The organism is Streptomyces sp. NPDC025638 (assembly GCF_055558775.1).
In genome coordinates, this window is the sequence record NZ_JBVHLX010000014.1 from 169,347 (window position 1) to 225,781 (window position 56,435).

The window sequence follows — 56,435 nt, forward strand, 5'->3', positions numbered from 1 at the left end:
CCAACTGCCGGTCTACCTGGCCGCCGAAGTGCTCGGCGCGGTTGCCGCAGGCACCCTCTACACCGCCCTCAACTCCCACCGCACGGCCACCACCGCAGGCGCGGCCCGGAACCAGGTGGCCGAACCCGCTTCAGCCGAAGGAGCCCTGTCATGAAGAAGTTCATCAACGCCCCTGAGGCGGTGCTGGCCGAGGCACTGTCCGGGATCGCCTCCGCCCACCCCGGACTCAAGGTCGACGCGGAGAACAGGGTGATCTCCCGCGGCGACGTCGGCAGCAGCAGGAAGGTGGCCCTGGTCTCCGGCGGCGGTTCCGGGCACGAACCCCTGCACGGCGGCTTCGTCGGACTGGGCATGCTCGACGCCGCCTGCCCCGGCGAGGTCTTCACCTCGCCCGTGCCCGGCCAGATGGTGGCCGCGGCCCAGGCCGTCGACGGCGGCGCGGGCGTGCTGTTCGTCGTGAAGAACTACACCGGCGACGTCCTCAACTTCCAGATGGCCGCCGAACTGGCCGCCGAGGAAGGCATCACCGTGGAGACCGTCCTGGTCGACGACGACGTCGCCGTCCAGGACTCCACCTGGACCGCCGGGCGCCGCGGCACCGGAGCCACCGTCTTCGTCGAGAAGATCGCCGGCGCGCTCGCCGAGCAGGGCGCCGACCTCGCCGCCGTGGCGGAGATGGCCAAGCGGGTGAACGCCGCCTCCCGGTCCTTCGCCGTCGCACTGACCGCCTGTACCACCCCGGCCTCCGGCAAGCCCGGTTTCGACCTGCCCGAGGACGAGATGGAGGTCGGCGTCGGCATCCACGGCGAACCCGGCCGCCGCCGCGAGAAGCTCCGGTCCGCCAAGGAGATCGTGGCGACCGCGCTGGACGCGATCCTCACCGATCAGCCACTGACGACCGGCGACGAGACCATCGTCATGGTCAACGGCCTGGGCGGCACGCCGCTCATCGAGTTGTACGTGGTCTTCAACGAGGTTGCCGCCGTACTCGCCGACAAGGGTGTGCTCGTCGCCCGCACCCTCGTCGGCAACTATGTGACCAGCCTGGACATGGCGGGCGTTTCCCTCACCGTGTGCAAGGCCGATGCCGACATGCTGTCCCTGTGGGACGCTCCCGTGAACACCCCGGCCCTGCGCTGGGGCATCTGAACCGAGCCGGGGGCGGGGCCGCGCCACACGCGAGGGCCGGGCCGGAGCGTTCCCGCTGCCGGCCGCCCGCCCGGACCGCACCCCTCGCGCCCCTGCCCCGCCCCCGGCTCACTCCACCGCCAACCGACCCCGTACCGACCACGAACGGAGACTCCGTGGACACCGACCTCGCCCGCACGTGGGTGCAGGCCATCGCAGCCGCCGTGGACAAGCACAAGGACCACCTCACCCAGCTCGACTCGGGCATCGGCGACGCCGACCACGGCACCAACATGCACCGCGGCTTCTCCGCCGCCGTCACGGCCTTGGCCGACTACGAGCCGGACACCGTCGGGGCCGTACTGGTCAAGGCCGGTACCACCCTCATCTCCACCGTCGGTGGCGCCTCCGGTCCGCTCTACGGCGGCGCCTTCCGCGCCATGGGCAAGGCCCTGGACATCCCCGCCGCCGACACACAGCAGTTGACTGCCGCACTGGCTGCCGGCCTTGCGAGCATCCAGAAGCTCGGCGCCGCCGCGCCCGGCGACAAGACCATGATCGACGCCTACGCCCCCGCACTGGCCGCCTTCCAGCAACAGGCCGACGCCGGAGCCGACATGGCCGCCGCGGCCCTGGCCGCCGCCGACGCCGCCGAAGAGGGCATGCGCGCCACCACCCCGATGCAGGCCCGCAAGGGCCGTGCCTCCTACCTCGGCGCCCGCAGCATCGGCCACCAGGACCCGGGAGCCACCTCCACCGCCCTCGTCTTCCGCGCCCTCGCCGAGACGCTGGGGGACCGATGACCGACCGTCGCACCTACACCGGGCACGCCGCCGCACCCGGCACAGCCCTGGGCTTCATCCACCGCACCGACCGGCCGCCCACCCGAACGGCGCTGCCCCACCGCACCAGCGGCAACCCCACGCGGCAGATCACCGACGCCTTCGACGCCGTCGCCACCCGCCTGCTCGACCTGTCCGCCTCGCTGCGCGAACAGGGCAAGGACGAGCAGGCCGACATCATGGAGGTCAACAGTTACATCGCCCAGGACCAGGATCTGCGCGACCAGGCCGTCAAACGAGCGGACGGTGGCCAGCCGGTACCCGTCGCCGTGCGGCAGGCCATCGACGCGTACGCAGGAACCATCGCCGCCCTGGACGACCCCACCCTCGCCGAACGCGCCGCAGACGTCCGGCAGGTCGGCCGCCGTGTCCTGGCCCACCTCCACGGCGACACCAGCCCCGCCCCCGACCAGCCCCTCGTACTGGTCGCGCACGAGATCGGCGCAGCCGACCTGCTGGAACCCGGCCAGACGGTGACAGCGGCCATCTCCGTGACCGGCGGCCCGAACTCCCACGCTGCGATCGTCGCCCGCTCGCTCGGCATACCCTTCCTCCTGGCCGTAGACCCCCAACTGCTCGAACTGCCGGACGGACAGGAGATCCTGCTCGACGCCGATCAGGCCAGCGCGGTCGCCCACCCCGACGACGACGAACGCGCCAGGGTCCTGCACGCAATGGAGACCGCCCGAACCCGCAGACTCGCCCTCGCCGAAGAGCGTCACCTGCCCGCCGAGACACTCGACCAGCACCGCATCGTTCTGCGGGCCAACGTGGCCACCCCGGCCGAGGCCCGCGCGGCCCTGACCACGGGCGCCGAAGGCATCGGCCTCCTCCGCACCGAGCTGCCCTTCCTCAACCATCGCGCCTGGCCCACCCGCGATCAGCACGCGGCCACCCTCGTCCCCGTCCTGCGCGCTCTCACCGGGCAGGTCGTCACGGCCCGCACGCTCGACTTCGCCGACGACAAGCTCCCGCCCTTCCTCGCCCCCGGCCAGGGTGCGCGGATCGGCCGCGGCCTCCCCCTCATGCTCGCCCAACCGGACGCCTTCGCCGACCAGTTCCGCAGCCTGCTGGGCGCCGGAGCCGACACCGACCTGCGCATCATGATCCCCATGGTCGCGAGCGTCGACGAACTGCACGCCTGCCGACGCCTCCTCAAGGCGGCAGCTTCCGAAGTCGGCGTCCCGATGCCATCGCTGGGCATCATGGTGGAACTCCCCGAAGCCGTTGCCGCGGTCGACGACCTCGCTCGCGAAGCTGCCTTCCTCTCCATCGGCAGCAACGACCTCACCTGCCAGATCCTGGGCCTGGACCGGCGCGACCCCACCGCCACCCCCGCCATGGCGGCACACCCCGCCGTCCTCGACGCCATCGCCCGCGTCGTCACCGCCGCCCACCGCCACGGTCGTCAGGTCTCCGTCTGCGGTGACGCCGCCGCACACCCCCTCGTGACACCCGTCCTCATCGGCATCGGCTGCGACAGCCTCTCGGTCGCCCCCGCAGCCCTCGACGAGGTCCGGGCCCGCATCCGCCGCCTCCGCCACGACACCTGCGCCTCCCTGGCCGCCGTCGCCCTCACCCGCGAAACCCCCGAGGAAGTCTGGCGCCTCGTCGAGCAGTGTTGCCGGCCGTCGCTGCCCTGACCCGAGCCGCGCACAAGGCGATGGCCGCTGCTGCTCCTGACCGGCCCTATGCCGCTATGCAGTTGCCCTTGTGCGCGACGGCGCTGTCACTCGGTTCTCGACGCTCAACGCCCCAGCGTCGTGCAATGGCCTCAAGGCGTTCGAGTTCGCGTCGCGCTGCGGTCGGGTGTGCGAGATCGAGGGCCATCCCGGCGCGGGCGGTGATGTAGAGGATGCCCTGGCGGGTGCTGCAGTCGAGGCCGGGGGCGGACTGGAGGCGGCGGCCGGTGACGCTCAGGAAGATCGCGATGGTCTCGAGTTCCTCGCGCACGTGCACGGGCAGCACCTGCCGAAGTTCGTCCTTGGTGTAGTCGCGCGCCTGCTTGTCCGCCTCGCAGGGGCTCGGCGCCATGGGTGCCCAGGGAAGGCCGACTTCTCGGGCGTCGTCGTACATGTCCGCGACCGAGGCGCGTGCGGAGGCGGGATCGTCTTCGGCGGCGGCCGCGCGGGCCGCCTCCAGGGCGGAGCGAAGCCGGGTACGAGCCTGAGGATCCTCGCCGGTGCGGGCGTCGAGATAGCCGGACCACACGTCGAATGCCTTGGTCAACTCGGCATCCAGCATGATCTTGTACACGTCCGGCACTCCGTCGCCCCTCCCATCGAACCCGTCCCGGCATGGACGGCAGCGGACACGATAGAACGGGCGCCGGGCGCACTGCCTGCGAATTACCTTGTGGCCGCTGCCCGGGCGGGCACCCCGGCGTGCTGCGGGCGTCAGGCCCGGTTGATGGGTCCGTGCAGGAGCGGCTGTGGTTCACCCGGCCTGCCCGTAGTTGGTGAAGAAACTGACGAGGCTGTGCGGGGCATTGTCGTCGAGACACAGCTGGTGGACCTGGAGAGCCTCGGCGGCAGCGGCGGCACTGCGCGGGAAGAGATCCTCCTCGTACGCGGTGAGCGCGGCCTCGACGTCGTCCGGTTGCGCGGCGAGGGCGTTGCCGAGTTCGGCGCCGTCGTACATGGCGAGATTGGCTCCCTCACCGGACGGGGCCATCAGGTGGGCGGCGTCGCCGAGCAGTGTCACGCCTGGTACGCGGCCCCAACGGTGCTCGATCGGCAGGGCGTTGATGGTGCGTGGGACCGGGGCGGTCTCGCCATCCGTGATCAGGGCGCTGAGTTCCGGGGCCCAGTCGTTGAACTCCGCGGCGATGCGGGCCGTGGCCGTGCCGGCGTCGGTGAAGTCGATGGCGTCCATCCACTCCTTCGGTTTGCTGAGCGTCACGTAGGTGTGCAGGACGCCGTCCGGCTCGCGGTGGGCGGAGATCCCCTTGCCGGGGGCGAGCGCGAAGAGGGAGCCGTCGCCGACGACTCGGGTGCTGGCCGGGTGGCGGTTCTCGCAGTCGAACAGGTAGGTCTCGATCAGGGATGTGCCGACGTACTCGGGCTTGGCGTCGGACAGCAGCGGACGGACCCGCGACCATGCTCCGTCCGCGCCGACGAGCAGGCTGCTCGTCACGGTCGCTCCGTCCGCGAACGTCACCTCGTGCTTGCCGCCCCCGAGGGGCCGGACTGTGGTGACCTTGCGTCCCCACTGGATCGTGTCGGCGGGCAGCGAGTCGAGCAGGATCTGCCGCAGAGCGCCGCGGGGCACCTCCGGACGCCCGCCGGTGCCGTCGTCGGGCTCGTCCAGCAGGACCGTTCCGTCCTTGTCGAGTACCCGCGACGCCTCGGCACCCTCGTGGACGATGCCGAGGAACTCCTCGAACAGCCCTGCCGCCTTGAGCGCGAGCTGCCCGTTGGAGTCGTGGATGTCGAGCAGGCCGCCCTGGGTGCGATCCGCCGGCGATGTCTCCGCTTCGTAGACCGTGGCACGGATGCCGTGGACGTGGAGGACACGGGCGAGCGTCAGCCCTCCGAGCCCCGCGCCGATGATCGTGACCGGAGTGGTCATGGTGCTTCCTTCCTGATCGCGGACCGCTGGGCGGACACCCGGCGGGGAATCCTGGAACATCGTTCCAGCGCGTTTAGAGTGGAACGGCGTTCCATGCATTGTCAAGCCGGAACGATGTTCCAGGATGGCTAGAATGGAGGCATGGCAACCAGGGCGCGTCGTCCGGAACGACGGCAGGAACCGCTCTCCCGGGAGCGCATCGTCCGCGCTGCGGTGGAACTCCTCGACACGGTGGGCGAGGGTGGTCTCACGTTCCGCGCACTGGCCGAACGGCTCGCGACCGGCCCTGGGGCGATCTACTGGCACGTCACGGGCAAGACCGAACTCCTCGCTGCGGCCACCGACGCTGTTGTCACCACCTCCATCGCCGCCGCCGACACCGACGCGACGCCGCAGGAAGCGATTCGTGGGCTCGCGTTGGGCCTGTTCGACGCGATCGACGCCCATCCATGGGTCGGCACGCAGCTCGCCCGCGCGCCCTCGCAGCCGCCGATGCTCCAAGTCTTCGAAGGCATCGGTCGCCAGGTCCAGGCACTTCAAGTGCCCGAAGCCGCCCAGTTCACCGCGGCGTCCGCGCTGATGAGCTACATCCTCGGAGTGGCGGGCCAGAATGCCGCCAACGCCCGAGCGCACCAGCCGGACACGAACCGGACCGAGTTCCTCGACGCCGTGGCGACCGCATGGACAGAACTCGATCCCGACCAGTACGCGTTCACCCGAAGTGTCGCCGAACAACTGCGCAAGCACGACGACCGAGCAGAGTTCCTCGCCGGCATCGATCTCATCCTCACGGGAATCACCGCCCGCCGGTAGCGGACCGGCCGACCCCGCATCCCAGCTACCACTGGGACGGAATCGGTCCTGCTGCCCGAGCCGTCAGGAGCCGGCGTCGGCGCGTGAGACGAGGTCGGCGATGCGGGCCCACATCTGCTGCGGGCTGGAATACATCGGGAAGTGGCCGCAGTGCTCGATCCGGGCGAGTTCGACGCCGCCTTCGGCCAGGTCGGGGAGAGAGGACAGGGCGTCGTTCTGCTCCCCGTACATGAACATCTCCGGTACGGGGAGTCCGAGGAACCGGTCGAGCAGCTCGCCGTGGTCGGAGAGGTCGGCCATGGACTCGAAGATGGGCCTGACCGCTCCGGCACGGACCTTGTAGGAGCGAGCTGACGTCGGGGAAGACGAACATGCCGCCGTCGGGCAGCAGGCAGTCGATGCCGTCGATGCGGTTCAGTGCCACCACGAGCAGCGCGCGCCGGTGTCGCTCAGGGCAGCGAGGGCGGCCCGCTGGTTGACGGTCGGGACATGGGTGATGGTGCGGGACACGTGCGGCCGCGCTGAGGCGATGATCTCCGGCGGGGCCGCGAGCCAGCCGACGCGCCAGCCGGTCATGGCGTGTTCCTTGGACACCCCGCCCACCACGACGGTACGGCCGCGCGCTTGCGGAGCCACCCGCAGGATCGACCGGTAGGTACCGGTGTAGTCGAACGCCCGGTAGATGTCGTCGCTGATGACCCAGATGCCGTGCCGCTGCGACTGGGCGATCGTGCGCCAGACCGCTCCGGTGCGCGGCACCACGGCGACCTCGCTCTACGCCGACCGGTTCGTCGGGGCCCTGCCCTTGCACCACCCCGCCGCCGATGCCTCCGGCCCGCTGGACCTGGCGGACCTCTCCAGCAGCCCATGGGTGTGGCTGCATCGCCACATCTCGCCCGACTACCACGACGCCATGGCGACCATGTGCCGGGCAGCCGGATTCAGCCCTGTCCCGGCCCACTGGGCACGGTCGGTGACCTCGCAGATCGCCATGGTCGAGTGCGGGCTCGGGGTCACCGTCGTGCCCGCCGCAGCGTCCACGTCACGCCCCGCCGTCCGTTTCCGACCGCTCCGTCACGCGACGGCGACCATCGAGCTCACGGCCATGACGAGAGCCGACCCCAGTGCACTGGCCGAACGCCTCACAGCCATTGCGACGCAACTGACCACGGCGCAGACACCGCCGCCGCACGACTGACTTGGGATGGCAGACGTGCTCGCGCGAGGCTCACCGGAGCCGAGCCGCATGCTTCACAAGGGTCGACGACATCGAGTGCTGACCCGCGCAGCCACCGCACCGCATCACAGCGTCGCGGTCGTCCCCTCCCCGGACGCGCTGCCCGCGAGCCACTGGTCCCAGCCGAGGTTGAAGTCGGCGTAGCCGTTGTCGGCCGGGGCTTTGGCACGGGACGAACCGGTGATGGTGACGGGGTCGCCCTGCTTGACCTGGCCGTAGAACCACTTGGCGTCCGACATGGACAGATGGACGCAGCCGTGCGAGCCGCGGGCGCTGCCGCTGCCCGGATTGGGGTCGCCGGTCGAATAGTGCACGTACGTGCCGGACTGGGTCAGGTGGACGTCCCAGGGCAGCGTGAGGTCGTAGTAGTTGGGGCTGCCCTTGTCGCAGCTGATGCCAACGCTGCAGGAGGTCATGTGGACCTTCTCCTGCTTGTCGATGACGGCCATCGTGCCGTTCCACGTCGGATACTGAGGGCTGCCCGCATTGATCGACAGGGTGCGCAACTGCTTGCCGTTGCGGGTCACCTTCATGGTGTGGCCGGTCACCGAGACATCCGCGCGCACGTCGTCGCCGACCTTGAAGGTGTGCGTGTAAGTGCGCACGCCGTAGCGCCCGTTGCCGTTGCTGACGCCCTTCATGTCAGCGTCGATCTTCACCGTCGTGCCGGAGGGCCAGTACGCCTTCGGTCGCCAGTCGGCGCGCCTGTCGCCGAACCAGTGCCAGGCGCCGGCCACCGGCTGCGAGGCGCTCACCTTCATGTGCTTCTCCACCGTGGCCCGTGCCTTTGCCGACACCGGGTTCGTGAAGACCACCGAGATCGGCATGGCCACGCCGACCGTGGTTCCCGTCTGCGGAGTGATCGTCTCCAGCAGCATCGGCGGGCCCGCGGGCTTCGTCGGTGACGGAGAGGCGCTCGCACTCGGCTTGCCCGACGCCTTTGAGTCGTCCCCGCTCGCCTTGTCACTGCCGCCCGCGCCGCAGGCACTCGCGCCCACCAGCATCGCACCCGTGACCAGTGCGATCCCTATGCTGCCGTTGCGCCGTCCCACGCCCTGCCCCGCTCTCTCGTTCCCCGGCCCTCACGGGCCCGACTCTCTGTCAGACAGTGAAAGTGGGGGCCGCAGTTGCATGCGTCGCGTAAAGCGTGTCTCAAAACTCGGTGTGCACCGTCGCACCGTCGGATCGGCGACGATGAGGGGCGCGTCATCGTCGCCTCGCGCGCAGGGGCACATGGTGCGCTCGTGCGGTCACATTCCGATGAAGCTCACGGTTTCTGTCATGTCCGCCCGCCCGGTACGCAGCCGTGGCACGCCTTCCTTCTCGAATCCCACCGCGACACCGCAGAAGAGGACGAGCCCGTCATCGGCACCGACCATCTGGCTGACAGTCCTGCGATACATCGTCCACATCACCTGGGGGCAGCTGTGCAGCCCTTCTGCCCTGAGCAACAGCATGACCGTCTGCAGGTACATCCCCGCATCCCCCCACTGTCCGGGCCCCATCGCCCGGTCGAGGTAGCAGAACAGTACGACCGGCGCACCGAACGCCTCCGAGTTCAAGGCAGCGATCTTTCTGGGCCGTTCGAGGTCGTCGCGCTCGATTCCCAGCGCGTTGTAGCGCTGGGCGGCCGCGGCGGAAAGGCGGTCCAGATACGGCGAGGTCAGTTCGGCCGGGTACATCGGATACTCCCGCTCATCACCCGGATCTCCCGCCAGCGCCCTGGCCGTTGCGCGCCTCTTCAGCTCGGCCAAGGGCTCGCCGGTCACGACGTACGCATGCCACGGCTGGAGGTTCCCACTCGACGGAGCCCGCGTCGCTGCGGCCAGCACTCGCTCTAGGATCGCTTTGGGCACCGGTTCGTCGCTGAACGCCCGCACGGCCCGGCGACTGTCCACGGCCTCATACACATCCACGTCTTCTCGTCCTCTCGCTCAACGACAGGGGTTGTGAGACTGGTGCGCGAACCACTCCTGAAGTTCCCGATGTCTGAACTGAAACGCGCCACCTGCTCTACGTAGTAGCCCAGCGTCATAGCTCCACGAGAGAAATGGTGAGAGTCGGGTGGGAAGAATCCTCCACCCCACCAGGCGCATGGCAACATAGCGGCGGCCGGCGTAAGTGACGAGAAATGCTGTAATAATTCCTGCGAGAATGAACCAGATCGCGATTCCTGGCCATCGTGAGGGAAATCCACCCGGAAAGCGAGCGAGGTGTGGAATGGCGTACTTGTCGAGGAAGTCTGCACTTCGCTCCTCGATCACCGAGGCAAGACCTTTGAGGGTGTAGTTGTCGGCATGAAGATTCTTGGCGTGCTCCTGCCTGAGCCGACCGGAAATTTCGATCAAGGTCCGCACGAAATCGTGCGGCAATCTTATGAATAGAGCAGCGTAGACACCCGCCATGAACCCGATCAAGAGGTTTTGTCGAAGCTCTGCCTTGATCGGAGTCGTGGGATCCGCGACCTCGACGTTCCACTCATCCGTGAAGGAGGCATGGAACAGAGGCGTCAATGCCGCAACGAGAAGCGCCAGGATCGTGGCGCAGGCAAGCAGGTCGTAAGACTGGTATTTGATGCCTGCTGTGAAAGGGAAAGATGTCATGTTCTTGGTCAGTAGGAGTTCTGCTGCGAAAACGAGAAGGAATATCGCGGCTGCAATCAGTGAAGCTTGTCGACTTCCGTATCGGTGTCGCAACTGTCTCCATGTGGCATGCTGCGGCTCGATCGTACTGGAATCCATTGACCTGTATGTCAGGGCTATCAATCCCGCGCAGGCCAGGAGGACTCCCCAGATCGGCACGGCGATTTCAAAAATTACGCAGGCCAAGTATGCCAGGGCGATAATTGGAACGGAAACGATTACGGATTCGGCCGCGAGTGGTGCCCGGCGACCTGTGATCTTCCATAATTCGTGCAGCCTGATGTCGGAGGTGCCTGTGTTGTTGAGATGCACCGCAATGTTCCCCAGCCAAGTGATGACTTTGCGGGGCTGGTAAGCGACTCCCTTGCTTCTTTCGTGGATGCTGGTGACAGCGTCGACGTAGCGGGCCATCAGATGGCGCCCTATGTCTTCGTCCGTTGTCTCCCAAAGCAATTCATCGGGGTTCTTGTCGGCGCTCTCTGTGTATGCCGTTGACGCGAGGGTGAGTCGCCATGGGGTGGAGAGGGACTGCGCCAGGACGCCGTGAGGGTCGGTCGTCAGGCGCTGGATCACGTCGTGCCATTTTCCCAGGCAGTGATTGAATCTCCGGTGGAGGTAGCTTGCGGCCTGGCTCGCGGTCAGCGGCTGCACGACAACCGGCGCAACATCCAGGATGTGCACTCCGTAGTTCGTCGCCAACTCGTCGAGAAAATCCTTGCGACAGGTGACTACAAGTGGCGCACTCTGTCGTCCGATCCTGAACCTGTTGATAGAAGTGATCGCGGACACGGCCCGAGTTGATTCGGCGCCTTCCGAAGACATCTCGTCGAGACCGTCCAGAATGGGCAGAATCAGGCCCATCTCGACGAGTTTCCTTGCAACGGATAAATTGACCTTGAAATCGCTGGATATTCTGCTGGAGATCCAATCACCCAAAGCTTCGGTCCCGTACCAGTCCGACAGGGAGAATCGCACCGGTACCGCATCCTCTGCGGCCCGCTCGTCGAGCATGAGGAGAAGGAGGTCAACCGCGAGGACTGTCTTTCCTGAGCCGCCGGCACCTGTGATGAGCAACCGCCGAGGAGTCAGATTCCGATAGTACGTGTAGACGGTTTCCAGTGTTCCAGAAGGGCCTGCGTTGCTGAGCCGGCGGCCCATGTCATGGGCCAGAACGAATTCTACGTCGATCGGGATGACATCTCCACCGAGCCAACGTGATCGTTGTTCGCCCTCCAGCTTTCCCACTTGTGCGGCCAGGTTGTCTGCGGCACGTTTCACGCCCTCGGCACTGAGGTCCGGTCGAGCTGCAATGAGCATTTGAATCAGGGTGATGACAATTGCTGCCACGCTCAGGAAGATGCTCCAGAGCGATGCTATGAGTGAGGGATCCTTCGACCCCTGCCCCACCTCGATGGTCCATACCGTCACGAACGCGAGAATGCCGATGAAGGCAGCGAGTCCCAGCCTCAACAAGAAGGATCTTGCCCCTCGCCCAGGCCCTGCTCTGAAGCTCATGGCTCGATTGAAGCCCATCACGCCCTTCACATGCAGACAATTCTGAGATTTTGGGCGCTTTGAGATCATGACGGCTCAGAAGTGCGCTCGCGCTTTTGAGAGGAGAACAGGGGGAGGTACGGGGATGCCTGCGCAGGAACCCTCATCCGGCCGGCTGCGCGGTGTGTTCCCGCTGGCGCTCGCCGCGTCAGACGTGTGTGAGAAGGCGCTCCAGCGGCCGGGGAACGCGCTCCAGGTCCAAGTGCGCGACCAGCGCCTGCGCGTAGAGCGCCTTGCGACCGCTGTGCGTTCCCATGAAGCGCCGCAGTTGGTGTTCCACGGGCCGTTCCCGCTGCGCCGGCTGGCCCTGGAAGGTGTGGAAGGGGCGCATCTCGCCCTGGGCCTTGATCACCTGCTGCACGCCTTCGGCCCCGACGGCGCGGATCAGCTCGTCCTCCAGGTCGGCGACGCACACATGGAACCCGAATGTCTCCAGTTCGGCCTGCGTGAGACTCGACCCGAGCCCGACCCGCTCAAGATGACGCCGGAAATGCCGCTCCTCGCCGATGTCGCAGAGGCCTGCCAACGGGAGGCCGAGCCCCGGAGGACCGCACACGTCCAGGAAACGCCCGATGTTCGTCGCACCTCCGAGCGGTACTACCGCGACGCCCTCTGTCCCGAGGTCGCGCCCGTAGCGCGTGGCCAGCGCTTCGAGCGCGACCTGATCACTGCTCCCCTCGACGAGCACGATCGTCCGCACTCCGCCGCCGGCCAGCTCCCGCGCCACCACGGCGGCCGCACCGGCCTCGGCTCCGCCGGCCGCCCACGCGACCAGCGCCTGGCGGAATCGCCTCAACTCGTCCACGAGACCTCGCTTCCCGACGGCATCCTGGCACGGCCGAGGACTCGTACGCACGCACGTTTTCCCTTGGCCGTAGCCGTCCCGGCCCGCGGGTGGTCCTCGGCTACATGCCGCTGGGCCCGGACATCGAATGCTGGTTCGCCGACGGGACGTGGTGGTAGGCGAGGTTGGCGTCGCGGTTGTGCGAGCTGCGCCGGTGGGCTTCGGAGGCCTCGTACTTCGTGAGGGCCCCCTGCTCTCTCCCTGGTGTCCTGTCCTGTGCGGGGCGACGGCCGCACGTCTGTGGCGGTCGGTCGCCGAGGCGGGTGGCCCTGGAGCGCCGTCAAGCTGAACCGGGTGACACTCGCGACGCCACCGCCGTATGCCCGAGGACGTGACGGGGGACCGGCGGGCGTCCAACGCGCCTCGGCAGGTGTGCCGGTTGCGCCTTCCGGCGACTGAAACCTGCGTTGGTCAAAGGCTCGTCTCAGGCTCCGAGGGTCGGGCGCCGCCGCGCGACGAGGGCAGCGACGTCGTCGTCGAGTTCGCCGCCGCTGTAGGCGATCAGGTCGCGGTGGAGATGGTCGAGGAGCTGGTGGGGCGCCTCGTCGCCCCATGAGCTGATGCGGTCGGCGAGGGGGTAGAACGCGCCGGAGCGATCGCGGGTCTCCGTGACCCCGTCGGTGTACAGCAGGAGTTGGTCTCCGGGGTGGAAGGGCGCGAGGTCGACGTGGTATCCGTCGCTCGCCATGTCGCCCAGGTTGAGCGGCGGCGAGGGAGCGGCGGGCTGCAACTCCCGGACCTCGCCGCGGTGCAGCAGCAGCGGGGACGGGTGGCCGCAGGTGACGGTCCGGACGACCGGTTCATCGTCCGGGACCTCGGCGAGCAGCGCGGTGATGAAACGTTCGGCGATGTCCGAGCCCGGGACCTCCGGGTACTGGGAGGCGTTGCGGCTCACGCTCGTCTCCAGGCGGCGTGCGAGGTGGGGCAGGTCGGGCGCGTCGTGGGCGGCCTCGCGGAAGGCGCTGAGCAGCATCGCGGCCGTCTGCATCGCGAGCAGGCCCTTGCCGCGTACGTCACCGATGAGCAGTCGTACGCCGTACGGGGTGTGTATCGCCTCGTACAGATCGCCGCCGATCCGGGCTTCCGCTGCGGCGGCCACGTAGAGGCTCTCGAGCGTGACGTGCCCGAGGTGTCGCGGTATCGGATGCAGCACTGCCATCTGGGCGGTCTCGGCCACTGAGCGGACCTGAACCAGCTGATGGGCGCGTCGGCCCAGCAGCCGGTTGAAGATGACGGCAAATGCCCCGATCGCCACGAGGGTGGCCAGCTCGGAGTAGGCGGTCGCATCCTGGAGCGCATCGAAGTCCGCCATCAGGCCGACAAAGATGGCGCACGCGGCCACTGCGGTGAGCACGGTCCCCCATAGGGACAGCAACGCGGCGGCAGCGACCATGGCCGTGGCGAGGAAGGCATCCGGCCTGATCGCGCGGGGTGTCAAGAGGCCGACGACCAGGCCGATGACCAGCAGAAGAGCAGGCAGAACGGGCAACAACCTGCCCCGCGCACCAGTACTGCGCGGGACTTTGCGTACCTCAGGAGACCTCGCCTCCATGCCGCGCCCCAAGGTCACACAGGCCGAGCGGCAGCCCAGGCCTGGAAGCCAGGCCACCGATTTGGCTTATTTTATCGCAGTTCGTCTGCCGACCGGGGTTCTCGAACGCGGACTCGGAGGCAGTGCCGGATGGAACAGTGCGGCCTCAGGCAGCGCCGTCTGCCCGGTGCTGTTCCGGGGGCGTGAGGTGAGCGAGGCACAGTGAGGGCTCGACGAACGGCTCCAGCCGGTCGACGCCCAGCGGGGCGCGTACTTCCTTCAGGGCGCCGCGCATGAGGCCCAGGTGCAGGGAGCACACCACGTCGCGGTGTTCCTCCGCGATTTCCCGGAACGGGCAGTGGCGCAGCGGGACGACCGGGTCCGGCCGGTCCTGGACGGGACCGGGGGCGAAGCCGACGTCCGCGAGCACTTGGGTCAGTCGCCGGATGGCCTCCTCGGTGTCGACGCGCTGGGTGGGGGAGGGGGTGTCGGCGAGGTAGCGGCCCCATGCCTCGCCGGCGTTGACCGCGGCCTGCGCCGGTTGCGGCAGTGCCTCGGTGACGAGGCCGGTGAGCATCTGGGCCAGCAACTGGTAACTGCGGCGGCCTGCCGGAACCTGGGAGGAGGCGGCGGCGCGGTAGACGGTGCGGGGCCTGCCCGGCCGGCCGCGCCCCTCGGTACTGCGCTCGGCAAGCCCTTCCTTGACCAGCGTGTCGAGGTGGAACCGGGCCGTGTTGGAGTGCAGGCCCGTCTGCTCGGCCATCTCCCGTACGCCCACTGCTTCAGGCGTGGTGCGCAGGACGTCGAGCACATGGGCCCGGCTCTCGCCCACGGCGGGAGGATCGGTCGGATCATGCAACGTCTGCTCGCTCATTTCGCCAATTTTACCCAATGCGTGTCGTAGAAACGAGAGAAATCTGTCACCTGTATCTCACCGTCGGCGGATCTGCATGCCGGGGCGGCGGCGGTGGACGGTCACGTAGGCCAGGCCGTCGGGCCCCGCGGTGATGCTGCGCGTCGAGCCGTGCGGCAGCCACAGGAGCCCTCCCTCGGCCAGTGGCAGCGCACCGTCGGGGGTGTCCATCACGCCGTCGCCGGTGACGACGAGGACCAGGACGTCCAGGTCGGGCTCGGCGTGGGTGCCGATGTGCTCGCCGGCGGGCAGCCGGACCAGGTTGGCGTCGAGCTGGCGGCCGGACTCGGCCAGTTTCCACAGGACGCCGGCGGATTCGGGGAGTTGGCCGGTGAGGGCTTGTACGTCGCACAGCAGGCGTGCCACGGCCGCCTCTTCCGGCTGTCCGGCGGTCGGCGTCTCAGGCATCGTCGGCCACCCGTGTGAGGCGGATCTCGACGACGGCCTGTGCCCGCATGTCCGGGTCGGCGCCGGTCGCCTGCGGGTACACCTCTGCAGCGGGTGGCATATGTGATCCTCCTTCTTCTGGCTGGGGCGAGTTGCCCCTGGAGCCGCCGCCAATTATTACGTGCTTCTTCGTGAAAACGGCGGGTGGTGGGCGTCATCGAAAGAGAGTCGTGTTCTGTCCCTCCTCACCCTCAGGCGGTGGTCAAACGCTCTGCTAGCAGAGCCACTTGAGCCAATCGGGCTGCGTCGTGCCGTCCGGTGGGGCTGGGGATGTGCCGGGAAGTGGTCGTGGAGTCTGCTGTGTACGAGTCGGTGTGCCGGAAGGGCTTCGGTGGACCCTCAGGCAGGACAGGCCGTTCTCGCCTGCTGTGAGGCCGGCGGCGGACCCGCGTGGTAGCCACAGCAGCGTTCCCTCGGTCAGATGTTGGGGTCCGTCCGGGGTGGGGACGGTGGCGTCTCCGGCCAGGATCAGCAGGAGAACGTCCGGGTCCTCCTCGGTGTGCGTATTCACGTGTTGCCCAGGCAGCAGGTGGGTGATGCCGGCGTCGAGTTCGCGTCCGGGCGCGGACAGTCTCCACAGTTCCCCGGCCGGTGCCGCGGCGAGGACGGTGAGGGCCCGCGTGTCACACAGCAGACTCGGTTCGGGGGCACCCCAAGTACCGTCGGAAGGGCGACTGTTGAGGGCGTTCGTGGTGGTGGGTGCGTCAGTCATCAGGGGCGACCCGTCCGATGCGGTGCTGGGCGAGGCTTCCGCCGTCGACGAGGGTCGTGAAATGTGCGGCCAGGACGGCGAGTTCACCGCCGGACACATCGGCGAGGGCGGGTAGGAGTACGGCCTGCTCGACCGCGAGGTGGGTGGTCAGGTGCGCCTCGATGCTCTGGGCGACGGCCTTCGCGCGGTGCGCGTCGTCGGTGCGGGCGAGGGTGTCGATGTCCTGGACGAGTGCGGTCGCGGCGGTGCGCAGGGCTCGGATGAGCAGGCGGGTTTCCGGGGAACCCGCTGCGGGGGTGTACAGGGCCCGGTCGGTGGCGTTCAGGTAGCGGCGTACCGGGCCGGTGCAGAAGTCGGTCAGGGTCGCCAGGGCGGCCTCCCGGGCGTCGGTGCCCAGTTCCAGTTCGGTCAGCAGCGCGACCTTCGGCCGCAGCGCGGCGAGCAGCCGCCGCTGGCCGCTGCGGATCACTGCCCGGGCCTGGATGGCCGGGTCGGCCTCGGTTGCCTGTATGAAGACCTCGGACGTCAGCGTCATGGCTCTGCCCCTTCTCCTGCCTCGCCCGAACGGACGCAGCCAATTATTACATGTATTATTTGTAGAAACCTCGTGCTGGAAACCTCTGCCGAAGAGAGGAGGTGCGCCGATGACCTATGTGATCGCGCAGCCTTGTGTGGATGTGAAGGACAAGGCGTGCGTCGAGGAGTGCCCTGTGGACTGCATCTACGAGGGTGAACGGTCGCTGTACATCCACCCGGACGAATGCGTGGACTGCGGGGCGTGCGAGCCGGTCTGCCCGGTCGAGGCGATCTTCTATGAGGAGGACGTGCCGGCCGAGTGGAGTGAGTACACCCGGGCGAACGCCGAGTTCTTCGACCCTCTCGGGTCGCCCGGCGGTGCGGCCAAGCTGGGGTTGATCGAGCGTGACCATCCGCTGATCGCCGCGCTGCCGCCGCAGGGAGAGTGAGAGGGCCAGGAGCCGCCCCGCATACCGAAGGCCGCACTACCCGTATACCGAAGCGATGAAGGAACGTCATGTTCGTCGCCGAGATCGCCACCTTTCCCCGCCGCCGTGCGCCCGTGCCCGGCGGCCCGACCGCGGCCGTGCTCACCACCGCGGAGACCTCCGACCAGGTCGCCGTCCTCCACGTGGAACTGGCCCCGGGCACCACCATGCCCGAACACGAGCACGGCGCCTCGCGGGTCGTGCTGATCCCCCTGGCCGGGGCCGTCGAGGTGCACCACGACGGCCGGGCCCGGACGCCGACGGCCGGTACGGCCGTCGCCCACATCGGCGTCGGCGAGCGCGTCAGCCTGGCCAACCCCGGTGCGGAGCCCGCCTCCCTCATGGTCGTGGTCTCGCCACCGGAGTTCGCCGACCGGCTGGCCTCCTGGCCGCAGGCCTGATCCACCACACGCCCACAGCCGTCCTTCGACACGACAGAAAGGCAACGCATCGATGAACACCATGTCGGCTGCGACCGCGGGCGCGGTCACCTTCCTCTGGCTCGGAATGGTGCTGGCGATCTCCTTCCTGGAGGCGCCGCTGAAGTTCCGCGCCCCCGGGGTGACCATCCCCATCGGGCTGGGTATCGGCCGCCTGGTCTTCCGTGCGCTGAACCTCGTCGAGGCCGCCCTGGCCGCCGTCGTCATCGTGGCGGTGGCCGTCGGCGGCCCTCCCGCGGTCATCGTGGTGCTCACTGCCGTCGTGGCGGTGGTGCTCACCATGCAGTTGGGGGTGGTCCGCCCACGGTTGAACCGTAGGTCGGACCGGGTTCTTGCCGGGGAGGACCTGCCCCGCTCGCGTGGGCACGTGTACTACGTGGCCTTCGAGATCACCAAGGTCATCACCCTGACGGTGCTGGGGATCAGCCTGCTCGCGCAGTAGCCCGCCCCTCTCCCAGGGGCGCCGCGCCGCTGTGGCCTGCTTCGGACCAGGCGAGCGCGTAGTGTGACAAGGCAGGGCGACATGATGACGGTGCCCGACGGCGCCGGGAGGAAGCACCATGGCGCACAACCCGTGGCTCCAGCGGGGACGGGGCCAGGCCCGGGACGGCGTGGCCGCGCGACCGCCGCAGCGTGCTCTGGATAGGCACCAACTGCGGCACCTGCTGGACGGTGTCGTGGCCGTCAGCGTCAATGTGGATACCCGCACCGTGCTGCAACGCATCGTGGAAGCGGCCACCGACCTCCTCGCCGCGCACTACGGGGCACTGGGCGTGCTCTCGGAAAACGGCAAAGTCATCGACCTGATCACCGTGGGCATCGACGACCCGCAACTGTGCGCCGCCCTGGGCCTGCCGCAAGGCCATGGCCTGCTGCACACCATGCTGGACGACCGGGCGCCGTTGCGGGTGGCGGACGTGGACGGGCACCCTCGGTCGGCCGGCTTTCCGCCCGGACATCCGGTCATGCGGACTCTGCTGGGCGTTCCCCTCATGGTGCGCGGCACGCTCTACGGCGACCTCTACGTCGCCGACAAGATGGACGGCACGCCTTTCGATGACGACGACGAGAGCCTGCTGACGGCGTTGGCGAGTGCCGCGGGCGTCAGCCTCGAAAACGCCCGCCTGTACGAGCGCCTCAAACGCGCCGCCGAGCACTTTCAGCGGCGTATGCTCCCCGTTCTTCCCGACCTCACTCCCCTTGAGGCCGCCGCCCGTTACGAGCCCGCCTCCGAGCTGCTCAGACTGGGCGGGGACTGGTACGACGCCATGGTCCTGCCCGATGGCGCCACCTGTGTGGTGGTGGGCGACGTGACCGGCCACGACGTGGAGGCCGCCCCGCTGATGGGGCAGCTCCGCAGCATGCTGCGGGCGATCGCCCTCGACCGCTGCGGGCCGCCCGGCCAGGTCGTTTCCCGGCTGGACCACGCCCTGACGATGTTCGAGGACCCGCCCACGGCCACGCTGGTGTTCGGCCGCATCGAGCGTGGAGAGGGCGGGGAGTACACCTTCGGCTGGAGCAATGCCGGGCATCTGCCGCCGCTGCTGGTCGACGCGGACGGCGGCACGCTCTACCTGGCACCCACCCGGCACGGGATCCCGGTGGGCATCGATCCGTCCGTGCCCCGGTTCAGCCACGAACACCCCTTCCCGCCCGGCAGCACCCTGCTGCTGTTCACTGACGGGCTGGTCGAACGCCGCGACCAGGACATCGACACCGGACTGAGCGACCTGGCCGAACAGGCCGCCCGCCTGGCCACCTCCCCACTGGAGGAACTGTGCGACGCTCTGATCAGCCGAAGCCCGCAGGTGTTCGACGACGATGTGGCCGTGCTCGCCCTGCGCACCCCCTCGGACAGTTCGACACGGTGACAGACTCGCGCCCGGCTTGCCGACGCCCGCGCGCAGGCCGGGCAGGCCGCGGCTCCGACTTTCCGCGGTGCAGGGACCACGCTGGAGTCGGAGGTGTTCGACCGATGGCCGGATGGACGAGCAGGGCCCCCTCGGTGGCGCTGTGCGGGCTGGCACTGGCCGGGCTGATGGTGGTCGTGGCGGCATCACCGCTGTACGGGCCTGAGGCGCTGCACGGGGTGGTGCGAGGTGTGGTCGTACGGCCGCCGGGGCAGGACCCGCGGTCCGGCGCCGGCGGCGGGAGCGGCACGTACGTGCCGGTGAACGGCGATCCGGTGCGGGCGCATGACGAACGCGGACACGTGGTGGCGAGCACGGTCACCGCGCCGCCGGACGGGTCGTTCTCCTTCACCCTGTCGCCCGGGTCGTACCGGATCACCGAGGACATCTTCGGCATCGGCCGGCAGGTCGAGCTGCGCGGCGGCTCGACGGTCTCGGTGACGCTGACCATCCCCAGCGCGCACTGAAATCCGGATTCCCGGACGGCGCGCCTGTTCGGCCGGGGGGATGGAGTTCCTTCGGCATATGAGTGGTACCCGCCCTGCCCGTGTCGCTCCTGCCGCGGACCCACGGGCTCACGGCCACGCTGCTGATCGCTCGTATCTCTCAACGAGGGGATTCGCACGTGGACGCCGTTCCACCTTCGCCCGCGACCGGGCGGTCACCATCCGTATTCAAAAATGTACTCGTCGCTGCCTGCACGATGGGGCTGACCGTCGCTTCGGTGAGCCTGCCCGTCCAGGCCCGGGCCGCCACTCAGCCGCCGGCGCCTTCGGCGTACGAACAGCAATACCTCAGCAGCAGCCCGCCGGATCTCACCGTGCCCGCGGGAACCGCACGCCCGCGGTCGGTGCGCCCGCGGCAACTGCCCGGGGCGGCCGGGGCGTTCGTCATCGACGCGGACGCCTCCGCCAGCACGAGCACGGGCGGTGGCCGTGGCGAACCGTCCATTGCGATCAACCCGGCCAACCCCGACGAGATCGCGATCACGCGGTTCAACTTTCAGTTCTGGCAGAACGGCAACGCGGATCTGCTCTACTCCGACGACGGCGGGGCCCACTGGACGGAGAACCACACCATCCCGACGCCGGGCCTGACCGACACGCCGAACGGCCCGTACGACCAGACCATCGACTACGGCCGTGACGGCAGGCTCTACGGTACGTTCCTCGCGTGCAACGCCCCGACCGCAGGGCCTCCGTCCGTCCCGGAGTGCAACACCAAGCATGTGGTGACCGGTTCGACGACCGACCCCACCAATGCCGCGTCCTGGAGTTGGAACGGGGCCCAAGTCACCAGCGGCACCCGCACCGGCGTCGATCAGCCATGGGTCCTGGTCAACCGGGACACGACGACGGCGGCCCAGGACAACGTCTACGCCGCCTACCAGGACTTGGCCGGCACCCCGGACGCCCGGGTGGGCGTCTCCTACGGCGCCAATCCCGTCAACATCACCGCGGACAACGTCGCGGGCACGATGAGCCCGCTCACCACCAACGGCGGCCTGCGGCCGGCCAAGGACCCGCGCAATGGCACGATGTACGCGCTCTACCAGCAGTCGACGGGCAAACTCCAGCCCAACAGCGTCCTGCGGAACCAGCCGGTCAAAGTCACCTACCGGCTCAACCGCTCGGACGACGGCGGGGCGCACTGGAGGCTGAACAACGACAACGACGGCATCGTCGTGGCCACCGAAGACAGCGACCAGGGCCTCGGGTACAAGTTCGGCGGTGTGAACGCGCTGCTCGGCGGTGTGGACCATGCGGCCGTCGACCCCGGCAACGGCGACGTCTACGTCGTCTACGGGGCGGATGTGTCGGGGAACAACCAGCTCAGGATCCGTCGGCTCACCGACAACGGCTCCGGCGGTCTCAATGTCGGAGCCGCGGTCAATGTCTCCACGTCGACGAACGCGGCGCTTCCTTCGGTGGCGGTGCTCAGCGACGGAACCATCGGGGTTCTGTACGACACCTTCGACGGCAACAACACCGCGGGTTTCCCCACCTTCACCGCGCACCTCGCTCGCAGCAAGGACCACGGCGCCACCTTCACCGACACGGTGCTGCAGACCTTCGCCTCGCCCGAGCAGGACCAGACCGGCTGCAACACCACGCCGCAGCCGCCCAACCCCAACCTGCCCGACCTCGACTGTGCGCGGCAGCGTGTGCTCGGTGACTATCAGCAGCTCAAGGCGGTCGGCCACACCTTCTACGGCACATTCACCGGAAACACCAACGGCGCCAACCCGACGACGACCCCGCCGATGCACGCGATGTTCTTCACTGTGCCGCAGAAGTCGCAGACATCGCTCGCCTCGTCGGCCAACCCGTCGGTGTACGGCCAGCCGGTGACGTTCACCGCCACCGTCGCCCCGGTCCCGGACGGCGGCACGGTGAGCTTCGAGGCCGACGGAAGCGCCCTGGGCGCGTCGGTCCCGGTCAACACGACGACCGGTGAGGCGACTTCGGCGGCGATCTCGACGCTGAGCCCAGGAACACACACCGTGAACGCCGCCTTCAGCGGCAACGACAACTTCCACCCGAGCACGGCTCCCCCTCTGATCCAGACGGTGAGCAAGGCGCCGGTCGCCACGACGCTGTCCTCCAGCGCGAACCCGTCCGGCTTCGGCACCCCGGTGACCTTCACCGACACGATCTGCCCGAGCGGTGCGAGCACAGACCCGGCCGCGCCACCGACCGGAACCGTCACGGTCAAGGACGGCACCACCGTGCTCGGCACACCGACCCTCACCCCGGGCGGCGGACCCCACTGCAGCCAGGTCCACGTCACCACGTCCAACCTGCTGCCCGGCCCGCACACCCTCACTGCCGACTACGGCGGCGACGCCAACTATCTGGCGGCCGGTACCGAGACACTCGCGCAGACGGTCAGCTGCACGCGGACCATCACCGGCCAGGTCAACAGCGCGGTCATCGCGACCGGTGACAGCACCTGCATCATCGATGCCACCGTGCGTGGCGCGGTCTTCGGCGGGACGAACGCCGCACTGTTCATCAGCAACTCGACCATCGGGGGCGGCGTCCAGTCCTCGGGCGGCACCCTGTTCGGGATGTGCGGCAGCACGGTCGTCGGATCGGTTCAGGTCAGCCGTGCCTCGGGCTTCGTTGTCATCGGCGACCCGGGGGACGACCACTGCCCGGGCAACCACCTCCGCGGCGTTCAGCTCACCGACAACCATTCGGGCGCCGAACTCGTCGGCAATGACATCGGCGGCTCGGTGCAGGTGAACGGTACGACGGGAACCGGGCCGTTCCCGGTGGACGATCGTGCCGCCATCGTGGGCAACACCGTTCAAGGCTCGCTCTCCTGCGTCGGCAACATCCCACCGCCGACGAACCGCGGTACCCCCAACACGGTGTTGGGAAGCCGAGCAGGTCAGTGCTCGGCCCTGTGAGGACGAACCGATAGCGTCAACCGCAGAGGTACATGTGCGCCCCGACCGGCCTCCGGTCGGGGCGCACCCGTGTGCGGGGGAGTGTGACCGGGGACGTTGCCGCAGCTGCGACTGGGGCGCCCCGCTAGGCTCACGCCATGTCCGACAACGGTCCGGGACGCGTGGAGATCACTTACCGCCCGGGGGATCCACAGAGCTCGCAGCTGCGACTGCGGGTGGGGGACGAGGTCTCGGTCACTCTGCACGGCTCGCCGGCCTACGGCTGGACCCCGGTCGAGGCCGTCGGCGGCCCCCTGACGCTGATCGAGACGGCAGCGGTCGCGGGAACCGCCCGGGCCGCTGTGCGGGCCACCGCTCCCGGGCAGGCGGAGTTGCGTTCGGCGTCGTCATTCCGGGGGGATCGGTTCGGGCCGCAGACCCGGCTGTGGCGACTGCACGTGCATGTTGATCCGTAGCGGGCGTCGGGTGCGGGCTACGGAACGACAGCGAGTGTCAACTGCCGGGCCGATACAGGGAAAACCCTATGTTTTTACTGTGAGTTGACTGTACTCCGTAAATTCTCGGTTGCTTGGCGCGATACAGCCGCCGCTCCTCTTGTTGCGTGACATGTCCGGTGCAAGCATCCCGGACTGCGAACACGCGCTCTATCGGCGTGAACGTCCTTCTCTCCCCACATGCCGGGGCAATCCCGGCTGCACGAAAGGATGTTCAGTGTTGCGAAGCAGACCCAGACGCGGCCGCACAGCCGCGCTCACCGCGATCCTCACCGCCGTTCCCGCGCTCTGGCTCTCCGCTCCGGCGGCCCATGCGGCCCCCGAGCCCACCGCCGCTCCCGCCGCGCACCGTTCGGCCGACACCGGCCCCGCCGTGCGGCACGACACCTCCCCCACCCTGCGCTCCATGGCCGCCCATGCCCGGCATCACGGCCACCACGGCAAGAAGGAGCAGGACGACGATCCCGGCGAGGAGCGGCTGCCGCACCCGCCCGCCTCTCCCATCCCCGACCCGGTCGTCCAGTCCAGCCCCGGCGGACCCTCCGCCCCCTCGACGGGCACCAACTTCGAGGGCATCGGCGCCGGCAACTACTCGATCACCGGCGTCCCGCCGGACCCGAACGCCGCCGTCGGCTCCAGCCAGATCGTCGAGACCGTGAACACCGCCTACGCGGTGTACTCCAAGTCCGGGACCACCGTCCTCGCCCCGACCGACACCAGCACCCTGTGGTCCGGCTTCGGCGGCTCCTGTCAGAGCACCAACGACGGTGACGCGGTGGCCCGCTGGGACACCCTGGCCGGCCGCTGGGTGGTGACCCAGTTCGCGAACGTCTCCTCGTCCTCGGGCCCGTACTACGAGTGCGTGGCCGTCTCCACCGGTGCTGACGCGACAGGCAGCTATTACCGCTACTCGTTCCAGTACGCCAACTTCCCGGACTACCCGAAGCTTTCGGTGTGGCCGGATGCGTACTACATCACCTACAACATGTTCACCGCCTCCGGCAGCTTCCTGAACGCCGAGGCCTGCGCGCTCAACCGGTCCGCCATGCTGACCGGCGCGAGTGCCACCCAGCAGTGCTTCACCACCTCGTCCTCCTACGGCGGTCTGCTGGGCGGGGACCTGGACGGCTCGACCGCGCCGCCGGCCGGCGAGCCGGAGCTGATGGTGGGCCTGGGTACGACCAGCACCACCCTGGCGTACTGGAAGTTCCACGTCGACTGGACCACCACGTCCAACTCGACCTTCACCGGTCCGTCGACGCTGACCGTCGCGTCGTACACCACCGCCTGCGGCAGCTCGGGCACCTGTATCCCGCAAAGCGGGACCAGTACGCAACTCGACTCGCTCTCGGACCGCTTGATGTTCCGGCTGGCCTACCGCAACTTCGGCGACCATGAGTCGCTGGTGGTCAACCACGCGGTCACGGCGGGCAGTTCGGTGGGCGTCCGGTGGTACGAGCTGCGGCTGTCGGGCGGCAATCCGACCGTCTACCAGCAGGGCACCTACGCCCCGGACTCCACCTACCGCTGGATGGGCTCGATCGCCGAGGACAAGGTCGGCAACATCGCGCTCGGATACTCCCAGTCCTCCTCCTCCGTACACCCGTCGATCCGCTACACGGGACGGCTGGCCGGCGACACCCTCGGCACGATGACGCAGGGTGAGGTCACCGCGATCACCGGCGGTGGGTCGCAGACCGGTTACAGCCGCTGGGGCGACTACACCTCGATGGTCGTGGACCCGGCCGACGACTGCACGTTCTGGTACACGAACGAGTACATCCCGTCCAACGGCAACTTCAACTGGCACACCAGGCTGGCCTCGTTCACCCTTCCCAACTGCGGCTCCACGGCGACGAACGACTTCTCGATCTCCGTCAGCCCCGCTTCCTCCAGCGTGACCGCCGGGTCGTCGGCGACCACGACGGTGTCGACGGCGGTGACGTCCGGTTCGGCGCAGTCGGTGAGTCTGTCGGCGTCCGGCCTGCCCAGCGGGGCGACCGCCACCTTCAACCCGACCTCGGTCACCGCAGGCAACTCATCCACGCTGACCGTGGCCACGTCGTCCTCGACACCGGCGGGGACCTACAACATCACCGTCACCGGCACGGGCCCCTCGGCCACACACACCGCCACCTACACCCTGACGGTCAGCTCCGGCAGCGGCGGTGGGATCACCAACGGCGGCTTCGAAGCGGGCAGTCTGACCGGCTGGACCTCGGCGGGCACCACGACGGTGGTGAACTCCGGGGCCCACAGCGGCACCTACGCGGCACGGGTCGGCGGCACCTCACCGACCAACGGCGACTCGTCGATCGCCCAGACCTTCACGGTGCCGACCGGGACCAGCACGCTCGGCTTCTCCTACAACGTGACCTGCCCGGACACGGTCACCTACGACTGGGCCAGGGCCACGCTCAAGGACAACACCACGGGCACGACCACCACGGTGCTCGCCAAGACCTGTGTGTCGTCCTCCGGCTGGGTCAACAAGACCGCCTCGGTCACCGCCGGGCACAGCTACACGCTCACGCTCATCAGCCACGACGACAACTACACGGGTGACGCCACGTACACCCGCTACGACGACGTGACCGTGTCCTGACCCGCATCAGGACAGAGGTCGGTTCCCAAGCGTCGTCCTCGAGGTGGATCGCCGGGTGTCCTCCGGCGGTCCACCCCCTCTCAGGCACCCCGCCCGGGGCGCACCCCCCCTCGACGACAAGGGGTCTCCTCATGTCGCGCACCTTATTCCGCAGATCCGTCGCCACCGCCACCACCGTCCTGGTCTCGCTGGGCGGCCTTCTGCTCGCCTCGCATCCGGCGCTCGCCGACGTCGGCAACGGTGGCTTCGAGTCCGGCAGCCTGACCGGCTGGACGAGCACAGGCACAGCCTCCGTGCTCAACTCCGGCGCGCACAGCGGCACCTACGCCGCCCGCGTCGGCGGGACGTCACCGACCAACGGTGACTCATCGATCGCCCAGACCTTCACCGCGCCGACCGGCGCCACCCAGCTGTCGTTCTGGTACAGCGTCACCTGCCCGGACACGGTCACCTACGACTGGGCCACAGCCACCCTCACCGACACCACCGCCGGCACGACAACGACCGTGCTGGCCAGGACGTGCACCAGCGGCCAGGGCTGGAAGCAGGCCGCGCCGTCCGTGGTCGCCGGGCACAGCTACACCCTCAAACTCGTCAGCCACGACGACAACTACACCGGCGACGCCACCTACACGCTCTACGACGACGTCGCCTTCACCACCGCCACCCCGCCGCCCGGCCCGACCCAGGTCAGCACCGACCCCTTCACCAACACCTCCAGCCAGCACGCCACCGAACTCGAACCCGACACCTTCGCGTACGGCAACACGGTCGTCGCCTCCTCCCAGGTCGGCCGGTTCACCGACGGCGGTGGCTCCGACATCGGCTGGAACACCTCCACCGACGGCGGCACCACCTGGCAGCACGGCATGCTCCCCGGCATCACCACCTACCAGGGCGGCAGTTGGGCCCGTGTGTCCGACCCCGCAGTCGCCTACGACGCCAAGCACGGCACCTGGATGGTCGCCGGGCTGGTCATCGACTCCAACGTCAACGGCGCGGGCGTGACCGTCAGCCGCTCCGCCAACGGCACGACCTGGCAGAACCCCGTCATGGCGGTCGGCAACGACGGCCAGGGCTACGACAAGGAATGGATCGTCTGCGACGACACGACCTCCAGCCCGTACTACGGCACCTGCTACATCGAGGTCGACCTCACCTCCTCGGGCAACCGCGTCGTCATGAGCCGTTCCACCGACGGCGGCGCCACCTGGTCGGCTCCAGTGTCCCCGTCCGGGAATCCCAGCGGGCTCGGCGGCCAGCCTCTGGTCCAGCCGAACGGCACCGTCGTGGTGCCCTACTCCGCCAACGGCTCCTCCGTCCGAGCCTTCAACTCGACCAACGGCGGCTCCAGCTGGTCCTCCAGCACGCTGATCGCCAACGTCTCCAGCCACGGCGTGGCCGGGAACCTGCGCGACGGTGAGGGACTGCCCTCCGCCGAGACCGACGGATCCGGGAAGATCTACGTCGCCTGGCAGGACTGCCGCTTCCGCTCCGGCTGCCCGGCCAACGACATCGTCTACGCCACGTCGACCAACGGCACCAGCTGGTCGTCGGTGACCCGCGTCCCGATCGACGCCACCACCAGCGGCGTCGACCACTTCATCCCCGGCATCGGCATCGATCCCGCCACCTCCGGCAGCACGGCGAAGATCGGCCTCTACTACTACTTCTACCCGACGGCCAACTGCACCGCGTCCACCTGCCGGCTGGAGGTCGGCTACATCTCCTCCGCCAACGGCGGCAGCACCTGGAGCACGCCGACCACCGTCGCCGGACCCATGTCCCTCTCCCAGATCGCCGACTCCACCCAGGGCCGTATGGTCGGCGACTACCTGTCCACCTCCGTCATCGGCGGCAGGGCGGTATCCGTATTCGCCGTAGGCAAGACCCCGACCAACGGGCAAGCCTTCGATGAGGCCCTCTACACCGCCGGCCCGCTCACCGTCACCGGCGGCAGCACACCCTCCACGACCCACGGCGGTGCGGCCGTTGCCGCACCGCACAGGTCCGCCGGCTCGGGGCCCCTGCCCCTCCGGCGCTGATCACTCCACCGTCCACTCGAGGCGCAAGCAATCCGGGGCCCGGGCGGCCTGCCGTCTCCGCCCGGCCCCCGGGCCATGCCCGCACAGGAACCGACCGGCACCGTGGGAAGTCCAAGCCTTATGAAGAGCCATCTTCGGACAGCGCTCGCCGTCCTGGCGCTGGCGCTCGCCGCCGCGGTCTCGGCCGCCGGATGCGGGGACTCTCACGGAGCCGGATCGCCGGACGCGTCCGACTCCGGGATCAAGGGCCGCACCATGGTCGACGGCGGCTGCCCGGTGATCCGTGAGCACAGCCCGTGCCCCGACCGGCCCCTGCGCGCCCGGCTGACCATCACCAGCGGCGATCCCGCACGGACGATCGCCGAAGCCACCAGCGATGCCGGGGGCCACTTCCGCATTTCGCTGCCGCCGGGCACCTACACCATCCGCCCCGCCAACCTCACCGGCGCCGTCGCCCCGATCGCCCCACCGGTGTCGGTCACCGTCGTCGGCGGGCGGTTCACCACGATCGTCATCCCCTTCGACTCCGGCATCCGTTGAAGCTCGTGACGGGGGCGGCGCGACACCGGCGCACTTGGCGTCACATCGCGAAGTCTCAGTCGGTACTCCCGGCATGAGGCCGGGCCAGGCCGTGGTCGTAAGAGAAGATCACGGCCTGGATGCGGTCGCGTGCGCCGATCTTGGCCAGGACCCGGCCGACGTGGGTTTTCACGGTGGACTCGGACAGGACGAAGTTCGAGGCGATCTCGCTGTTGGTCCAGCCCTTCCCGATGGCGACGAGGATCTCGCGTTCCCGGTCGGTGAGGCTGCCCAGTCTCGGATCTTCGGTGAGGTCACCCGAACGGGGCACAAGCTGGGCGAACTCGTGCAGCAGGCGGCGGGTGAGCGCGGGAGCGATCACAGCATCGCCGACGGAAACGGCACGGATGCCGGAGAGAAGCTCTTCCGGGCGGACGTCCTTGAGGAGGAAGCCACTCGCTCCGGCGCGCAGGGCTGCGTGCACGTATTCGTCGAGGTCGAACGTGGTGAGCACGAGGACGCGGGATCGGTCGCCCGCGGCGGTGATCCGGCGGGTGGCCTCGATACCGTCCATGCCGGGCATACGGACGTCCATGAGGACGACGTCGGGGCGGAGCTCGGCCGCCATACGGACCGCTTCCGCGCCATGGGCGGCCTCACCGACGACCTCTGTCTCGGGGACCGAGTCGAGCAGCATGCGAAAGCCGTAACGTTGCAGCGGCTGGTCGTCCACGATGAGTACGGTGGTCACTGAGCACCGCCTGGGGATACGAGGTTGAGGGTGGCCTGTACTGTCCATCCGCGGCCGGCGGGACCCGCGCTCAGGGTCCCGCCGTACAGAGCCGTACGTTCTCGCATGCCCACCAGACCGTGTCCTTCCTCGTTCGCCGGGCCCGGACGGCCGGACGTGGCATCGGCCGGACCGGTGTCCTGCACCCTGACGGTCAGCCGAGTGTCCTTCACGACGATCGACAGGTTCACCCGGGTCCCGGCTCCGGAGTGCTTCAGCGTGTTCGTCAGGGCTTCCTGAACGATGCGGTAGACCGTCAGTTGTACCCCGCTGTCGAGAGCGTCCACGTCCCCGGCGGTCCGGTAGACGACCGCCAGACCCGCGGCGCGCACCCCTTCGCAGAGTGCGTCGATGTCCCTGACGCCGGGTTGCGGGCTGAGCTCGGGCCCGTCCTGCGGGCCGTCCGACGCCTCCCGCAGGACGCTGAGCACGCGTCTCAGTTCGCCGAGAGCCTGCCGCCCCGTGTCGCCGACGAGGAGAAGGGCTTCCCTGCCCCGTTCCGGAGCGACGACGGTGGCGTAGGCCCCCGCGTCGGCAAGGGTGATGATGACGGACAGGTTGTGGCCCACGATGTCGTGCATCTCGCGGGCCACTCGGGCTCGTTCGGCCGCGGCGGCGAGCCGGCTGCGCTGGTCGCGTTCGATCTCCAGGCGGGCCGCCCGGTCCCGCAGCCCGGCGAGCTGGGCCCGCCGAATGCGCACCACGAGGCCGAGCGCGAGGGCTGCGGTTGCCGTGCTCAGCAGGAAGAACAGCGCGTCCCAGACGGAGACAGCCACCGATACCCGCACCGCGACCAGCATCATGGCCGCTGCCATGACCCCGCAGGCCCAGGGCAGCTGCCGGATCCGTCCGTGCAGGGCGAGACTGTACAAGGCGATGAACAGGGCGATGTCCGCGCGCAGCGCGGCACCCAGCGACCACTGGAGGACGAAGACGGCCGTGACGGCGCCGAAGGCGACCGCCGGCGCGCGGCGACGCCACAGCAGGGGCACTACGAGCCCGGTCTGCAGCGCCAGCATCCCTACGACGGGAAGCCGGGTGAACGCGAGGCGGAAGCGTCGCGGCCCGTCGCCGTCGCCGCTCCCGGTGTGCAGCAGGTCCGGCAGGCAGAACATCACGAAGACCAGTGCCACCACCGTGGTGTCGAGTACCCACGGATGTGCCTGGTCGGCCTGCCGCAGCCGCTGGCCGGCCCGGGAGAGGCGGGCGACCAGCGGTCCCATCCCGTCGAGATCTTCGGTGGACGCGGTGGCCTCGGAGGGCACGGAGGTCACGGTGGTCATCTGATCATCATGCAGGGTGTCAGGCGTCGCTGCGCAGCAGCCTGTATGCCGCCCCGGACAGTGCGAGCGCAGTCCAGCCGAGGAAGACCAGCAGCCCGGCCCCAGGGGACAGGCTGGTGGCGTCGTGGGCCAGCGCGAACATCGATTCGCCCGCGTTGCTCGGCAGATAGGGGCTGATGTCGTCCTGCCATGAGCTGGGCAGCAGGGAGACCAGCCCGGGAATCAGCATCAGCATGGCGACCAGCACCGAAATGCCGCCGGCCACCGAGCGCAGCAGAGCGCCCAAGGCCGTGCCGATCACGCCGACCAGGGCGAGGTAGAGTGCGGCTCCCAGCAGGCTCCGTACGACTCCGGCATGCGAGAAGTCCATGGCCGCGGGCGTGCCGGAGACGATCCGGCTGCCGAACAGGAAGGCGGTGAACACGCCGAGCGTTCCGGTGACCAGCGACACCAGGCCGAATACGGCCGCCTTCGACCACAGCACCGGGAGCCGGCGTGGCACCGCCGCCAGGGTGGATCGGATCATGCCGGTCGAATACTCACCCGCTGTGATCAGCACGCCGAGGACACCCAGGGCCAGCTGGGCGAAGTTCGTACCGAAGAGCGACAGGCTCACGGCGGTCGAACGAGCGAAGTCCCGGTCCATGCGGGCGGAGCCGATCCCCGACTTGTAGCGGCTCGCGGCGATCAGCCCGAACGCGACGAGGAACAGCAGCCCGAGTCCCAGCGTGATCCAGGTCGACCGCAGCGACCAGAGCTTGGCCCATTCCGAGGCGAGCACACGCCGACCGGTCACCCGGTAGGCAGGGCGAGCGGTCTCGGTCGGAGGTGCTTCCGTGGTCGCAGTGAGGGTGCTCATGCCGGCCTCCCGAGGGCCTCGACGGTCTCGGTGCCGGTCGTGGAGCCGTGATACTCCACGGCAGCGCGGGTCAGGTTCATGAACGCCTCCTCGAGCGGCACCTGGCGCGTGCTCAGTTCGAACAGCGCGATCCCGTGCTCGGCGGCCTTCAGGCCGATCTCGCGCGAGGTCAGCCCGGTCACCTGCAACTCCTCTGAACCGATGTGCCCGGTGATGTCGACGCCCGGCCCCGCCAGGACGTCCCTCAACCGCGCCGGGTCCTGCGTAGCCACCCGCACGGTGTCGCCACCCGCCTCGCGGACCAGGTCCCGCACGGTCGTGTCGGCCAGCAGCCGACCGCGCCCGACGATGATCAGGTGGTCCGCCACCAGCGCAACCTCGCTCATCAGATGCGACGACACGAACACCGTGCGCCCGTCCTCGGCGAGCGACGTCAGCAGGTTGCGGATCCAGAGCACTCCTTCGGGATCCAGTCCGTTGACGGGTTCGTCGAGCATCACCGTCTGCGGGTCGCCCAGGAGTGCCGCAGCGATGCCGAGCCGCTGGCCCATTCCCAGGGAGAAGGCGCCGGCGCGCTTCTTGGCCACGCTGCCCAGGCCGGCGAGGTCGATGACTTCGTCCACTCGGCGGCGTGGGATGCCATGGGTCAGCGCCAATGCCCTGAGGTGGTTGTAGGCCGAGCGGCCCGGGTGAATCGACTTGGCCTCCAGGAGCGCGCCGACCTCCTGCAAAGGTGCACGGTGCCGGGCGTAGTGGCGGCCGTTCACCGTGACGGAGCCGCTCGTGGGGGCGTCCAGCCCGACGATCATGCGCATCGTCGTGGACTTACCCGCTCCATTGGGGCCCAGGAAGCCGGTCACCGTACCCGGCTTCACGACAAACTCCAGGCCGTCGACGGCTGTCTTCTCCCCGTACCTCTTGGTCAGCTGCCGTGCGTCGATCATTGGCGCTCTTTCTCTCGGGCTCGGCGTCCGTCGGGTCTGACGCCACACCCACAACCTAAGTTCGGAATCGCCCGGATCGGTGGTACCGAAGGCTGAACCCGGGCGCTTCGGTGGTACCGCGGTACTACGCGATGCGGGGCGATCTTTCACGACTCAACCAGCCTGACCAGGGATTTCGTCAAAGTGTTCAGGTTGCGGTCAGGCTGCCCGTACGGTTTTGAAACTCATGCATTAGAAGCCCCAAAGCAATGGCAAAGGCACCTGTAGCACCGGGACTTCACCGTGTCATCGTGCCCTTCATGACCACAGAGCACCTTCTCGATGACCGCCCCCTCGTCCCCCTCCGTGCCATGGCCAACAAGGTGCCGGAAGTGACTGTCTACTTCTGGATCATCAAAGTACTGACCACGGGAATGGGCGAGACGGCGTCGGACTTGCTGGCCCGTTTGCTCGGCCCGGTACCAGCAGTCGCGCTCGGTGGTCTGGCCCTCGTGGCTTCCCTGGCCGTTCAGCTCGCTGTCCGCCGGTACGTCGCATGGGTCTACTGGACCGCTGTCGTCATGGTCAGCGTGTTCGGCACGATGGCGGCCGACGTCCTGCACGTCGGCCTCGGCATCTCCTACACGGTGTCCACACCGCTCTTCCTCACCGCACTGGTCGCCGTGTTCGCCCTTTGGTACGCCGGCGAGCGGACCCTGTCGATCCTCAGCATCCGCACCCGCCGCCGCGAGATCTTCTACTGGGCGGCCGTTCTTGCCACGTTCGCCCTCGGCACGGCGGCCGGAGACCTGACCGCCACCGTCGGCTTCGGATACCTCGGCTCTGTCGCCCTCTTCGCCGCCGCGATCTGCGTGCCCGCAGTTGCCCATCGCTTCGCCGGCCTGAACGTCGTGACCGCTTTCTGGACCGCCTACGTGATCACCCGTCCCCTCGGCGCCTCTCTTGCCGACTGGATGGCCCTCGGCCACGCCCGGGGCGGGCTCGGACTGGGCCTGGGTCCGGTCACGCTCGCCTGGACGGTGGCGATCGTGTCCTTCGTGGGTTACCTGGCCATCTCCCGTGAAGACGTGTCGGGTGGTCAGACGGTCTGACGGCCGGGGCTGAGCGTTGGATGGCGGGCGTAGCAGGTTTCGGCCGACCGCCGAAGTCTCATCCGCGCTCGCGGAGGTACGCCTCCAGCTCGGCGGCCCCGGCCAGCAGCGCGCGCCCCCGGGCGGACAGCCGGCCGCGCCAGTCGCCCAGTGCGGCCTCCAGCGGCTCCAGCCCGCCGGCCGCGCGTACCTGGGCGATCAGCGGGGCGATCTGCTCCAGCAGGTAGCCGCCGCGCCGTAGCTGGTGGGCCAGCCGGGCGTCCCGCACGTCGGACTCGTCGTAGACGCGGTACCCGGTCAGCGGGTCGCGGCGCGGGCGCATCAGTCCGGCGCGCTCCCATTTGCGCAGCGTCGCGGGACGGATTCCGAGCTTCTCCGCCAGCGGCCCGATGAACGTGCCGGGCCCGGACGCGCTGTCGGGGTGGGACGCCGTGGTGGGCTCCAGATCGCGCAGGGCACGCTCCACCGCCTGGAGGGTCCGGCGGTCGTCGAGGAGCTGGGCGTGGCTCTCGTCGATGAGACGGAACGCCTCGTCGACCGCGCCCTCGTTCACCGCCCGCATGATCGACGTCGCCGTCGGGTGACCGTGGCCGGGCACCAGGGCGAGGAAGGTGCGCAGGGCTCGCGCGTGCAGCGGCGTATAGGTGCGGTAGCCGTGGGGTGTGCGACCGGCAGCCGGAAGGATGCCGGCCTCCTCGTAGTTCCTGACCGCCTGCGTGGACAGACCGTGCCCGCGCGCCAGATCAATCGGCCTGAGCCGTACAGCGTTTTGAAGGTTTCGCCCCATGGGGCCGACAATATCGCGGCAAAGTTTCAATCGAGGGTTCAACGATACCGTTTAAGGCATGGCTACCGACATCAAGGACACCGCCCAGGCCGTCGAGGCTGCCGCCCTCATGAGGCTGCTCCCGGTCCGGCCCCGGCTGCTCGCCCTGGGCGAGCCCACCCACGGCGAGGACATGCTGCTGGAGCTGCGCAACGACCTCGTCCGGCAGCTCGTCGAGCAGGAGGGCTATCGGACGATCGCGATCGAGAGCGACTGCATGATGGGCCTGGTTGTGGACGGCTACGTCACCTCGGGCACGGGCACCCTCGACGAGGTCATGGAGCACGGATTCAGTCATGGCTGGGGCACCTCCGCGGCCAACAGCGAACTCGTGCGCTGGATGCGTGCCTACAACGACGGCCGGCCCGCGTCCGAACAGCTCCGCTTCGCCGGTTTCGACGGCCCGCTGGAAATCACCGGCGCCGCGAGCCCCCGGCAGGCCCTCACCGCGCTCCACCGCTACCTCTCGGCCCGGGTGAACGCGAACCTGCTCGCCTGCACGGCGGAAACACTCGACCGCCTGCTCGGCACCGACGACCGGTGGACCGATCCCGCCGCGATGATGGACCCGGCCCGGTCCGTGGGGCGGTCGGCCGAGGCCGGTGAGCTGCGGCTGCTCGCCGACGACCTGGTGGCCCTGTTCGACGAGCAGACGCCACACCTGATCACGGCAACCTCGCGGGACGACTGGGACCGGGCACGCCTGTACGGACGCACCGCCACCGGTCTGCTGCGCTACCACTACTGGATGGCCGACACCTCACCGGCCCGCATGACCCGACTGGTGGGCGTGCGGGACCAGATGATGGCCCACAACCTCCTCGCCCTTGCCGAACGGGGTCCGGCACTCATCCACGCCCACAACTCCCACCTCCAGCGGGTGAAGAGCTCGATGCAGTTGTGGGAGGGGCCGGTGGAGTGGTGGAGCGCCGGTGCGCTGGTGAGCGCCCGGCTCGGCGAGGAGTACGCCTTCGTGGCCACGGCCCTCGGCACCATCCGGCACCAGGGGGTGGACACGCCGCCGCCGGACACCGTCGAAGGACTCCTGTACGTGCTCCCGGAGGACCGCTATGTCATCGACGCCCCGCGACTGGCCACCGCCCTGGGCGATACGCTCCCGGCGCCCCGCGTCTCGCCCTGGTTCGGCTACGCCCCGCTCGACCCGGCACACCTGGCGGACAGCGATGCGATCGTGTTCGTCAAGGACGTCCCACAGAACCAGCGCTGATGGCTCTCGTTCACCGCTGTCGACGACTCGTCGGCCGGCAACCCGGTATGTGATGGGTGCTCCATGACGGGAGGGTGCTGAGTTCTCGGTCGTTGGACAGGTCGAGCGTGAGTGTGTTGAGGCAGGCCTGGGCGTCGATGTAGGCGATGACCAGTCGGTCCCGGCCGTCCAGGGAAGTGGCCGGGGTGTGGATGAACGGGCCGCCGCCGAGCGGCGTCCACTCCTGCCGTATCGGGCTGCCGTCGAGGGGTTGAACGCAGAGGCTCAGTCCGTGTTCGTCGGTGCGTTGAACCAGGGCCGCGGCTTTCCCCGCGGCCAGTACGGTGTGGGCGAGGGGACCGAAGCCAGGAGTAGTGGTGGCGATGTCGGGCTGGGTGTTCCATGTGCCGTTCGGACGGTGCTGACGGTTGGCGACGAGCCACCCGGTCCCGGGCTGCCTCGAGTACATCAGGAGGCTGCCGTCCGGCTGCTCGATGAGGGTCATGGGGGCGGCGGGCTGGGCGAGTTGGGTGCCGTAGTCGCGGGTGAAGGTACCGCCAGGGGTGGTTTGGTACCAACGTAGGACGCCCATGCCGCTTGTGCCGCTGGTGGCATAGAACTCGACGGTGCCTTCGCTCTTGGCGACGGCAGCCATGCCTTCCAGAACACTGCCTTTCAGGTCGCTCCAGGGCTCCCATCCCTTCTCGGTCAGGAGACGGGAGCTGAGACCGGTGCCGAAATTGCGTACCGCGACCTGAACGCCGTCACCGGACGCAACGACTACCGGCATGCCCAGGGCCCGACGGTGCGGTTCATGTTCGGCCGACGTGCCGTACGGGCTGCCCAGGTCGCTCCAGGCACCGAACTCGCCGGTCACGGGGTCCTCGGCGATGTGCAGGAGGTTGCGCTGCTGCTGTTCGGGGGAGGGGCCCACCGCAGCCCTGACCGCGATGACGTGGACGCGGCCGCCGGCGTCGCGCGTCGCGTCGAGACGCGCAACGACGCGTCCGCTGCCGGCCGGCAAGTGGCCCAGTGGTGCCGGTCCCGACCACGAGTCACCGCCGGGCCGGTCCTGGGTCCACATGACCGGTCGGCCGCCGAGCACGGCGAAGGCGGCGAGTCGTCCGTCGGACCGCAGTTGGAGCCAGTTGGTGCTGGAATGCCAGCGATGGTTCGTGCTCTGCCCGTAGAAGCGGTTGTACGCACGATTGCCGAGGGGCCTGTCCCCGCACAGGCCTGGCGGTTGCTCGCAGTCATGGCCGTCCTCGCCGCCGTAGACCTCCAGGTAGGCGAACTTGCGGGCGGCCTGCCGGGGGCTGAGATTGCGGGGGCGCAGCTTGTTGCAGTACCCGACGTAGCTTTCAACGGCGGCGGGCCGCTGTCGGCCGGTTCGTTCGTACTTCTCAAGTGCTGCCATGGCGAAGAGGGCCGCCGCCGTGTGGTCGGAGTTGTCGCAATAGGTGATGCCGCCTGTCTTCTTGTCGATCACGGTCCATTGAGGATCAGGGTTCATGATGCGAACGACAGCGGGGGAATATCCCTGCAGAATCTCGGTGAGTGTGCCGATGAGGGCATCTCGGGTCAGCGACTGCCCATCGCATCTGGAAGGGATGGGGCTGGATGTCGGGCGCAGCGTCCCGAGCTTCTTACTGGTCTGCTGCCACAGATCGAGGAGGTTCGCGTTCTGCGCGCCCCGGCCGGTGCGCAGGTTGAGGAAGACGAGTGTGATGCCGCCCTCGTCAAGGTGGTTGATCTCTGCTGTGACTCCCCGGATCTTCATGGCGGAGCGCTGCCAGGGGGCTCGGCGGCTGCCGGTGACCATGAAAGCGTAGGCGGCCCGGATGCCATGCTGGCGGGCGGCCGTGTAGGCAGGGAAATCAGGCGTGGCGGTCTTGCGGGCGGCGTCGTCCATGGCGAGGTTGATGCCGTCGGCTTCGCCCGTCGTCAGGTAGACGTTGACCTGGGGTACTCCGGAACGTACGCACTGCCACAGGTCTGGCGTCATGAAGTACAGATCGTCGTCCGTGTGGGCACAGATCTGTACGTGGGGCGCCACGACAGTGGACGTGCGCTTGCCTGACGACGCGACGGCGGAGAAGGGATTCAGCAGACGCATGGTGTGGAGAACCTTCCTGGTGATCAGAGTTGGGCAAGGCCTCGCTTCAGGCGGCGTCCGACAGGGCGCTCGACGTATCGGTGCACCAGCCAGGCGAGAATCAGCATGGCTGCGACCACGAGACAGAGCAGCGCGCCGGACGGTGCGCGGGGAGACAGCAGGCTGAACAGCTCCCGGCCGATGTCCTGATGGAGCAGGTACACCGGGTAGGTGAGGGCGCCCGCGCCGGTGAGCCATCGCCACGACATCCAGGAGAGTTCCGTCGTGGCGACGAGCGTCATGATGCCGAAGCTCGCCGCAATGATGACGATCACTGGCCATGACGGCACCGTGTGCCCCATGTATGTGCCCGTGTTCTTCCATGTGTTCAGCGCGAAGGGGAGTGACGCGCAGAAGCACAGCAGGACAATGCCGGACAGCATCAGATTCGGGCGGTACCGGTACATGAGATAGAGCGCCATGCCGGCGATGAAGTACCAACTGCTGTCCGGCATGAGCAGGAGCCGTACCGGGTCGTTCACCGGCGCCCGGGCGTAGAGTGCGCTCGCCGCGGCCCAGACGCAGCAGAAGAGCAGAACACGGCGGTACGTCAGTCCCCACCACGCGACGAACGCGAACAGCAGATAGAACCTCAGCTCCACGAAGAGCGTCCAGTACGCGCCGTCTACATGCGGGACACCCAGGGCCTCTTGAAGCATCGTCAGATTGGTCAGCACATCGCTCCACGGCAGTGGGCGCGCGCCACCGGGGATCGCCGCGACGGTCACCGTGGTGGCGACGACCGCGAACCAGTAGGCCGGGTAGAGCCTCACCACACGCGAGACGAAGAACTCCCGCAGCGACTTGTCCCAGCAGCTCATGCAGATGACAAAGCCGCTGATCAGGAAGAAGAGTTGGACGCCGAGCCAGCCGTATGCGGCAACAGGGAAGGCTGAGGGAAACATCGCCTTCACGTCTGTGTGCCAGCCGCCGCCACGGGCCAGGTAGTGATAGGCCATCACGGCGAGCGCGGCCATGAGTCGCAGCGCGTCCAATACATAGAGTCGCTGGGGGCGGTCACCGGCTTGCGTGGCGTCCCTGCTCTCCCGCGGTGGTGAACTGCGCGCGCGGCTGACTTGATCGAACACGGCCTTGTCTCTCCTGTGGGGAATGTGAAGTACGTCGCCGGAGCGCGTGTGCGGTCAGCTCCTTTCGAACCGCGACGGCACGGGAAAGTAGGCGGTGAGGAAGGCACGCAGGACGCGGTCCTGTTCGTCGACCGGGACTTCTGCGTTCGGAGATTCGCCGATGCAGAACACGCTGTGGCTGCGTGTGGCGAGCAGGCGGCTCAGACGGGTGTGGTGGTCGTAGCGACCGGCGTTGATGAATGAGCTGGAAAGGGTGGAGGGGTGCGACCGGCCGGTCAGATAGCTGTAGTGGTGGTGCAGTGAGGAGGGGATGGACAGGTCCGTCCTCGCCCGGAAGGCGCTGGACGCGGTGGTGGCGATCTCGCTCGGGTACGTCTCCTCGATCTCCGTGAGTACGCTGCGTCGGAGCGGGTGGGGGGTGTGCAGAAAACCCTGTGTCGCGGTCCGTTGGAAGTCCCGCTGGAGCAGGGCCCGGTTGTTCTTGGCAGCGGCGAAGTAGCCCTCGTCCTCCTGGGACAGCGGCACGGGAGGAACCGCGCTGGGTGACCAGAAGAGGCGCGTGTGGCCGTTGCTGGTGAAGAACGACTGCGGGGTGAGGGGGCGGCCCAGGAAGACGTCGTCGTTGAAGTAGAGAAAGTGCTCCGACAGACCGCTGATGTGGTGGAGCTGGCTCTCGATGGCGTGCGAGTTGAAGGTGGGCAGCCAGTCCGCCTTGGTGAAGATGTCCCGGTGGCTGATGATCGTGACGCCGGGCTGGGACGTGTCCAGCCAGTGCGGGACCTGGCCGTCGGTGACGAGGTAGATGTTGCGGATCCAGGGGGCGTACATGGCCAACGACCGCAGGGAGTAGCGTAGTTCGTCGCGGTTGCGGAACCGCACATCCCCGCTGTCCGCTTCTTCGTCGGCGATGCCTGCGGCCTTCCTTGCCGCGTCGCGCCGTTCGCGCCACTCGGGGTCCGTGTCGTCGACCCAGGTGTAGACGGCGTCGATGGGGAAGTCGATGTCCCCCATGAGGCGGTCGGTGAACGCCGTCGTGGTGGGATAGTCGCGCTCGCCGATGCGCAGCCGTGCGGTGGGTTTCAGATCGGGCAGACAGGGCCCGACCAGGGTGGATCCACGGGGAGCCTTGCGCCAGCCGGGCAGCTCCTCGCCCTCGTCGTTCTCGGCCCAGAATTCGACCTGGCAGCCGTACGCGGGGCCATAGCGCAGTGTGCGGCTCTCTGTGGTCACCGGTTTGAAGACGCGCAGGCCCATGACGTCCCCGACCGCCCGCAGCCGCTCGGCCAGAACCGCACCGGGCGCCACTCCCTTGGGAGTGATCAGCTCCGCGTAGACGGGTTGGGCGTTCAGCGCGGTGGCGAGTGCGTGGAGAACCTGCTCGCGGTGTTCGATCTCGACGGCGAGGCGATGGGTAGGAGTGCCGTCGCGCACCATGAGGTAGGGGACATGGTGTGTGGTGAGCGCCTCGGCCACGAGTTCGAGATTCCACTCAGCCATGCGTGCTGCGGAGATGTCGTCTCGTACCTCGGCGAGACGGCCGGCGCTTCTGACGAGATTCCCCGTACGGTCCTTGGCCTGGAGCATGACCTCTCTGGCCTTTTGTTCGTCCGTGGAAGCCGCCAGTGTGCTGACGGGGGCGGCGATGTTGAAGTGGCGGCTTCCGCCGGTGGCGACCCGGCGGGCCATGCGGTCCGCGCGGTCGGCGGTACGGGAAGCCGTGGTCCGGCGGGCTGTCAGGCGGGTGAAGAGTTCTTCCCACTGAGAAGTGATGCGCTGCGCCGAGAATCGCTCCCGCACACCGGCGCGGCCGGCTGCGCCGTACGACCGGCGCAGCGCGTCATCGGCCATCAGCGTGGACATCGCGTCGGCCAGGGCTTCCTTGTCCGCCGCGGGGACGAGCAGGCCGTCGATTCCATGGCGGATGATCTCGGCGGGGCCGGTGACGATGTCGTAGGCGATGACGGGCAGGCCTGCAGCCATCATCTCCAGCAGGACCAGCGGGAACGCCTCGTTGCGGGAAGGCAGCAGAGCCATGCCCGCCTTGGCCCACTCGCTTTCCATCTGGGGGGACTGGCCGAGGAGTTGGACGCGGTCGTGGAGGTTCAACCCGTCGATCATCCGTCGGAGACGAACTTCCTGCGGGCCGTCCCCGAAGATACGCATGGTCCATTCGGGGTGCTCGTCGGCGAGGGATCCGAACGCTTCGATGGCATGGTCGAGCTGCTTCTCGGGCGTCATCCGGGCGGCCAGGACAATCGTCTTGTTCGTGAGGTCCGAACGGGGCCGAAAGCCGTCCGGCACGGCATTGGGTATGGCAGCCAGGACCGGTGCGGCCGGGCCGAGGGAGTCGGCGAACCACTCGCTGGTGCGTTCGGTGAGTGAGACGAGCGCGTCGATCGCGGGTGCGTACATCAGCAGTGGTTCGCCGGTGACCCCGCGCAGCTGGGAGGCGCGGTGTTCCTGGTGGATGGTGATGACGTTCCAGGGCACCAGCTCCGCTGCGGCTGCCAGCAGAGCCGGAGTCGTGGTGATCAGCACGTCGGTGTCCAGGGCGGAGAGCGCTGCCGTCAGCTCGATGTCGGAGAGCCGGTCGAACGTGGGTTCCCAGTCAGGCTTGATGATCTCGCTGGGGAGCGAGGTGAGGAAGCGGCACGTCCCCTCGTCGAGCGTGCTGGCGCGCACCGGCCGGCCGATGTGTCCGGTGCGGTCGACGAGATAGCGTCGTGTCACCCCACGGCCCGCCTCGAAGAAGGGTTCCTCAAGGGTCTTGAAGACGCTGAGCACTTCCACTTCATGGCGTTGTGCGAGGTGTGCGGCTTGGGTGTAGACAGCCATCTCTGTGCCGCCCATGCCGTCGGCCCAGGTGAGCAGGAAAGTGATCTTCATCGGGTGCGGTCCTCGGGTGTGGGAATGATGGTGCAGCTCACCGCGGCCCTTCCGGCTCCGGAGACATGGGCGTGCACCCGCAGCAGCGTGCCGTTGGGCAGTGCGACGGTGCGGAACGGAGTACGGAAGACCTTGCCGGGATGCCGGACGTCGGTCAGTCGTCGACCGATCTTGACCTTCGTACGGCCGCATCGCAGACGCAGGTCCCACAGATGCCCTGTCTTTGCTCCCGCGGACATGGCGGCGAGCGGTACATCGAACGTGAACCGGTCGCCCTGCCACTCGGGGCGGATCGGCACGATGCTGCCCACGGTGCGCGGCACCGCTTCCGCAGTGAAGTGTGAGGGCGGGAGGCCTGGCGCGATCAGCCGACCGTGGACGGTGATGCGGTCCCAGCGCACGGAGTAGCCGATGAGTTCGGCTTGCCGGCGTGGGGCGACGACTTTGAGCATCACGTGCCCCTCGATGGAGCGCACCAGCCGAAATACCGTGCCGGAAGCAGCACTTGGGCTGGACGGGCGGGTAGGACCGTCCCCGGCGGGCGTGGGCGGCGCCGTCACAGCGAACCGTGCGGTGGAACCCGAGCGGTATGCGACAACGACAGTCAGCCGCCACAGCCCGTCCCCGAGTCTGAGACCTGGCTGCTGCGGATCGTCATGGTGTGGATGGCACAACGCGGTGGTGGCTGTCAGCAGAGTGGATCCGTCCTGCTCCTCCTCCGGATCCAAGGCAACGCGATGTGACTCCGTGCGCCGCTCCATGTGCAGGAATGCGGACGCGAGTTCGTCATGACCAACGGGAGCAGGCACAGCCACGTTGAGCGTCCCACCACCGAGCACCGACAGGTGAACCGGGCGCAGTACCGACTGGCCACGCCCCGGACCACCGAAGGCGGGCACAGTTCTGATCTGCTCCATGCTGCCACGGGCCCGTCTCACCGTACGGCGGGCCCGCGCCGCAAGGGTCACGGCATGGGACAACAGAGCTTGGTTCATGACACCCGATTACCTCTGCTTGCGCTTGACGGCGGAACACAAGAGTGGACGCACACTTGTTGGCCAGCAGGACCGCTCCCGGCCACCGTTCGTTCCCACCTGAGTCTGTGATCCGTGTTACGGCCGTGACAGTGAACCTGTCAGTTTTCGGCGGCATCCTCACCGAGGCGAAGGTCTCTTGCTCTGCCGGCGCTATGCCCGGCAGCCCTGGAGAGGCCGGGAAAGGTAAGGCTCACCATGGACCCAACCGCCGCCGAACAAGAACTGCCGCAGTCACCGACGCGGTCCCCAACGTCCCCAACTGAACCCCGATCCACCAACAGCCGCTCGGTCAATGCCGAAGGAGCCGCTCTCGTCAGGGCCTACCGCGCGTTGATGCCTCACCGGCTGCGCCGAACCATCGCCCGCCGTTACTCTCCCGAGTCACGAAGAAAACTCAAGGCCTTGGTGAGTGGTGCGTTCGTGACAGCCGCAGTGCGCCGCGCGACGCTGTCGGTGCTTGCCGTGCTGTGTCGTTCACGGATTGCGGCCACCGGTGCCGTGGTCACGTGGGCCCATGGCCGTGCGCGTATCGCGTTCAGTGAGGTGAACCTTGCGCCGCATGTGGCCCGGGCAGGCAACCTGTCCAGAGTGACAGCCGCCCTGGAGCGGTCCGGCGTCGACTACTTCTGCATACGCGGTCAGGAGAGGCACTCCACGATCGTTGCGGTGCCTCTCGGCGACCGGCAGCGGGCCGTGAACTCCCTGCGCAAGCTGTGTCATGAGGTTCCGGGGTATCTCGTGCGCCGAGGAGCCCGCGGCCCTCGTGTCGTTCCCGCCCACCGGGCGCGCGCGTGGCGGGCGGGTTCGGGTGCGTCGACGCTGAGCCTGTTCTGGTTCCACACCGAGCCCAGTGAACAACTGGTACTGGGGCCCGAACATGCCTGCGAGATCGAGTTCTGGGCGCCGGAAGACGGCATGCTCCGCGCACCGCGACGCAACGCGGTCACCGAGTCCGTACCTCTTGACGAGCCCGAAGTGCGGTCTCCCCTTTCGGACTTCACGGCTCCGGCCGGGCTCCATGCCACTTCCACCGCAATGGTGCGCACCCACAAGGCCTTCACAGCCCTCCTCCCAGGAGACGTCGACTTTCCCGTGGATGCGGTCTACACCTGGGTCGACGGCAACGATCCGGCGTGGCTGCGCCGCCGGGCGGCGGTGTCGAGCGAGGGACTGCATGAGGAGGCGGCCAACGCGGGCCGGTATGCGGACCACGACGAACTGCGATACTCGCTTCGTTCGCTGGCCATGCACGCCCCGTGGATCCGCAACATCTACCTCGTCACCGATGACCAGACGCCAGGGTGGCTGGACACCGCCCAGCCCGGCATCACCGTGGTCAGCCACCGCGAGATATTCAGTCGGCAGGAGTACCTTCCCACGTTCAACTCGCACGCGATCGAAAGCCAACTCCACCACATCGAGGGCCTGTCCGAGCAGTTCCTCTACTTCAACGACGACGTCTTCCTGGGCAACGAGGTCCTTCCCGAAGACTTCTTCCTCGCCAACGGCCTGAGCAAGTTCTTCCCTTCACCCGCGCTGGTGCCCCTCGGGCCCCGCCTCACCGAGGACCCACCGGTTTCCCTCGCGGGCAAGAACAACAGGGCCATCGTCCAGGACCGGTTCGGCAGGCTGCTCGTACAGAAGATGCGCCACGTCCCGCACCCCCTGCGGCGCACCATTCTCGACGAGATCGAGAAGGACTTCCCCGAACAGCATCAGCTGACGGCCGGCACCCGCTTCCGGGGGCCGGACGACCTGGCTGTGCCATCGTCGCTGTACCACTACTACGCGTTCCACACACAGCGGGCGCTGCCCTCGGAACTCTCCTATGTCTACGTCGACGTGTCGTTGCCCAACTCGGCGAATCGACTCGACCAGTTGCTGCTGAAGCGCGACAAGAAGGTGTTCTGCCTCAACGACACCTGCTCGACGGAGGCAGACTTCGACCGGTGCAACCGGCTCCTGAGGTCTTTCCTCGACGCCTACTTCCCCGTGCCGAGCCGATTCGAGAAACACTCCTGAACTTGAACCGCCTACTCCTCCGGCTCCCAGGCCTGGAGCAGGTCGAAGAGACGTCGGTCGCCGTCGAGCTTCAAGGAGTCCACCGCAATACGGCCGTACAGGGCCAGGACCAACTCACCGGCCGAACCCAGGGCGGAGGCGTCGGCCGCGTCCGCGCCGACAGAGGCGGCGGGCATTGCGCCGGGCGCGGGGAGACGGGTGGTCCGTGCGCCGTCGGCGGAGAGCGAGAGGCGCCAGGAGTGGCCCTCGGTGGTGTGGTAATCGACGACAGCGGGCTGGTGCGGCCAGGCGCTCGTCGTTGCGCAGCAGGTGGACAGGAACTCGTCGACACCGTCGAGGGCCACCTCGTCCGGCAGCGGCTGCGGGGCACCCACGGTGATCTGGGCGTCGTAGGTGTGCAGCGCGACCTCCTGGAGCTGGTGCCGGGCCACGGCACCGCAGGTCTGCGGCGACTGCGACGTACCCCACCACGTCCAGCAGCCGCGATCCGGGCCAGCCTCCCGCAGTGCGTCCAGTAGCTGCCGCGTCGACGCGGCCAACCAGGCCGCCAGGGCCTCGCGCTCCCGAGGCGCAGCCGGGGCGCCCTCCGATGCGGACTTGGCCGGGGGAGCGGAGGCAGGCCCTGCGGCGACGATGGCGGCCCAGCGGCGGCGCCCCTCGCCCAGGTGCCGCACCAGATCGAACAGCGTCCACTCGTGGCAGGTCGGCACCTGCACGTCGAGGCTGGGCGCCGCCAACCGGCCTGCGATTTCCTCTCGAGCAGCCCCGTACCGCGTGGGGACCATCGGTGGTCGCCCTGCGTGAGCAGGTGCTGATCGTGGGTGCGGTTGTCGTCCCTCCTGCGGCACGGGATGCTGAGGGGGCACGGAGGGAAGCGGTGTCATGGATCGTTTTCCGAATACGGCCAACGTCGATTTCCATAGTCCTTTGGACCTCTCCAAGGCCGCTGCCGCAGTACTGGACGCCGAAGGCCGCATTTCCGGGTGGGGAGCCTCGGCCCAGCGCCTCCTCGGACATTCACCGGAGGACGTGCTCGGTAAGCCGGCCGGTCGACTGCTGGCGTCCGCCCCCGGGCAGCGGCTGTCGGCCCTCTGCAAGACGCACAAGCCCCGCAGCACCGTCCTGGACCTGTGCTGTCGGGACGGACGCACCCTGCGCGCGGCCGTGACGTTCAGTCCCCTCGAACACCTGGGTGTCGCCGCGACCGTCGTGGTCGCGGCCGAGCTGGAGGCGCTGCGCGGCTGGGAGGCGCAGCTGGCGATGCTCCAGGGAATGGCGACCGAGTCGACCGTGGGCCTGACCATCTTCGACACCGACATGCGCGTCGTCTGGGGGAACGTCTCCACCGATCTGGAGCTCGCGGGGATCGGCCGGTACATCGGCCGGCCGGCCGCGGATCTCTTTCCCGAAGGCGAATTCATCTCCCGGCACCACCCCCCGGACGAGGACCAGATCATGGAGCACGTCATGACGACGGGCGAACCGATCATGGGAATGCACTATCGCGGCCGCGCCCCCGCCGACCCGGTGCGCGAGCACGTCTGGTCCTGCTCGTACCACCGGCTGGTGGACGCCCGCGGCGAGCTGCTGGGACTGTTCGAGGAGTCCTTGGACATCACCGACCGCTACCGCGCCCAGGAACGACTGTCGCTGCTGGTCCGGGCAGGAAAGCGCATCGGTGCCTCGCTGGACGTGCGCCGTACGGCCGCGGAGCTCGCCGACGTGGCGGTACCGCAGCTGGCCGACGAAGTGCTGGTGGATCTGCCGCCGGCGGTCATCGAGGGACGGCAGCCGCCGACGGGCTCGGCGCCGGGGCACAGTCTGCTGCGGCTGCACGGCCGGACCCCGGAGGAGTTCTCGACCAGTCCCATCTCCTACGCACCGTCGTCACCGCAGGCTCTGAGTCTGGCCACCAGCCGCCCCGTCGTCGACGACTCACCGCCCGAGGCGCCGGGCGAGAGGGGATCGGCCGCCTCGCCCTCCTGTCTGTTCGTCCCGCTCCTCACCCGCGATACGGTCCTGGGCCTCGCCACCTTCCGGCGCAGCAGCAACCCCGACCCCTTCGGGCCCGAGGAGCAGACGCTCGCCGTGGAACTGGCCGAGCGAGCCGCCGTCGGCATCGACAACGCCCGCCGTTACACCAGCCAGCATGCGGCGGCCCTGGTACTGCAGCGAAGCCTGCTGCCACAGCACCTGCCCGAGCAGAGCGCGGTCGACGTGGCGTACCGCTATCTGCCTGCCGACAACCGCGTGGGCGTGGGCGGCGACTGGTTCGACCTGATCCCACTGTCCGGTGCCAGAGTGGGCCTGACCGTCGGCGACGTGGTGGGCCACGGCGTGCACGCGGCCGCGACCATGGGCCGGCTGCGCGCCACCGTACGGACCCTCGCCCTGCTGGACCTGGACCCGGCCGAGTTGCTCACCCGGCTGGACGGCCTGGTCGCGCAGGACTCGGAACCCCACGCGAATGACTGGCTGAGCGACGAGGCGCTCGGGGTGACCTGCCTGTACGCGATCTACAACCCCGTCAACGGCCGGTGCACCTGGGCGAGCGCAGGCCATCCCCCGCCGATCGTGGCCGATGCGAGCGGCTCGGTGGCCTTGTCCTCGCTGACGCCGGGACCGCCCCTGGGGCTGGGCGGCCTGCCCTACGAGAACGTCGACCTGAGCTTGTCCAGCGGCAGCTTGGTGGCGTTCTTCACCGACGGTGTCGTGGAGGACCGGCGCACTGACATCGACAGCGGGATCGACCGCCTGGCCCAGGTGCTCACCTGGCAACGATGCCCGCTGGAGGAGCTGTGTGACCGGGCGCTGTCGGCCTTGCCGCCCGGACCACAGGTGGACGATGCCACGCTGCTGCTCATCCGCACCCGGCGGCTCGACGCCGACCATGTGGCGGACCTGGAGCTGCCGCCCGACCCGGCCATGGTGGCTCATGCCCGCACACTGACCGAGCGCCAGTTGGAGACCTGGGGCCTGTCCGAACTTTCGTTCAACGCTGAACTCGTGGTGAGCGAGCTGGTCACCAACGGCATGCGGTACGCCACCGGACCCGTCATGCTGAGGCTGATCAAGGATCGCTGCCTGCTGTGCGAGGTGTCCGACAACGCGCACACCGCACCACACCTGCGGCGAGCGCGTCGGGACGACGAGGGAGGCCGGGGCCTGTTCCTCGTCGCCCAGTTGTCCCAGCGCTGGGGCACGCGGTACACCGCATCCGGGAAGACCATCTGGGCCGAACTGACCTTCCCTTAGCGGGAGATCGGATGCGGCCGCGCTGCTCACCGACGCCCGGTTCGCCGAGGGTGCGGGGCGGTGCAAGCTCCGTTCGGAGCGCCCACCCCGCCAGGCCTTTCCCGGCCGGGGCCGCGCTGTCCGCATACACGAATTGGGATCATGTGCATGTAATGACTTGAAGAACTCTTCAAGTCATGAGCATGCGTCAGCCCGGCTCTGGGACGGCTTATACCTCGATCTGCTCCTCCACTTTCTTGAGTTGATGGCGAGCCATCGCCAGGTTGGAGCGGGTCTTGTCGAGTACGAGGTACAGGAACAGTCCGTTGCCGTTACGACCGGCGACCAGCCGGATGAGGTGGTACTGCTTCTCCAGGGTGATCAGGATGTCCTCGATCTGGCCCTTGAGACCCAGATGCTCCATGGTGCGCACCTCGGAGCGGATGACATCCGTGTTCCCGGCCGCGGCGACCGTCAGATCCAGGCCCTTGCCCCCGCCCAGGGTGCCCAGGGCCATGCCGCTGGTGTAGTCGACGACCGCCGCCCCCAGCGCCCCGTCGACCCCCGCCATCATCTCCTTCAGTGACACTTCCACACTCGTCATCGAAGCCTCCCCTTTGGTTGTCGGCTGCGGCGGGCCGTCGGCTTGGGACCCGCCCTCGTGGCCGCACCGTAGGCGGGCGGATCCAGCCCGAGGGGTGTCTCTCCACAGGTGACACACAATGATCGAAAGGCGGTCTGTGAAGCTCGCCCGATGACCAGGATTGACGCGCGGGGCTGGATGCACCCGCGGGACGGATCGAAGCGCGGTGGCGCGGACGCAAGGGCGGCCGCTCCGGCTTGAGGGTCACTGTCAGACGCGGAGCGGCCGTACACCGAGGGTGCTCCGTCCCTCGGTGGGGAAATGGCCTATTGCGCTGTCACGTTGACAGTGGGGGAGTGGGTCTTGCCCGAGACGACACGGAATTGCCGTGTGCCTTTCATGGTCACTCGGGTCGCGAGGGCGTACGCGTTGCCCTTCTTGATCTTGGAGTTGACGTGAAGCGGAACCCACTTACCGTTCTTGTCCATCTGCCGCATCACCGATGCTCCGGCCCGAATGCCGGTAGTGTGCCCGGCGAAGTGGACCGTGTGTCCGGCCTTCACGGTCGTGGGGCTTGCCTTGACCGTGATCGAGGCGGGATGCGACGGCGTTGTAGCGGGCCGTCGGCGGTGGCCGCCGGCACCCGGCCGCCCTCCGCGCTCACCTGTACGTCCTCGCGGTCCGCCGTCACCGGTACGTCGATCTGCCGCAGCGGTCACGCTGTCACGCAGTAGCGGCTCTCAGTCTTCGGTCAACTGTGGTGTCAGCCTTGCCAGTTGCGGCCCCGTCTCCTACATTAAGCGCGGCGTTAAATCCACTTAACTGAATACTTGAGCGAGGTCGCCGTGTCGTACCGCGCAAGACCGCGTATGCGTTGGGTCACCGCTGTCGGGGCTGTCCTGGCCGCCATGACGGCGCTGGTCGGCGGAGTGAATCCAGGGCGGGCGGAGGCGGCCGTCCCTCCGGTCCGCACTCAGCACGTCGAGTACTTCCCGGGGCCTCTGTCCGAGCCCCGCCAGGTGACCGTCCCGGCGGGCGCCCCCGGCCGGATCGCCCGCCACACGCCGACACCGGCGGGCGCCACTTCGGCGGTGAAGGCACTCCAGCGCACCGGTCCGGTGTCCGGGCGGCTCGACCTGGTGGTGATGGGCGACGGCTACACGGCCGACGAGCAGGGCGAGTTCGCCGTCGACGCCGAGGAGAAGCTGGACGCGATCTTCGGTATCGAGCCGTACCGGAGCTACCGCGGCCTGTTCAACATCTGGTTGGTCAACACCGTCTCCAACGAGTCCGGCGTCTCCGGTGATCCGGGGGCCGACGTCGTCAAGGACACCGCGCTGGACGCCTCCTTCTTCTGCGACGGCATCGAGCGACTGCTGTGCGTCGACACCGATGAGGTCGCGCGGTACGCCGACCTGGCCCCGGACGCCGACATCGTCTTCGTCGTCGCCAACTCCACCAAGTACGGCGGCGCGGGCTACTCCGCTGCCGACCTGCCGTCGGGGTCGAGCTTCCACGGGGTGGCCACGATGTCGTCCGACAACGACAGGTCGTACCTCATAGGCGCCCACGAACTGGGCCACTCCATAGGTCACTTGGCCGACGAGTACCAATACACGGGCTACGGCACGTACCCCTCGGCCGAGGAGCCGGCCGCCGCCAACCTCACCCTCCGCCGCGATCCGGGCGCGACGAAGTGGTACCGCTGGCTCGGGGAGCAGGACCCGTCCGGTTCGGTTGTGGGCACGTACGAAGGCGGGGGGTACTACGAGGAGGGTGTCTACCGTCCGACCGAGACGTCCATCATGCGCTCCCTGGCCTCAACGGTGTTCAACGTCGTCGGCCGCGAGGCGATGATCGCCGGCTTCTATGCCGACGCGGACGCGCTGACCTCCTCCCTCCCTCGATCCCGGCCGATCGGGCCAGGGCGCCGGATCACGGTACGTCTCGCACCGCTGAGCGGCCTCGCCGACCTCGAACTGACCTGGTACGCCGACGGCAGGCAGGTGATGTGGGCGACGGGCGAGGTGTCGGTGACACCACGTGAACTGGGCGTCCGAGGCCGCGGCCACAAAGTCACGGCCATCGTGACCGACCACGCGACGGCAATACGGGATCCAGCGGTCCGGGCGCGGACGACCACCTCACTGACGTGGACGGTGCGGTGACACAGCGGCCCGCCCGGGACAGCGGGGGAGGAGATGGGTACCGGACACCCGCGCTCACGGGGAGGGCCGTCAGCCGGTCGTGTCCGTCGACGCCAGGGCCGTGAGGGCGGCGTCGAGGCGGCGGGTGGCTTCCTCGGCGACCGGGCGGAGGGCGTCGAGTTCGGTGAGGGCGACCATCGTGTTCGGGTCGAGGACCTGTACGGCGGTGCGGTCGCCGTCGCGGCGGACCACCACGTTGCAGGGCAGCAGCAGACCGATGGAGCGGTCGGTCTCCAGGGCGCGGTGGGCGAGGGGCGGGTTGCAGGCGCCGAGGATGACGTAGTCCTCCATGTCGTGGTCGAGCTTGGCCTTGAGTGTGGCGGTGACGTCTATCTCGGTGAGGATGCCGAAGCCCTGGGCGGCGAGGGCCTCGCGGGTGCGGGCGACGGCGGTGGCGAAGTCGGTGTCGAGGTGGACGGTGCGGTCGTAGCGCATGGCGGTGGTCTGCCCTTCTGATCGGCTCGCGTGGCGGGGGCGGGTGTCCGGCCGCGTGCGACGTGCTCACGAGGTGGTTTCCCCGGGCCTTCCGGCCCTTGAAAATACCCCATGGGGTAATCATGTTACCTTCCTATGTATACCCCCTGGGGTAATCCATCACTGGAAGGGAGTACCTCGTGTTCTTCATCGACACGATCGAGGTGTCGGGACTCGGCAACCGCAGCTATCTCGCGGGCGGTGAGCGCACGGCCGTGGTCGTCGACCCGCCGCGCGACCTCGACCAGGTGATCGCGGCGGCCGCTCGGCGCGGGGTGCGGATCTCGCACGTCGTCGAGACGCACGTGCACAACGACTACGTCACCGGCGGACTGGAGCTCGCCCGGGTCACGGGCGCCGCCTACCTCGTGCCCGCCGGAGCCCGCGTCGCCTTCGACCGCGTACCGGTGCACGACGGTGACCGTACGGATGTCGACCCCGAGGCCGGCCTGACCCTGCGTGCGCTGTCCACGCCCGGGCACACCCCCCACCACACCTCCTATGTGCTGGAGGAGAACGGCACGGCGGCCGCGGTGTTCACCGGTGGCTCGCTGCTGATCGGCACCGTCGGCCGCCCCGATCTGGTCGAGCCCCGGCTGACCGAGGGCCTGGCCCGCGCCCAGCACGCCTCCGCGCACCGGCTGGCCGCCGAACTGCCCGAGGAGACGGCCGTGCTGCCCACCCACGGGTTCGGCAGCTTCTGCTCGTCCTCCCAGGCCGAGGGCAGCGCCACGACCATCGGCAAGGAGAAGGCGTCCAACGAGGCCCTCACCCGGGATGTCGACACCTTCGTCGCCGATCTGCTGGCCGGCCTGGACGACGTCCCCGCCTACTACGCGCACATGGGCCCGGCCAACGCCGCCGGACCTGCGCCCGTCGACCTGACCCCGCCCGCCGTTGCCGACGCCGAGGAGATAGCCGCCCGGCTGGGTGCGGGGGAGTGGGTGGTGGACCTGCGCAACCGGGTCGCCTTCGCCCAAGGGCATGTCGCAGGCTCGTTCAACTTCGAGGCGGAGGGGCAGCTCGCCACGTATCTGGCCTGGCTGATCCCCTGGGGCAAGCCGGTCACCCTGCTCGCCGAGTCGCCCGAGCAGCTCGCTGCCGCCCAGCGTGAGCTGGTGCGGGTGGGTATCGACCGGCCGGCCGCCGCGGCCACGGGCGGGCCTGCCGACTGGATGCGCGAGGGCGAGGCGCCGGCCTCCTTCCCGAGGGGAACCTTCGCCGACCTCGCCGGGCGGTCCGAGGACGTCGTCGTCCTGGACGTGCGCCGGGCGTCGGAGCGGGCCAGTGGGTTCGTCGAGGGCTCGGTCCACATCCCGATCCACACCCTCCCCCGCCGCCTGGACGAGGTTCCCGAGGGCGAGGTGTGGGTGCACTGCGCGGGCGGAATGCGTGCCGCGATCGCCGCCTCCCTGCTGGACGCCGCGGGCCGGGACGTCGTCGCCGTGGACGACTCGTTCGACGCGGCCGAGAAGGCGGGACTCACCGTCCGGACCGCCTGACGGCGCAGGGCGCAGACGCCGAAATTCCGTACCGACATGGGACACAGGAGCCAGAAACCGAGATGAGCATCTTCCGACGAGGCCGGCGCGGCCCGGGGCGCGTGAGCGTGCAGGAGGCGGCCGTGCGCACCGGGCACGGCGCGGCCGACGACGGCGGTGACGCCGTGCTGCTGGACGTGCGCGAACCGTACGAATGGCAGGCGGGGCACGCGCCGCGAGCCGTGCACCTGTCGCTGTCCGCCCTGGCCGCCGGGGCGGAGCTGCCCGCTCACGCGCAGGCGCGGCCCCTGGTCGTGATCTGCCGCTCCGGCAACCGCTCCCGACAGGCGGCCGAGCTGCTCGCCGCCCGCGGCTCCCGGGCCGTGGACGTGATCGGCGGGATGCGGGACTGGGCCGAAGCGGGTCTGCCGGTGGTGGACGACCGCGGCCGTAACGGCACCGTCGCGTGAGCGCGGTCATACTCGCCCTGGCCGCCGGAGCGGTCATCGGCCTGGCGCTCGGCGCGCTCGGGGGAGGCGGCAGCGTCCTGGCGGTCCCCGCGCTGATCTACCTGCTCGGCTTCAGTCCGGTCGGGGCGACGACCGCGAGTCTGGTCATCGTCACGTTCACCTCGGCCACCGCGCTCATCGCGCATGCCCGCGACGGGAATGTGCGGTGGCGTACGGGGCTGCTGTTCGCGGCTGCCGGGATCGGTCCGGCCATGCTGGGCGGTGCGCTCGCCGCCCGCGTCCCGGAGGCCGCACTGACGGCGGCGTTCGCCGTGGTCGCGGGAGCGGCCGCCATCCGTATGCTGCGTTCCGGGCCGGCTGCGGAGGGCACCGTGACGGTACGGCCGGGGCGCGCCGCGGCGGCCGGTGCGGGGCTCGGCGCGGTCACCGGCATCCTCGGTGTCGGCGGTGGCTTCCTCGCCGTACCGGCGCTGGTGGGCGTGCTCGGCATGCGGATGCGCAACGCGGTGGGCACCAGCCTGCTGGTCATCACCGTCAACTCACTGGCGGCGCTGGCGACCCGGGCCGGTACGGTCGAGGGGCTGGACTGGGCGGTCGTGGGCCCCTTCATCGGGGCTGCGATCCTCGGCGCCTGGGACGGCAGACGGCTGTCCGCGAAGGTCTCCGGGCACACGCTTCAGCGGATCTTCGCCCTGGCGCTGCTGGCCGTGGCGGGCTTCATGCTGATCGACGCGGTCGCGTGAGGCGGGCCTCAAGAAATGATCACGCCAAAGACAGGAACAGCTTCTCCAGGCGGGCGCGCATCGCCTCCGGGTCCTCGCCGTTCTTACGGCCGGACTCCATGTCCGTCACGCACTGCTGCAGGCCCGTCGCGATGATCGCGAAACCGGCGCGGTCCAGCGCGCGCGAGGCGGCGGCGAGCTGCGTGACGACGTCCTCGCAGTCGCGCCCCTCCTCGATCATTCGGATCACACCGGAGATCTGCCCCTGTGCCCGGCGCAGCCGGTTCAGCACGGCCTTCAGGCCCGCACCCTCAAGCTCCAGTTCCACGATCACTCCTCGAAAGATACCCCTAGGGGTACTGTACGTCCCGGTTCGGGACGACGTCGACCATTAAGGATCACAGCTGCCATGACCAACTCCCCCGCTCCCGTCACACTCGGCACGGACCAGGCCCGCACCCGGTTGCACGAGTTCACCGTCATCGATGTGCGCACGCCCGCCGAGTACGCCTCGGGCCACCTGCCCGGCGCGCTGAACATCCCCGTGGACCACATCCGGCGGGCGCTGCCGGAGATCCGGGACGCGGCCGAGCGCGGTGACGTCCTCGTCGTGTGCGCCTCCGGAGCCCGTTCCGAGAACGCCTGCCGGCTCCTGGCCGCGCACGGCATCGCCACGGCGACCCTCGCCGGCGGCACCGGCGCCTGGGCCGCCGAGGGGCACGACCTGCACACACCGGCGGCCTGCGACACCCGTGCCGGCTGGAGCATGGAACGCCAGGTGCGCTTCACCGCCGGCACCATGGTTCTCCTCGGCCTCGCGCTGGGCCTGCTCGTGCACCCCGCCCTCCTGCTGATCTCGGCCGGTATCGCGGGCGGCCTGGTCTTCTCCGCCCTGACGAACACCTGCGGCATGGCGGTCATGCTCGGCAAGCTGCCGCACAACCGCCCGCGCGCGGCCGACCTGGATGCCACGCTCGCCGCTCTCCGCAACCGCTGAACCCCTGCGGTCCAGGGCACCCACGCAGCCGCTGTGGGTGCCCTGTGCCGTCAGTTCCCGCCCGCCTGACCCGCGGCGGCCTGCCGGCGTACGTCCTCCATGTCGACGGCCCGGATCTTGCCGATGAGCTCCTCCAGCGCCTGCGGCGGCAGGGCGCCCGGCCGGGCGTACAGCACGGTCCGGTCGCGGACCGCCATGAGCGTGGGGATGGACGAGATCTGGAAGGTCGCGGCGAGTTCGGGCTGTGCCTCGGTGTCGACCTTGCCGAACACGATGTCCGGGTGGCGTTCTGCCGCCTTCTCGTAGACGGGGCCGAACATCCTGCACGGCCCGCACCAGGCGGCCCAGAAGTCGATCAGCACGATGTCGGAGCCGGTGACGGTCTCCTCGAAGTTGTCCTTGGTCAGTTCGACGGTCGACATGGGGCTCCCTCTCCTCCTGCATATATACCCAGTGGGGTATCTGCTGGGTTCAACCGGTGCAGGGTCGGGTTTGTTCCATGCGGACCAGGACCAGTGGTGACGGAAGGGATCGGCCTCAGGGCTCCAGCGCGATATCGATCTCGGGCGGCTGGTGGAGAGTGTTGTGGACCGTGCAGTGCGAGGCCACGGCCAGCAGCGCCGCGCGGCGCTCTTCGGGCAGCTCCGGCGGCGGGACGACCACGACCCGCAGGGAGGCGACCCGGGCCGGGCGGTCGGTGGCCATGGTGAACTCCGTGCGGACGCGCAGGCCCGCGCGGGGGAGTCCGTGCCGGTGGAGGTAGCGCCCCGCGTAGAACGCGACGCAGGTGGCCAGCGACGCCGCGAACAGCTCGGTCGGGGTGGGTGCGGTGTCCGTGCCGCCCGCCTCCGGCGGCTGGTCGACCCGGAGGCGGTGTCCTCGGACGTCCACCGTGTAGGTGTCCTGCTCGACGTGGGTGACCTCAAGACGGTGCACGGCTGTGGACTGCGGGCGGTTCGCGCTGAGGGTGTGAGGTGTGCTGCCGGTCATGGCCGAGCCCTTCTCGCTGGTGTCGGCTGCTCCGGAATCCAGTCGACCACTGAGCGCGGGGGTGGGGCGAGGGGCCGACGGGGTCTGCCGAGGACCGTTCGGCCCTCGCACCCATTCTCGCACCGATATACCCTGTGGGGTATTTTTCCAGGCGGTTCGCGGTGAATGAGCGGACCCCCAGGGCCGGTGGTCCCGGCCGAAGACATACCCGGGTGGGTACCCGAGTGGGGACGAGAGGCCCATGCCCGGCCGGCATCTCCCGTACGACAGTGAAGACATGGGCAAACACATCGTGATTCTTGGCGGCGGAACCGCCGGCACCATGACGGCGAACCGCCTGTGTCGCACATACGACCGGCGCGAATGCCGGATCACGGTCGTCGACCAGGACGACGACCACCTCTACCAGCCCGGCCTGCTGTTC

The 56,435-nt window shown here is 68.8% G+C and carries 53 protein-coding genes (2 of these 53 cut by a window edge); 26 read left to right on the forward strand and 27 right to left on the reverse strand.

The features are described from left to right. From ACZ4EG_RS32760 to ACZ4EG_RS32775, 4 genes are all read left to right on the forward strand, one after another. Positions 1-154, forward strand: the 3' end of a protein-coding gene (locus ACZ4EG_RS32760; protein WP_467793300.1) for an MIP/aquaporin family protein. The gene continues 584 nt to the left of window position 1, outside the view; only the last 154 of its 738 coding nucleotides appear in the window; the start codon falls outside the window, past its left edge; its stop codon occupies positions 152-154. Continuing rightward, positions 151-1,149: a dihydroxyacetone kinase subunit DhaK gene (dhaK, locus tag ACZ4EG_RS32765; protein WP_467793195.1), complete on the forward strand. Its 999-nt coding sequence runs from the start codon at positions 151-153 to the stop codon at positions 1,147-1,149. The genes ACZ4EG_RS32760 and dhaK overlap by 4 nt, the downstream gene beginning before the upstream one ends. Positions 1,150-1,304: 155 nt before the next feature. After that, positions 1,305-1,931: a dihydroxyacetone kinase subunit DhaL gene (gene dhaL, locus ACZ4EG_RS32770; RefSeq protein ID WP_467793196.1), complete on the forward strand. Its 627-nt coding sequence runs from the start codon at positions 1,305-1,307 to the stop codon at positions 1,929-1,931. Next, positions 1,928-3,613, forward strand: coding sequence for a phosphoenolpyruvate--protein phosphotransferase (locus ACZ4EG_RS32775; protein WP_467793197.1), 1,686 nt, complete (start codon positions 1,928-1,930; stop codon positions 3,611-3,613). The genes dhaL and ACZ4EG_RS32775 overlap by 4 nt, the downstream gene beginning before the upstream one ends. 46 nt (positions 3,614-3,659) lie before the next feature. Here the strand turns inward: ACZ4EG_RS32775 and ACZ4EG_RS32780 are convergent, their stop codons facing one another. Together ACZ4EG_RS32780 and ACZ4EG_RS32785 are read right to left on the reverse strand one after the other, a co-directional pair. Beyond that, entirely contained in the window at positions 3,660-4,226 is a 567-nt protein-coding gene (locus ACZ4EG_RS32780) for a hypothetical protein (protein ID WP_467793198.1), read from the reverse strand. A 180-nt stretch (positions 4,227-4,406) separates the two neighbouring features. Continuing rightward, a complete protein-coding gene (locus ACZ4EG_RS32785; RefSeq protein ID WP_467793199.1) occupies positions 4,407-5,540 on the reverse strand; it encodes an FAD-dependent oxidoreductase in 1,134 nt (377 codons plus the stop codon). Positions 5,541-5,681: 141 nt separating this feature from the next. Here ACZ4EG_RS32785 and ACZ4EG_RS32790 point away from each other — a divergent pair, with 141 nt between their 5' ends. After that, a complete protein-coding gene (locus tag ACZ4EG_RS32790; protein ID WP_467793200.1) occupies positions 5,682-6,353 on the forward strand; it encodes a TetR/AcrR family transcriptional regulator in 672 nt (223 codons plus the stop codon). Positions 6,354-6,416: 63 nt separating this feature from the next. Here ACZ4EG_RS32790 and ACZ4EG_RS32795 read toward each other — a convergent pair whose 3' ends face one another. Continuing rightward, the gene (locus tag ACZ4EG_RS32795) at positions 6,417-6,653 is read right to left on the reverse strand and encodes a hypothetical protein (RefSeq protein WP_467793201.1); all 237 of its coding nucleotides are present in this window, start codon (positions 6,651-6,653) and stop codon (positions 6,417-6,419) included. A 114-nt stretch (positions 6,654-6,767) separates the two neighbouring features. Beyond that, the gene (locus ACZ4EG_RS32800) at positions 6,768-7,112 is read right to left on the reverse strand and encodes an aminotransferase class I/II-fold pyridoxal phosphate-dependent enzyme (RefSeq protein ID WP_467793202.1); all 345 of its coding nucleotides are present in this window, start codon (positions 7,110-7,112) and stop codon (positions 6,768-6,770) included. Between ACZ4EG_RS32800 and ACZ4EG_RS32805 the strand changes: the two genes are divergently transcribed. Next, positions 7,102-7,551, forward strand: a complete 450-nt coding sequence (locus ACZ4EG_RS32805) for a LysR family substrate-binding domain-containing protein (protein WP_467793203.1) — start codon at positions 7,102-7,104, stop codon at positions 7,549-7,551. The two genes, ACZ4EG_RS32800 and ACZ4EG_RS32805, sit on opposite strands and share 11 nt — an antisense overlap. Positions 7,552-7,655: 104 nt before the next feature. On the opposite strand, the gene ACZ4EG_RS32810 is transcribed toward ACZ4EG_RS32805, so the two are convergent. The 8 genes from ACZ4EG_RS32810 to ACZ4EG_RS32845 form a co-directional block, all read right to left on the reverse strand. Then, the gene (locus tag ACZ4EG_RS32810) at positions 7,656-8,594 is read right to left on the reverse strand and encodes a L,D-transpeptidase (RefSeq protein WP_453553301.1); all 939 of its coding nucleotides are present in this window, start codon (positions 8,592-8,594) and stop codon (positions 7,656-7,658) included. A gap of 246 nt (positions 8,595-8,840) precedes the next feature. After that, on the reverse strand, positions 8,841-9,506 hold the full coding sequence (locus ACZ4EG_RS32815; protein ID WP_467793204.1) for a nitroreductase: 666 nt from the start codon (positions 9,504-9,506) through the stop codon (positions 8,841-8,843). Between the two features lie 18 nt (positions 9,507-9,524). Then, the gene (locus ACZ4EG_RS32820; protein ID WP_467793205.1) at positions 9,525-11,660 is read right to left on the reverse strand and encodes an NACHT domain-containing protein; all 2,136 of its coding nucleotides are present in this window, start codon (positions 11,658-11,660) and stop codon (positions 9,525-9,527) included. A gap of 274 nt (positions 11,661-11,934) precedes the next feature. Further along, complete coding sequence (locus ACZ4EG_RS32825; RefSeq protein WP_467793206.1) at positions 11,935-12,591, reverse strand: TOPRIM nucleotidyl transferase/hydrolase domain-containing protein; 657 nt, start codon at positions 12,589-12,591, stop codon at positions 11,935-11,937. Between the two features lie 463 nt (positions 12,592-13,054). Further along, a complete protein-coding gene (locus ACZ4EG_RS32830) occupies positions 13,055-14,119 on the reverse strand; it encodes a PP2C family protein-serine/threonine phosphatase (RefSeq protein ID WP_453552994.1) in 1,065 nt (354 codons plus the stop codon). A gap of 208 nt (positions 14,120-14,327) precedes the next feature. Continuing rightward, positions 14,328-15,035: a helix-turn-helix transcriptional regulator gene (locus ACZ4EG_RS32835; protein ID WP_467793207.1), complete on the reverse strand. Its 708-nt coding sequence runs from the start codon at positions 15,033-15,035 to the stop codon at positions 14,328-14,330. Between the two features lie 57 nt (positions 15,036-15,092). Further along, positions 15,093-15,482 (reverse strand): cupin domain-containing protein, encoded by a 390-nt coding sequence (locus tag ACZ4EG_RS32840; RefSeq protein ID WP_453552990.1) that lies wholly within the window; start codon positions 15,480-15,482, stop codon positions 15,093-15,095. Between the two features lie 743 nt (positions 15,483-16,225). Then, positions 16,226-16,768 carry a hypothetical protein gene (locus tag ACZ4EG_RS32845; protein WP_467793208.1) on the reverse strand — a complete coding sequence of 181 codons (543 nt, stop codon included), beginning with the start codon at positions 16,766-16,768 and terminating at the stop codon, positions 16,226-16,228. A 109-nt stretch (positions 16,769-16,877) separates the two neighbouring features. Between ACZ4EG_RS32845 and fdxA the strand changes: the two genes are divergently transcribed. The 10 genes from fdxA (at position 16,878) to ACZ4EG_RS32895 (ending at position 28,686) form a co-directional block, all read left to right on the forward strand. Continuing rightward, the gene (gene fdxA, locus ACZ4EG_RS32850; protein ID WP_363302464.1) at positions 16,878-17,198 is read left to right on the forward strand and encodes a ferredoxin; all 321 of its coding nucleotides are present in this window, start codon (positions 16,878-16,880) and stop codon (positions 17,196-17,198) included. A gap of 68 nt (positions 17,199-17,266) precedes the next feature. Then, positions 17,267-17,638 (forward strand): cupin domain-containing protein, encoded by a 372-nt coding sequence (locus ACZ4EG_RS32855; protein WP_467793209.1) that lies wholly within the window; start codon positions 17,267-17,269, stop codon positions 17,636-17,638. A gap of 52 nt (positions 17,639-17,690) precedes the next feature. After that, positions 17,691-18,119 (forward strand): hypothetical protein, encoded by a 429-nt coding sequence (locus ACZ4EG_RS32860; protein ID WP_453552984.1) that lies wholly within the window; start codon positions 17,691-17,693, stop codon positions 18,117-18,119. Between the two features lie 118 nt (positions 18,120-18,237). Beyond that, a complete protein-coding gene (locus ACZ4EG_RS32865; protein ID WP_467793210.1) occupies positions 18,238-19,548 on the forward strand; it encodes a PP2C family protein-serine/threonine phosphatase in 1,311 nt (436 codons plus the stop codon). Positions 19,549-19,652: 104 nt separating this feature from the next. Then, positions 19,653-20,054, forward strand: a complete 402-nt coding sequence (locus ACZ4EG_RS32870) for a hypothetical protein (protein WP_453552980.1) — start codon at positions 19,653-19,655, stop codon at positions 20,052-20,054. Between the two features lie 257 nt (positions 20,055-20,311). Further along, positions 20,312-23,002: an Ig-like domain repeat protein gene (locus tag ACZ4EG_RS32875; RefSeq protein ID WP_467793211.1), complete on the forward strand. Its 2,691-nt coding sequence runs from the start codon at positions 20,312-20,314 to the stop codon at positions 23,000-23,002. 137 nt (positions 23,003-23,139) lie between these two features. Beyond that, positions 23,140-23,457, forward strand: coding sequence for a hypothetical protein (locus tag ACZ4EG_RS32880; protein WP_453552976.1), 318 nt, complete (start codon positions 23,140-23,142; stop codon positions 23,455-23,457). A 259-nt stretch (positions 23,458-23,716) separates the two neighbouring features. Beyond that, positions 23,717-26,101, forward strand: coding sequence for a hypothetical protein (locus tag ACZ4EG_RS32885; protein WP_467793212.1), 2,385 nt, complete (start codon positions 23,717-23,719; stop codon positions 26,099-26,101). A gap of 131 nt (positions 26,102-26,232) precedes the next feature. Beyond that, positions 26,233-28,146 carry a sialidase family protein gene (locus tag ACZ4EG_RS32890; protein ID WP_467793213.1) on the forward strand — a complete coding sequence of 638 codons (1,914 nt, stop codon included), beginning with the start codon at positions 26,233-26,235 and terminating at the stop codon, positions 28,144-28,146. A 120-nt stretch (positions 28,147-28,266) separates the two neighbouring features. Beyond that, on the forward strand, positions 28,267-28,686 hold the full coding sequence (locus ACZ4EG_RS32895) for a hypothetical protein (RefSeq protein ID WP_467793214.1): 420 nt from the start codon (positions 28,267-28,269) through the stop codon (positions 28,684-28,686). Positions 28,687-28,741: 55 nt separating this feature from the next. On the opposite strand, the gene ACZ4EG_RS32900 is transcribed toward ACZ4EG_RS32895, so the two are convergent. Genes ACZ4EG_RS32900 through ACZ4EG_RS32915 form a run of 4 tightly spaced genes read right to left on the reverse strand, consistent with a single transcriptional unit; the run spans position 28,742 to position 32,541 of the window. After that, positions 28,742-29,416 (reverse strand): response regulator, encoded by a 675-nt coding sequence (locus ACZ4EG_RS32900; protein WP_467793215.1) that lies wholly within the window; start codon positions 29,414-29,416, stop codon positions 28,742-28,744. Then, a complete protein-coding gene (locus ACZ4EG_RS32905; protein WP_467793216.1) occupies positions 29,413-30,738 on the reverse strand; it encodes a sensor histidine kinase in 1,326 nt (441 codons plus the stop codon). The genes ACZ4EG_RS32900 and ACZ4EG_RS32905 overlap by 4 nt, the downstream gene beginning before the upstream one ends. 19 nt (positions 30,739-30,757) lie before the next feature. Further along, entirely contained in the window at positions 30,758-31,597 is an 840-nt protein-coding gene (locus ACZ4EG_RS32910) for an ABC transporter permease (protein ID WP_467793217.1), read from the reverse strand. After that, the gene (locus ACZ4EG_RS32915) at positions 31,594-32,541 is read right to left on the reverse strand and encodes an ABC transporter ATP-binding protein (protein WP_467793218.1); all 948 of its coding nucleotides are present in this window, start codon (positions 32,539-32,541) and stop codon (positions 31,594-31,596) included. Before ACZ4EG_RS32915 ends, ACZ4EG_RS32910 begins: the two co-directional genes overlap by 4 nt. Before the next feature lie 299 nt (positions 32,542-32,840). On the opposite strand from ACZ4EG_RS32915, the gene ACZ4EG_RS32920 reads away from it, so the two are divergent. Continuing rightward, the gene (locus tag ACZ4EG_RS32920) at positions 32,841-33,632 is read left to right on the forward strand and encodes a COG4705 family protein (RefSeq protein WP_467793219.1); all 792 of its coding nucleotides are present in this window, start codon (positions 32,841-32,843) and stop codon (positions 33,630-33,632) included. 58 nt (positions 33,633-33,690) lie between these two features. Here ACZ4EG_RS32920 and ACZ4EG_RS32925 read toward each other — a convergent pair whose 3' ends face one another. Further along, on the reverse strand, positions 33,691-34,419 hold the full coding sequence (locus tag ACZ4EG_RS32925; protein WP_467793220.1) for a TioE family transcriptional regulator: 729 nt from the start codon (positions 34,417-34,419) through the stop codon (positions 33,691-33,693). 58 nt (positions 34,420-34,477) lie between these two features. Here ACZ4EG_RS32925 and ACZ4EG_RS32930 point away from each other — a divergent pair, with 58 nt between their 5' ends. Then, positions 34,478-35,686 (forward strand): erythromycin esterase family protein, encoded by a 1,209-nt coding sequence (locus ACZ4EG_RS32930; protein ID WP_467793221.1) that lies wholly within the window; start codon positions 34,478-34,480, stop codon positions 35,684-35,686. 10 nt (positions 35,687-35,696) lie between these two features. Here the strand turns inward: ACZ4EG_RS32930 and ACZ4EG_RS32935 are convergent, their stop codons facing one another. The 4 genes from ACZ4EG_RS32935 to ACZ4EG_RS32950 are packed head-to-tail and all read right to left on the reverse strand — an operon-like array spanning position 35,697 to position 42,270. Next, positions 35,697-37,781 (reverse strand): PLL family lectin, encoded by a 2,085-nt coding sequence (locus tag ACZ4EG_RS32935; RefSeq protein WP_467793222.1) that lies wholly within the window; start codon positions 37,779-37,781, stop codon positions 35,697-35,699. A 23-nt stretch (positions 37,782-37,804) separates the two neighbouring features. Beyond that, positions 37,805-38,908 carry an acyltransferase family protein gene (locus tag ACZ4EG_RS32940; RefSeq protein ID WP_467793223.1) on the reverse strand — a complete coding sequence of 368 codons (1,104 nt, stop codon included), beginning with the start codon at positions 38,906-38,908 and terminating at the stop codon, positions 37,805-37,807. A 54-nt stretch (positions 38,909-38,962) separates the two neighbouring features. After that, positions 38,963-41,794: a stealth conserved region 3 domain-containing protein gene (locus ACZ4EG_RS32945; protein WP_467793224.1), complete on the reverse strand. Its 2,832-nt coding sequence runs from the start codon at positions 41,792-41,794 to the stop codon at positions 38,963-38,965. Next, a complete protein-coding gene (locus tag ACZ4EG_RS32950; RefSeq protein WP_453552950.1) occupies positions 41,791-42,270 on the reverse strand; it encodes a hypothetical protein in 480 nt (159 codons plus the stop codon). The genes ACZ4EG_RS32945 and ACZ4EG_RS32950 overlap by 4 nt, the downstream gene beginning before the upstream one ends. Positions 42,271-43,419: 1,149 nt before the next feature. Here ACZ4EG_RS32950 and ACZ4EG_RS32955 point away from each other — a divergent pair. Further along, the gene (locus ACZ4EG_RS32955; protein ID WP_467793225.1) at positions 43,420-44,853 is read left to right on the forward strand and encodes a stealth family protein; all 1,434 of its coding nucleotides are present in this window, start codon (positions 43,420-43,422) and stop codon (positions 44,851-44,853) included. An 11-nt stretch (positions 44,854-44,864) separates the two neighbouring features. Here the strand turns inward: ACZ4EG_RS32955 and ACZ4EG_RS32960 are convergent, their stop codons facing one another. Beyond that, positions 44,865-45,638: a maleylpyruvate isomerase family mycothiol-dependent enzyme gene (locus ACZ4EG_RS32960; protein WP_467793226.1), complete on the reverse strand. Its 774-nt coding sequence runs from the start codon at positions 45,636-45,638 to the stop codon at positions 44,865-44,867. 97 nt (positions 45,639-45,735) lie between these two features. Between ACZ4EG_RS32960 and ACZ4EG_RS32965 the strand changes: the two genes are divergently transcribed. Next, the gene (locus ACZ4EG_RS32965; RefSeq protein ID WP_453552944.1) at positions 45,736-48,108 is read left to right on the forward strand and encodes a SpoIIE family protein phosphatase; all 2,373 of its coding nucleotides are present in this window, start codon (positions 45,736-45,738) and stop codon (positions 48,106-48,108) included. Between the two features lie 208 nt (positions 48,109-48,316). Here ACZ4EG_RS32965 and ACZ4EG_RS32970 read toward each other — a convergent pair whose 3' ends face one another. Beyond that, entirely contained in the window at positions 48,317-48,691 is a 375-nt protein-coding gene (locus ACZ4EG_RS32970; RefSeq protein WP_453552942.1) for a hypothetical protein, read from the reverse strand. Positions 48,692-49,578: 887 nt separating this feature from the next. On the opposite strand from ACZ4EG_RS32970, the gene ACZ4EG_RS32975 reads away from it, so the two are divergent. Then, positions 49,579-50,838 (forward strand): M64 family metallopeptidase, encoded by a 1,260-nt coding sequence (locus tag ACZ4EG_RS32975; RefSeq protein ID WP_467793227.1) that lies wholly within the window; start codon positions 49,579-49,581, stop codon positions 50,836-50,838. A 69-nt stretch (positions 50,839-50,907) separates the two neighbouring features. Here ACZ4EG_RS32975 and ACZ4EG_RS32980 read toward each other — a convergent pair whose 3' ends face one another. Then, positions 50,908-51,312 (reverse strand): DUF302 domain-containing protein, encoded by a 405-nt coding sequence (locus ACZ4EG_RS32980; protein ID WP_453552938.1) that lies wholly within the window; start codon positions 51,310-51,312, stop codon positions 50,908-50,910. A gap of 179 nt (positions 51,313-51,491) precedes the next feature. Between ACZ4EG_RS32980 and ACZ4EG_RS32985 the strand changes: the two genes are divergently transcribed. The 3 genes from ACZ4EG_RS32985 (at position 51,492) to ACZ4EG_RS32995 (ending at position 54,045) form a co-directional block, all read left to right on the forward strand. Further along, positions 51,492-52,853 (forward strand): MBL fold metallo-hydrolase, encoded by a 1,362-nt coding sequence (locus tag ACZ4EG_RS32985; RefSeq protein ID WP_467793228.1) that lies wholly within the window; start codon positions 51,492-51,494, stop codon positions 52,851-52,853. Positions 52,854-52,915: 62 nt separating this feature from the next. Then, a complete protein-coding gene (locus tag ACZ4EG_RS32990; protein WP_467793229.1) occupies positions 52,916-53,302 on the forward strand; it encodes a rhodanese-like domain-containing protein in 387 nt (128 codons plus the stop codon). Beyond that, positions 53,299-54,045 (forward strand): sulfite exporter TauE/SafE family protein, encoded by a 747-nt coding sequence (locus ACZ4EG_RS32995; RefSeq protein WP_453552932.1) that lies wholly within the window; start codon positions 53,299-53,301, stop codon positions 54,043-54,045. The genes ACZ4EG_RS32990 and ACZ4EG_RS32995 overlap by 4 nt, the downstream gene beginning before the upstream one ends. 19 nt (positions 54,046-54,064) lie before the next feature. On the opposite strand, the gene ACZ4EG_RS33000 is transcribed toward ACZ4EG_RS32995, so the two are convergent. Next, positions 54,065-54,352, reverse strand: coding sequence for a metal-sensitive transcriptional regulator (locus ACZ4EG_RS33000; protein WP_263215692.1), 288 nt, complete (start codon positions 54,350-54,352; stop codon positions 54,065-54,067). Between the two features lie 81 nt (positions 54,353-54,433). Here ACZ4EG_RS33000 and ACZ4EG_RS33005 point away from each other — a divergent pair, with 81 nt between their 5' ends. Then, a complete protein-coding gene (locus tag ACZ4EG_RS33005; RefSeq protein ID WP_467793230.1) occupies positions 54,434-55,021 on the forward strand; it encodes a rhodanese-like domain-containing protein in 588 nt (195 codons plus the stop codon). Between the two features lie 50 nt (positions 55,022-55,071). On the opposite strand, the gene trxA is transcribed toward ACZ4EG_RS33005, so the two are convergent. Both trxA and ACZ4EG_RS33015 read right to left on the reverse strand, forming a co-directional pair. Further along, complete coding sequence (gene trxA, locus ACZ4EG_RS33010) at positions 55,072-55,443, reverse strand: thioredoxin (RefSeq protein ID WP_467793231.1); 372 nt, start codon at positions 55,441-55,443, stop codon at positions 55,072-55,074. A gap of 115 nt (positions 55,444-55,558) precedes the next feature. Then, the gene (locus tag ACZ4EG_RS33015) at positions 55,559-56,011 is read right to left on the reverse strand and encodes an OsmC family protein (protein ID WP_467793232.1); all 453 of its coding nucleotides are present in this window, start codon (positions 56,009-56,011) and stop codon (positions 55,559-55,561) included. 277 nt (positions 56,012-56,288) lie between these two features. Here ACZ4EG_RS33015 and sqr point away from each other — a divergent pair, with 277 nt between their 5' ends. Beyond that, on the forward strand, positions 56,289-56,435 hold the 5' end (the start) of the coding sequence (gene sqr / locus ACZ4EG_RS33020; protein WP_467793233.1) for a type III sulfide quinone reductase, selenoprotein subtype. Its footprint extends 1,095 nt past the window's final position; the window shows 147 of its 1,242 coding nt (coding positions 1-147); the start codon lies at positions 56,289-56,291; its stop codon lies beyond the right edge, outside the window.

Excerpts from the sequence above, each read along its gene's own strand:
- ACZ4EG_RS32925 (WP_467793220.1), bottom strand. The coding sequence starts at position 34,419 with ATGGGGCGAAACCTTCAAAACGCTGTACGGCTCAGGCCGATTGATCTG.
- ACZ4EG_RS32865 (WP_467793210.1), top strand. The coding sequence starts at position 18,238 with ATGGCGCACAACCCGTGGCTCCAGCGGGGACGGGGCCAGGCCCGGGAC.
- ACZ4EG_RS32840 (WP_453552990.1), bottom strand. The coding sequence starts at position 15,482 with ATGCCTGAGACGCCGACCGCCGGACAGCCGGAAGAGGCGGCCGTGGCA.
- ACZ4EG_RS32795 (WP_467793201.1), bottom strand. The coding sequence starts at position 6,653 with ATGGCCGACCTCTCCGACCACGGCGAGCTGCTCGACCGGTTCCTCGGA.
- ACZ4EG_RS32790 (WP_467793200.1), top strand. The coding sequence starts at position 5,682 with ATGGCAACCAGGGCGCGTCGTCCGGAACGACGGCAGGAACCGCTCTCC.
- ACZ4EG_RS32970 (WP_453552942.1), bottom strand. The coding sequence starts at position 48,691 with ATGACGAGTGTGGAAGTGTCACTGAAGGAGATGATGGCGGGGGTCGAC.
- trxA (WP_467793231.1), bottom strand. The coding sequence starts at position 55,443 with ATGTCGACCGTCGAACTGACCAAGGACAACTTCGAGGAGACCGTCACC.
- ACZ4EG_RS32890 (WP_467793213.1), top strand. The coding sequence starts at position 26,233 with ATGTCGCGCACCTTATTCCGCAGATCCGTCGCCACCGCCACCACCGTC.
- ACZ4EG_RS32960 (WP_467793226.1), bottom strand. The coding sequence starts at position 45,638 with ATGGTCCCCACGCGGTACGGGGCTGCTCGAGAGGAAATCGCAGGCCGG.
- ACZ4EG_RS32895 (WP_467793214.1), top strand. The coding sequence starts at position 28,267 with ATGAAGAGCCATCTTCGGACAGCGCTCGCCGTCCTGGCGCTGGCGCTC.
- ACZ4EG_RS32945 (WP_467793224.1), bottom strand. The coding sequence starts at position 41,794 with ATGAAGATCACTTTCCTGCTCACCTGGGCCGACGGCATGGGCGGCACA.
- ACZ4EG_RS32870 (WP_453552980.1), top strand. The coding sequence starts at position 19,653 with ATGGCCGGATGGACGAGCAGGGCCCCCTCGGTGGCGCTGTGCGGGCTG.
- ACZ4EG_RS32975 (WP_467793227.1), top strand. The coding sequence starts at position 49,579 with ATGACGGCGCTGGTCGGCGGAGTGAATCCAGGGCGGGCGGAGGCGGCC.
- ACZ4EG_RS32920 (WP_467793219.1), top strand. The coding sequence starts at position 32,841 with ATGACCACAGAGCACCTTCTCGATGACCGCCCCCTCGTCCCCCTCCGT.
- ACZ4EG_RS32910 (WP_467793217.1), bottom strand. The coding sequence starts at position 31,597 with ATGAGCACCCTCACTGCGACCACGGAAGCACCTCCGACCGAGACCGCT.
- fdxA (WP_363302464.1), top strand. The coding sequence starts at position 16,878 with ATGACCTATGTGATCGCGCAGCCTTGTGTGGATGTGAAGGACAAGGCG.
- ACZ4EG_RS32835 (WP_467793207.1), bottom strand. The coding sequence starts at position 15,035 with ATGAGCGAGCAGACGTTGCATGATCCGACCGATCCTCCCGCCGTGGGC.
- ACZ4EG_RS32845 (WP_467793208.1), bottom strand. The coding sequence starts at position 16,768 with ATGACGCTGACGTCCGAGGTCTTCATACAGGCAACCGAGGCCGACCCG.
- ACZ4EG_RS32990 (WP_467793229.1), top strand. The coding sequence starts at position 52,916 with ATGAGCATCTTCCGACGAGGCCGGCGCGGCCCGGGGCGCGTGAGCGTG.
- ACZ4EG_RS32880 (WP_453552976.1), top strand. The coding sequence starts at position 23,140 with ATGTCCGACAACGGTCCGGGACGCGTGGAGATCACTTACCGCCCGGGG.
- ACZ4EG_RS32775 (WP_467793197.1), top strand. The coding sequence starts at position 1,928 with ATGACCGACCGTCGCACCTACACCGGGCACGCCGCCGCACCCGGCACA.
- ACZ4EG_RS32810 (WP_453553301.1), bottom strand. The coding sequence starts at position 8,594 with ATGCTGGTGGGCGCGAGTGCCTGCGGCGCGGGCGGCAGTGACAAGGCG.
- ACZ4EG_RS32965 (WP_453552944.1), top strand. The coding sequence starts at position 45,736 with ATGGATCGTTTTCCGAATACGGCCAACGTCGATTTCCATAGTCCTTTG.
- ACZ4EG_RS32860 (WP_453552984.1), top strand. The coding sequence starts at position 17,691 with ATGAACACCATGTCGGCTGCGACCGCGGGCGCGGTCACCTTCCTCTGG.
- dhaK (WP_467793195.1), top strand. The coding sequence starts at position 151 with ATGAAGAAGTTCATCAACGCCCCTGAGGCGGTGCTGGCCGAGGCACTG.
- ACZ4EG_RS33015 (WP_467793232.1), bottom strand. The coding sequence starts at position 56,011 with ATGACCGGCAGCACACCTCACACCCTCAGCGCGAACCGCCCGCAGTCC.
- ACZ4EG_RS32905 (WP_467793216.1), bottom strand. The coding sequence starts at position 30,738 with ATGACCACCGTGACCTCCGTGCCCTCCGAGGCCACCGCGTCCACCGAA.
- ACZ4EG_RS32785 (WP_467793199.1), bottom strand. The coding sequence starts at position 5,540 with ATGACCACTCCGGTCACGATCATCGGCGCGGGGCTCGGAGGGCTGACG.
- ACZ4EG_RS33005 (WP_467793230.1), top strand. The coding sequence starts at position 54,434 with ATGACCAACTCCCCCGCTCCCGTCACACTCGGCACGGACCAGGCCCGC.
- ACZ4EG_RS32980 (WP_453552938.1), bottom strand. The coding sequence starts at position 51,312 with ATGCGCTACGACCGCACCGTCCACCTCGACACCGACTTCGCCACCGCC.
- ACZ4EG_RS32855 (WP_467793209.1), top strand. The coding sequence starts at position 17,267 with ATGTTCGTCGCCGAGATCGCCACCTTTCCCCGCCGCCGTGCGCCCGTG.
- ACZ4EG_RS32930 (WP_467793221.1), top strand. The coding sequence starts at position 34,478 with ATGGCTACCGACATCAAGGACACCGCCCAGGCCGTCGAGGCTGCCGCC.
- ACZ4EG_RS32915 (WP_467793218.1), bottom strand. The coding sequence starts at position 32,541 with ATGATCGACGCACGGCAGCTGACCAAGAGGTACGGGGAGAAGACAGCC.
- ACZ4EG_RS32935 (WP_467793222.1), bottom strand. The coding sequence starts at position 37,781 with ATGCGTCTGCTGAATCCCTTCTCCGCCGTCGCGTCGTCAGGCAAGCGC.